The sequence below is a fragment of the Pseudomonas sp. PSB11 genome (assembly GCF_014596605.1).
Classification (GTDB): Bacteria; Pseudomonadota; Gammaproteobacteria; order Pseudomonadales; family Pseudomonadaceae; genus Aquipseudomonas; species Aquipseudomonas umsongensis.
The window spans coordinates 1-57,671 of the sequence record NZ_NOIO01000019.1; the positions used below are offsets into that span (position 1 = coordinate 1).

39 protein-coding genes (1 of these 39 running past the window's edge) are annotated in these 57,671 nt (G+C 60.1%); 19 read left to right on the forward strand and 20 right to left on the reverse strand.

Annotation, left to right across the window (positions count from 1 at the left end; translation table 11 throughout):
• The 3 genes from CGA21_RS20335 to CGA21_RS20345 form a co-directional block, all read right to left on the reverse strand.
• On the reverse strand, window positions 1-131 hold a 131-nt coding region (locus CGA21_RS20335), incomplete at its 3' end, for a transposase (protein ID WP_188264089.1).
• A 105-nt stretch (window positions 132-236) separates the two neighbouring features.
• Window positions 237-821, reverse strand: coding sequence for a Fe-S biogenesis protein NfuA (gene nfuA / locus CGA21_RS20340; protein ID WP_007912592.1), 585 nt, complete (start codon window positions 819-821; stop codon window positions 237-239).
• Between the two features lie 187 nt (window positions 822-1,008).
• On the reverse strand, window positions 1,009-3,306 hold the full coding sequence (locus CGA21_RS20345) for a fatty acid cis/trans isomerase (protein WP_188264902.1): 2,298 nt from the start codon (window positions 3,304-3,306) through the stop codon (window positions 1,009-1,011).
• Between the two features lie 156 nt (window positions 3,307-3,462).
• On the opposite strand from CGA21_RS20345, the gene metH reads away from it, so the two are divergent.
• A complete protein-coding gene (metH, locus tag CGA21_RS20350; protein ID WP_188264903.1) occupies window positions 3,463-7,173 on the forward strand; it encodes a methionine synthase in 3,711 nt (1,236 codons plus the stop codon).
• Between the two features lie 64 nt (window positions 7,174-7,237).
• Here metH and CGA21_RS20355 read toward each other — a convergent pair whose 3' ends face one another.
• On the reverse strand, window positions 7,238-14,221 hold the full coding sequence (locus CGA21_RS20355) for an NEL-type E3 ubiquitin ligase domain-containing protein (protein ID WP_188264904.1): 6,984 nt from the start codon (window positions 14,219-14,221) through the stop codon (window positions 7,238-7,240).
• A gap of 138 nt (window positions 14,222-14,359) precedes the next feature.
• On the opposite strand from CGA21_RS20355, the gene CGA21_RS20360 reads away from it, so the two are divergent.
• The 3 genes from CGA21_RS20360 to CGA21_RS20370 all read left to right on the forward strand — a co-directional run bounded on the left by CGA21_RS20360 (window position 14,360) and on the right by CGA21_RS20370 (window position 17,257).
• Window positions 14,360-14,578, forward strand: a complete 219-nt coding sequence (locus CGA21_RS20360) for a DUF2970 domain-containing protein (RefSeq protein WP_110754479.1) — start codon at window positions 14,360-14,362, stop codon at window positions 14,576-14,578.
• Between the two features lie 542 nt (window positions 14,579-15,120).
• Window positions 15,121-16,779 carry a nitrite/sulfite reductase gene (locus CGA21_RS20365; RefSeq protein WP_110754481.1) on the forward strand — a complete coding sequence of 553 codons (1,659 nt, stop codon included), beginning with the start codon at window positions 15,121-15,123 and terminating at the stop codon, window positions 16,777-16,779.
• Window positions 16,763-17,257: a DUF934 domain-containing protein gene (locus tag CGA21_RS20370; protein WP_110754483.1), complete on the forward strand. Its 495-nt coding sequence runs from the start codon at window positions 16,763-16,765 to the stop codon at window positions 17,255-17,257. The genes CGA21_RS20365 and CGA21_RS20370 overlap by 17 nt, the downstream gene beginning before the upstream one ends.
• Window positions 17,258-17,299: 42 nt before the next feature.
• On the opposite strand, the gene CGA21_RS20375 is transcribed toward CGA21_RS20370, so the two are convergent.
• Window positions 17,300-21,145: a dermonecrotic toxin domain-containing protein gene (locus CGA21_RS20375; protein WP_188264905.1), complete on the reverse strand. Its 3,846-nt coding sequence runs from the start codon at window positions 21,143-21,145 to the stop codon at window positions 17,300-17,302.
• A gap of 183 nt (window positions 21,146-21,328) precedes the next feature.
• Window positions 21,329-22,351 (reverse strand): protease SohB, encoded by a 1,023-nt coding sequence (gene sohB, locus CGA21_RS20380; RefSeq protein ID WP_020799152.1) that lies wholly within the window; start codon window positions 22,349-22,351, stop codon window positions 21,329-21,331.
• Between the two features lie 201 nt (window positions 22,352-22,552).
• Here sohB and CGA21_RS20385 point away from each other — a divergent pair, with 201 nt between their 5' ends.
• From CGA21_RS20385 to CGA21_RS20410, 6 genes are all read left to right on the forward strand, one after another.
• Window positions 22,553-23,263, forward strand: coding sequence for a histidine phosphatase family protein (locus CGA21_RS20385; RefSeq protein ID WP_110754487.1), 711 nt, complete (start codon window positions 22,553-22,555; stop codon window positions 23,261-23,263).
• A 63-nt stretch (window positions 23,264-23,326) separates the two neighbouring features.
• The gene (locus tag CGA21_RS20390; RefSeq protein WP_110754489.1) at window positions 23,327-23,641 is read left to right on the forward strand and encodes an SCP2 sterol-binding domain-containing protein; all 315 of its coding nucleotides are present in this window, start codon (window positions 23,327-23,329) and stop codon (window positions 23,639-23,641) included.
• Window positions 23,642-23,934: 293 nt separating this feature from the next.
• Complete coding sequence (locus CGA21_RS20395; protein WP_188264950.1) at window positions 23,935-25,782, forward strand: amidohydrolase; 1,848 nt, start codon at window positions 23,935-23,937, stop codon at window positions 25,780-25,782.
• 129 nt (window positions 25,783-25,911) lie between these two features.
• Window positions 25,912-26,775, forward strand: a complete 864-nt coding sequence (locus tag CGA21_RS20400) for a LysR family transcriptional regulator (RefSeq protein WP_110754491.1) — start codon at window positions 25,912-25,914, stop codon at window positions 26,773-26,775.
• A 409-nt stretch (window positions 26,776-27,184) separates the two neighbouring features.
• A complete protein-coding gene (locus tag CGA21_RS20405) occupies window positions 27,185-28,336 on the forward strand; it encodes a sterol desaturase/SRPBCC family protein (RefSeq protein WP_188264906.1) in 1,152 nt (383 codons plus the stop codon).
• Complete coding sequence (locus tag CGA21_RS20410) at window positions 28,333-29,421, forward strand: SMP-30/gluconolactonase/LRE family protein (RefSeq protein WP_110754495.1); 1,089 nt, start codon at window positions 28,333-28,335, stop codon at window positions 29,419-29,421. The genes CGA21_RS20405 and CGA21_RS20410 overlap by 4 nt, the downstream gene beginning before the upstream one ends.
• A gap of 97 nt (window positions 29,422-29,518) precedes the next feature.
• Here CGA21_RS20410 and CGA21_RS20415 read toward each other — a convergent pair whose 3' ends face one another.
• Together CGA21_RS20415 and CGA21_RS20420 are read right to left on the reverse strand one after the other, a co-directional pair.
• Window positions 29,519-29,749, reverse strand: coding sequence for a hypothetical protein (locus CGA21_RS20415; protein WP_188264907.1), 231 nt, complete (start codon window positions 29,747-29,749; stop codon window positions 29,519-29,521).
• A gap of 109 nt (window positions 29,750-29,858) precedes the next feature.
• Window positions 29,859-30,092, reverse strand: a complete 234-nt coding sequence (locus CGA21_RS20420; RefSeq protein ID WP_110754498.1) for a DUF465 domain-containing protein — start codon at window positions 30,090-30,092, stop codon at window positions 29,859-29,861.
• Between the two features lie 217 nt (window positions 30,093-30,309).
• Here CGA21_RS20420 and CGA21_RS20425 point away from each other — a divergent pair, with 217 nt between their 5' ends.
• The 7 genes from CGA21_RS20425 to CGA21_RS20455 all read left to right on the forward strand — a co-directional run bounded on the left by CGA21_RS20425 (window position 30,310) and on the right by CGA21_RS20455 (window position 36,498).
• Window positions 30,310-30,831, forward strand: coding sequence for a DUF4142 domain-containing protein (locus CGA21_RS20425; RefSeq protein WP_110754500.1), 522 nt, complete (start codon window positions 30,310-30,312; stop codon window positions 30,829-30,831).
• A 239-nt stretch (window positions 30,832-31,070) separates the two neighbouring features.
• Complete coding sequence (locus tag CGA21_RS20430; protein ID WP_033040504.1) at window positions 31,071-31,922, forward strand: STAS domain-containing protein; 852 nt, start codon at window positions 31,071-31,073, stop codon at window positions 31,920-31,922.
• A gap of 4 nt (window positions 31,923-31,926) precedes the next feature.
• Window positions 31,927-32,289 (forward strand): STAS domain-containing protein, encoded by a 363-nt coding sequence (locus CGA21_RS20435; protein ID WP_110754503.1) that lies wholly within the window; start codon window positions 31,927-31,929, stop codon window positions 32,287-32,289.
• Complete coding sequence (locus CGA21_RS20440; RefSeq protein ID WP_033040509.1) at window positions 32,286-32,690, forward strand: anti-sigma regulatory factor; 405 nt, start codon at window positions 32,286-32,288, stop codon at window positions 32,688-32,690. The genes CGA21_RS20435 and CGA21_RS20440 overlap by 4 nt, the downstream gene beginning before the upstream one ends.
• On the forward strand, window positions 32,687-33,697 hold the full coding sequence (locus CGA21_RS20445; protein ID WP_110754521.1) for an ATP-binding protein: 1,011 nt from the start codon (window positions 32,687-32,689) through the stop codon (window positions 33,695-33,697). Before CGA21_RS20440 ends, CGA21_RS20445 begins: the two co-directional genes overlap by 4 nt.
• Window positions 33,690-34,565: a sensor histidine kinase gene (locus CGA21_RS20450; protein ID WP_188264908.1), complete on the forward strand. Its 876-nt coding sequence runs from the start codon at window positions 33,690-33,692 to the stop codon at window positions 34,563-34,565. The genes CGA21_RS20445 and CGA21_RS20450 overlap by 8 nt, the downstream gene beginning before the upstream one ends.
• Window positions 34,555-36,498, forward strand: coding sequence for a response regulator (locus CGA21_RS20455; protein ID WP_188264909.1), 1,944 nt, complete (start codon window positions 34,555-34,557; stop codon window positions 36,496-36,498). The genes CGA21_RS20450 and CGA21_RS20455 overlap by 11 nt, the downstream gene beginning before the upstream one ends.
• 117 nt (window positions 36,499-36,615) lie before the next feature.
• On the opposite strand, the gene CGA21_RS20460 is transcribed toward CGA21_RS20455, so the two are convergent.
• The 12 genes from CGA21_RS20460 to CGA21_RS20515 all read right to left on the reverse strand — a co-directional run bounded on the left by CGA21_RS20460 (window position 36,616) and on the right by CGA21_RS20515 (window position 56,191).
• Entirely contained in the window at window positions 36,616-39,264 is a 2,649-nt protein-coding gene (locus CGA21_RS20460; protein WP_188264910.1) for an excinuclease ABC subunit UvrA, read from the reverse strand.
• 157 nt (window positions 39,265-39,421) lie between these two features.
• Window positions 39,422-41,533, reverse strand: a complete 2,112-nt coding sequence (locus CGA21_RS20465; protein ID WP_188264911.1) for a PAS domain-containing sensor histidine kinase — start codon at window positions 41,531-41,533, stop codon at window positions 39,422-39,424.
• Between the two features lie 151 nt (window positions 41,534-41,684).
• Complete coding sequence (tssF, locus tag CGA21_RS20470) at window positions 41,685-43,454, reverse strand: type VI secretion system baseplate subunit TssF (RefSeq protein WP_188264912.1); 1,770 nt, start codon at window positions 43,452-43,454, stop codon at window positions 41,685-41,687.
• Between the two features lie 55 nt (window positions 43,455-43,509).
• Window positions 43,510-46,896 carry an ImcF-related family protein gene (locus tag CGA21_RS20475; RefSeq protein WP_223194203.1) on the reverse strand — a complete coding sequence of 1,129 codons (3,387 nt, stop codon included), beginning with the start codon at window positions 46,894-46,896 and terminating at the stop codon, window positions 43,510-43,512.
• Complete coding sequence (locus tag CGA21_RS20480) at window positions 46,889-47,881, reverse strand: hypothetical protein (protein ID WP_033042373.1); 993 nt, start codon at window positions 47,879-47,881, stop codon at window positions 46,889-46,891. Before CGA21_RS20480 ends, CGA21_RS20475 begins: the two co-directional genes overlap by 8 nt.
• A 140-nt stretch (window positions 47,882-48,021) precedes the next feature.
• Window positions 48,022-48,285, reverse strand: coding sequence for a PAAR domain-containing protein (locus CGA21_RS20485; RefSeq protein WP_151142499.1), 264 nt, complete (start codon window positions 48,283-48,285; stop codon window positions 48,022-48,024).
• Window positions 48,285-50,642 carry a T6SS phospholipase effector Tle1-like catalytic domain-containing protein gene (locus CGA21_RS20490; protein WP_188264913.1) on the reverse strand — a complete coding sequence of 786 codons (2,358 nt, stop codon included), beginning with the start codon at window positions 50,640-50,642 and terminating at the stop codon, window positions 48,285-48,287. Before CGA21_RS20490 ends, CGA21_RS20485 begins: the two co-directional genes overlap by 1 nt.
• Window positions 50,630-51,133 carry a DUF3304 domain-containing protein gene (locus CGA21_RS20495; RefSeq protein ID WP_188264914.1) on the reverse strand — a complete coding sequence of 168 codons (504 nt, stop codon included), beginning with the start codon at window positions 51,131-51,133 and terminating at the stop codon, window positions 50,630-50,632. Before CGA21_RS20495 ends, CGA21_RS20490 begins: the two co-directional genes overlap by 13 nt.
• A 108-nt stretch (window positions 51,134-51,241) precedes the next feature.
• Entirely contained in the window at window positions 51,242-52,000 is a 759-nt protein-coding gene (locus CGA21_RS20500) for a hypothetical protein (RefSeq protein ID WP_188264915.1), read from the reverse strand.
• A 28-nt stretch (window positions 52,001-52,028) separates the two neighbouring features.
• Window positions 52,029-52,805: a DUF4123 domain-containing protein gene (locus tag CGA21_RS20505; RefSeq protein ID WP_188264916.1), complete on the reverse strand. Its 777-nt coding sequence runs from the start codon at window positions 52,803-52,805 to the stop codon at window positions 52,029-52,031.
• A gap of 16 nt (window positions 52,806-52,821) precedes the next feature.
• On the reverse strand, window positions 52,822-55,218 hold the full coding sequence (locus CGA21_RS20510; protein ID WP_188264917.1) for a type VI secretion system Vgr family protein: 2,397 nt from the start codon (window positions 55,216-55,218) through the stop codon (window positions 52,822-52,824).
• Window positions 55,219-55,501: 283 nt separating this feature from the next.
• On the reverse strand, window positions 55,502-56,191 hold the full coding sequence (locus CGA21_RS20515; protein WP_020795451.1) for a GntR family transcriptional regulator: 690 nt from the start codon (window positions 56,189-56,191) through the stop codon (window positions 55,502-55,504).
• A 140-nt stretch (window positions 56,192-56,331) separates the two neighbouring features.
• Here CGA21_RS20515 and CGA21_RS20520 point away from each other — a divergent pair, with 140 nt between their 5' ends.
• Window positions 56,332-57,414 carry an ABC transporter ATP-binding protein gene (locus tag CGA21_RS20520; protein WP_188264918.1) on the forward strand — a complete coding sequence of 361 codons (1,083 nt, stop codon included), beginning with the start codon at window positions 56,332-56,334 and terminating at the stop codon, window positions 57,412-57,414.
• Window position 57,415: 1 nt separating this feature from the next.
• Window positions 57,416-57,671 carry the 5' end (the start) of an ABC transporter permease gene (locus tag CGA21_RS20525; RefSeq protein WP_110753305.1) on the forward strand. The gene runs 662 nt beyond the window's last position, so only the first 256 of its 918 coding nucleotides appear in the window; the start codon lies at window positions 57,416-57,418; the stop codon falls past the right edge of the window.

Sequence of the window (57,671 nt, forward strand, 5' to 3'; positions counted from 1 at the left end):
TAGGCCGCGATCCACTGGCGCAACGAAGAAAAATCAACATCGTGCCGATCCGCAACATCTCTAAGACCCGCATTACCGGAACAGTAATCCTGCACCGCCAACAGCTTCACTTGAACTGTGTACTTCCCCATGAAACACCCCATCGGTTGTGTCCAACCTTTGGGGTGCAGTCCACGGTGCGTGGGAACGATCGGCGCTCACGATGGACGCCGTTTTTTCATTTCGCAGCGAACACCTTAGTAGTAGGCGTTTTCTTTCTGCGTGTGGTCGGTCACGTCGCGCACGCCCTTGAGCTCGGGAATACGCTCGAGCAAAGTGCGCTCGATGCCTTCCTTCAAGGTCACGTCGGCCTGGCCGCAGCCCTGGCAACCGCCGCCGAACTGCAGGACGGCAATGCCGTCTTCGACCACGTCGATCAGGCTGACCTGGCCGCCGTGGCTGGCCAACCCAGGGTTGATCTCGGTTTGCAGGTAGTAGTTGATACGCTCGTTGACCGGGCTGTCGGCGTTGACCATCGGCACTTTGGCGTTTGGCGCCTTGATGGTCAGCTGGCCGCCCATGCGGTCGGTGGCATAGTCGACAACGGCATCGTCCAGGAACGCTTCGCTGAAATGGTCGATGTACGCGGTGAAGCTTTTGAGCCCCAGCGCAGTGTCTTCGGGTTTTTCTTCGCCCGGCTTGCAGTAGGCAATGCAGGTTTCGGCGTACTGGGTGCCAGGCTGGGTGATAAAGACGCGGATGCCGATACCCGGGGTGTTCTGCTTGGAAAGCAGATCAGCCAGGTAATCGTGGGCGGCGTCGGTGATGGTAATAGCGGTCATGGAAACTCCTCGCAGGCTTGGGCGCAGTTTACGCCAATCATCGCGCCGGACAAAGTCCTAGTATTTTTGTCGGGAAAGATTCCGACAATCCCCCTGTAGGAGCTGCCGCAGGCTGCGATCTTTTGATTCTGGTTTTCAAGATCAAAAGATCGCAGCCTGCGGCAGCTCCTACGGGTGTTAAGCGTGATTACAGGTTCTCGTAGCGATTCATGTCCAGCACGCCCTCTTCCACCGGCTCGGTTTCGTGGATATAGCGGCTCAGGTCATGGAAGTACTGCCAGAACTGCGGATGACTGCGGCGGACTCCCCAGCGCTCGACGATTTTCTCGAAGCGCTCGGCATCCTTGGCGTTTTCCATCGCATCGACGAACTCAGGCACTTGATCGGCGGCAATATTGAACATGAAGTTCGGGTAACTGCTCAGAACCCCAGGGAAGACGGTGAGCGTATCGAGTCCCGGCTGATAACGCAGCGACTCACCAAGCAGGAACGCCACGTTGCTGTGCGCCCGGTTGCGCAGCAGGCTATAGACCACTCGCTGCCCACTCGCCGTTTCGACGCGCAGCATGGTCGCTTCCGGCAGTTGATCGATGACCCGCAGGCCTGCCGCCGGACGTGAGGCCAGGCGGCTCAGGGCCTGCTCCGCGGCCTGCAGGGCCGGATCGATGTTCGGCCGCGAGCAATACGCGCCGTCGCAGCGGTTGATCGGATCAGGGGTGGCGTTCAGCTCGCCGTAGCGCGCCAGCAGCTGCATGGCGAAGTCGCGCTTGGGGTCCTTTTCATCGAGTTTCAGTGCGCTCGGCGTGTCGTCGTCGATGGCCTCATAGTCCAGCCACATCTTGAATTTCCCGCTGTTCTGGTACCAATCGTCGAGGTAGCCCTCTCGGGAGTCGGCCGGCATCAGGCGCAGGAAATTCTGCTCGGCGCCATTGCGGATCAGGTCGAAATACAAGCGCGTCTGGGCCTGGTGGGAAACATTGCCGAACACGTCGAAATTCACCGCCAACTGGTAGTAGGTACGCTCCAGCAGCGGGAAGTCGAACAACCACATCGTCTGTGGTACGTCGCCGATCAGGCCCTTGGTCACCACGGCGCTGTCGAAATGGCGGAAAATGCTCAATAGTGAGTTGTCGTTGCCAGCCCACAGGCTCGACCAGCTCGGTGCCGGCAGATCGGCATAGCTGTCCCGGCGCAGGGCTTCGTATTCGTTACGCTTGTCGCGGTAGTCGTGCCACAGGCTCAGGACACTGCCAACGTCGTCGTTCTGCCCCGGCATCGCCAGCAACGGCGTCGCCTGGCCGCGGTAGTTCGGGTCGGTGATGTAGAGGTCGTGCTCCGGTGCCTGGAACAGCGCCCAGAAGTTGTCGCGGATCACATCGGTCGCGATTTGCCCACGGCAGACCGGGCCGCGAATAAAGGTGCGCACAAAATACTCGGCGTTATCGAGCATGAATTGATAACGCGCCTGGGCCGGGATCGCTTCGAAGGTGGCAAACGGATTGGCCCGGCGTTCCGGGCCGTAGCCCGGCAAGGCGTTGACCTGCCAATTGCCGTTGTAAAACAGGCTTTTGACCCGGGCCAGCTTCGCCGCGCTCAACGGATAAGTGATGTGCGTTTTGTGCACGATCACGCCCTGCACCGGCCGCAAGCGGTAATACACCTGAGTGCCGGGGTCGTCGTTCGGCCGACGGGTGTTGATCAGGTCGATGGGCTGGCCGGTCGGCGTGCGAGATCGCACCCATTGGAAGAAATGCCCCGGCTCGCCGTCCTTGAAATAGAGGTGCGCGAGAAACCAGTGCTCGAACAACCAGCGCCCCACCAGACTCTGCCGGGCGCCCGGTGCGTTGAGCAGGTTCTCCCACTGCACCACTTGCAACGCTTCCTTCGCGCTGGGCACCAGGGCCTGTTCATCGATCGGCGCACCCGAGGCCAGCCAGCGTTGCAGCGTCTGGTATTGCTGGTCGGTCAGGCCGGTGACCGCCAAGGGCATGCCCTCCTTGGGATGCGCGCTGGCATAACCGTCGAACTCGGCAGGCAAGGCGCACATATTGTTGCGATTGAGGCCCAGGACGATGTCCTCGGGCAATTTGGCATTGGGTTGCACGCGATTGGTATGACCCAGCTCAAGCATGCGCGTCATCAATGCCGCCTGATTGCCCTGGGCGTCGAGCACTGAATAGAAGCCTTTTTGTTGCCAGGCCCGCTTGCCGAACGCGTCATAGAACAGTCGGCTCGGCGCAGCAGCCTGGCTTCGTTCACCGTCGTACACCGGGACTTTCGTCGCGCCACGTGCCGCACCTTCGCCGCTGCCCAGATTGAGCTGACAGGGGGCGTCGTTGCAGGCATGGCAGGCCACGCACTTTTCGGTGAAGATTGGCTGTATATCCCGGCTATAGGAGATTGCAGCGGAACTCGCCGGACTTTGCGCGACCGCGCCCCAGCTCAAAAACATCAACACACTGGCGATGATGACGCGATACGGCATGTCCCTGGTCCCGATCCTTTAGAAAACGCCGCGATTCTACCGGGCTGGCTGGCACACCAACATGAGCGATATTCATGCAAAACCCGAACATGCTCTAAAAGCGTACAGGTTTGCTATCATCCCGGCCCTTCGTCATGGTCTTTCCGAGTAGTCCCAATGTCCGATCGCAGCGTTCGCCTCCAAGCCCTCAAGCACGCCCTCAAAGAGCGCATCCTGATTCTCGATGGCGGCATGGGTACGATGATCCAGAGCTACAAGCTCGAAGAGCAGGATTACCGTGGCAAACGTTTCGCCGACTGGCCGAGCGATGTCAAAGGCAACAACGACCTGTTGGTGCTGACGCGTCCGGACGTGATTGGTGGCATCGAGAAAGCCTACCTGGATGCCGGTGCCGACATCCTGGAAACCAACACCTTCAACGCCACCCGGATCTCCATGGCCGACTACGGCATGGAGGAACTGGCCTACGAATTGAACGTAGAAGGCGCTCGCCTGGCGCGCAAGATCGCCGATGCCAAAACCGCCGAGAACCCGGACAAGCCGCGTTTCGTTGCTGGCGTACTCGGCCCGACCAGCCGCACCTGCTCCTTGTCGCCGGATGTGAACAACCCCGGCTACCGCAACGTGACATTCGATGAACTGGTGGAAAACTACACCGAGGCCACCAAAGGCCTGATCGAGGGCGGCGTCGACCTGATCCTGATCGAAACCATCTTCGACACCCTCAACGCCAAGGCCGCGATCTTTGCCGTACAGGGCGTGTTCGAAGAACTGGGCATCGAATTGCCGATCATGATTTCCGGCACCATCACCGACGCCTCCGGCCGCACCCTGTCCGGGCAGACCACCGAAGCGTTCTGGAACTCCGTGGCCCACGCCAAGCCGATTTCGGTCGGCCTGAACTGCGCCCTGGGCGCCAGCGAACTGCGCCCGTACCTCGAAGAGCTGTCGAACAAGGCCGGCACCCACGTTTCCGCGCACCCGAACGCCGGCCTGCCCAATGAGTTCGGCGAGTACGACGAACTGCCGGCGCAAACCGCCAAGGTCATCGAGGAATTCGCCCAAAGCGGCTTCCTCAACATCGTCGGCGGCTGCTGCGGCACCACCCCGGGCCACATCGAAGCCATCGCCAAGGCCGTGGCCGGCTATGCGCCACGCCAGATTCCGGAAATCCCCAGGGCATGCCGTCTCTCGGGCCTGGAGCCGTTCACCATCGATCGCAACTCGCTGTTCGTCAACGTCGGCGAGCGCACCAACATTACCGGCTCGGCCAAGTTTGCCCGCCTGATCCGCGAAGACAACTACACCGAAGCCCTGGAAGTCGCCCTGCAGCAGGTTGAGGCTGGCGCCCAGGTGATCGATATCAACATGGACGAAGGGATGCTCGATTCGAAGAAGGCCATGGTGACCTTCCTCAATCTGATTGCCGGGGAACCGGACATCTCCCGCGTACCGATCATGATCGACTCCTCCAAGTGGGAAGTGATCGAAGCCGGGCTCAAGTGCATCCAGGGCAAGGGCATCGTCAACTCGATCAGCATGAAAGAAGGCGTCGAGCAGTTCATCCACCACGCCAAACTGTGCAAGCGCTATGGCGCCGCCGTGGTGGTGATGGCCTTCGACGAAGCCGGCCAGGCCGACACCGAAGCGCGCAAGAAAGAGATCTGCAAGCGCTCCTACGACATTCTGGTCAATGAAGTCGGCTTCCCGCCGGAAGACATCATCTTTGACCCGAACATCTTTGCCGTGGCCACCGGCATCGAAGAACACAACAACTATGCCGTGGACTTCATCAACGCCTGTGCCTACATCCGCGACGAACTGCCCTATGCGTTGACCTCGGGTGGCGTGTCCAACGTGTCGTTCTCGTTCCGCGGCAACAACCCGGTGCGCGAGGCGATCCACTCGGTGTTCCTGCTGTACGCGATCCGCGCGGGCCTGACCATGGGCATCGTCAACGCCGGCCAGCTGGAAATCTACGACCAGATCCCTGTCGAGCTGCGCGACGCCGTTGAAGACGTGATCCTCAACCGCACCCCTGAAGGCACCGACGCCCTGCTCGCCATCGCCGACAAGTACAAGGGCGATGGCAGCGTCAAGGAAGCCGAGACCGAAGAGTGGCGCAACTGGGACGTCAACAAGCGCCTGGAGCATGCGCTGGTCAAGGGCATCACCACGCACATCGTTGAAGACACCGAAGAGTCGCGCCAGTCCTTCGCCCGCCCGATCGAGGTGATCGAAGGGCCGCTGATGGCCGGCATGAACATCGTCGGCGACCTGTTCGGTGCCGGCAAGATGTTCCTGCCGCAAGTGGTGAAATCCGCCCGGGTGATGAAACAAGCCGTGGCGCACCTGATCCCGTTCATCGAACTGGAGAAAGGCGACAAGCCGGAAGCCAAGGGCAAGATCCTCATGGCCACCGTGAAAGGCGACGTGCACGACATCGGCAAGAACATCGTCGGCGTGGTGCTGGGCTGTAATGGCTACGACATCGTCGACCTTGGTGTCATGGTGCCGGCGGAGAAGATCCTGCAGGTGGCCAAGGAGCAGAAGTGCGACATCATCGGCCTGTCCGGCCTGATCACGCCGTCGCTGGATGAAATGGTCCATGTGGCCCGCGAGATGCAGCGCCAGGATTTCCACCTGCCGCTGATGATCGGTGGCGCCACGACCTCCAAGGCGCACACGGCGGTGAAAATCGAACCCAAGTATAGCAACGATGCGGTGGTGTATGTCACCGACGCTTCTCGCGCTGTCGGCGTGGCGACCCAGTTGCTGTCCAAGGAACTGAAAGCCGGCTTCGTCGAGAGAACCCGCGAGGAATACATCGAAGTGCGCGAGCGCACCGCCAACCGCAGCGCCCGTACCGAACGCCTGAGCTACGCGGCTGCGATCGCCAAGAAACCTCAGTTCGACTGGAGCACCTACACGCCGGTCAAGCCGACCTTTACCGGCGCCAAGGTGTTGGACAACATCGACCTGAAAGTCCTGGCCGAATACATCGACTGGACGCCGTTCTTCATTTCCTGGGACCTGGCCGGCAAGTTCCCGCGCATCCTTCAGGATGAAGTGGTCGGTGAAGCCGCTACGGCGTTGTATGCCGATGCCCAGGAAATGCTCGCCAAACTGATCGACGAGAAGCTGATCAGCGCCCGTGCGGTGTTCGGCTTCTGGCCCGCCAACCAGGTTCGCGACGACGACATCGAACTCTACGGCGATGACGGCAAGCCCCTGGCCAAGCTGCATCACTTGCGCCAACAGATCATCAAGACCGACGGCAAGCCGAATTTCTCGTTAGCCGATTTTGTCGCACCCAAGGACAGCGAAGTCACCGACTACGTGGGCGGTTTCATCACCACCGCCGGCATCGGTGCCGAAGAGGTGGCCAAGGCTTACCAGGACGCTGGCGACGATTACAACTCGATCATGGTCAAGGCCCTCGCCGACCGCCTGGCCGAGGCTTGCGCCGAGTGGTTGCACCAACAAGTGCGCAAAGACTACTGGGGGTATGCCAAGGACGAGACGCTCGACAACGAGGCACTGATCAGGGAGCAATACAGCGGCATCCGCCCTGCCCCGGGCTACCCGGCGTGCCCGGATCACACCGAGAAAAGCACCCTGTTCGCCCTGCTCGACCCTGAGGCCAGTGAAATGCGCGCCGGCCGCAGCGGCGTGTTCCTCACCGAGCACTATGCGATGTTCCCGGCGGCAGCGGTCAGCGGTTGGTACTTCGCCCATCCGCAGGCGCAGTATTTTGCCGTGGGCAAGATCGACAAGGACCAGGTGCAGAGCTACACGTCGCGCAAAGGTCAGGAGTTGAGCGTCACCGAGCGCTGGCTGGCGCCCAACCTTGGGTATGACAACTGATTGATCCGAGCCTGGGGCTCTGGAGGCAGACCTGTGCTGACTCCAGAGCTTTGCCGGCTGACGATCAGGCCTGTGCGCCCAACTCGGCTATCTCACGTTCGCTGAGTGTGGTCAGCAGTTGCAGGCGGTTGGCTTTGTTGACGCTATCCAGGGCGTCCATCTCCTGCAGGTAGGCCGAATTGAGCTCCGGGTATTTATCCTCAAGCTCACTGACCTTGTCCTGGAAACCCTGCTGCACCCTGGTAAATTCTGCGGGGTATTTCTCCTCCAGGTAATCTCTCCAGTATTTACGCGCGGTCAGTTGCTCGATGAACTCGGGGGTCCTTTCCCCGGCAATGATCCTTGTGTAGGCTTCGTCCAGATCCGCTGCGGTCACTTTCGCCAAACCCTCATAGAGCATGCCTTTGGGCTGGTTGGGCAATTCAAGACGCCGGGCCAGACCGATTCGATAGGCCAGGCGTACCTCGGCAGGATCGAGTGACGGCATGAGCCGGATACGCGTGGCGGCTATCTCCTCGACTTGCGCCAGGCGGAACAGGCTTCTGGACAATTTCAGCAGCTCGCGACCTTTGTGTTCAGGGGCGATGTCCTTCAAGGCATTGAACTCATAGACCTCGATTTCCAGTTCGTTGAACAACAGTATCCGGCCATCACCACAGGTCGCGCGATTCCTCAATGCCCTCGAGGTGCCCATCAACCGCTCGCTCAGCGCCTCATCGCCATACGCGGCTTCAAGGACACGCCAGACGCGCTGCGTGAGATCCAGGCGGTCGGCGGCAAAGTCCCGGGTGTACTCCAGTTGCGAGAGGATGTATGAAAAGTCATGGGTGGTGTCCCGCTCCATCACGGCGTCCCACATCTGGTGCTTTTCCGAGTCTGCCGCCACGTTGGCAAACCATCGCGCTTTTTGTACCTGCGGTGTCTCATTGTCGGGGTGAACTTCCTCATCAGTAGTCTCGCCCCCCTCGGACGCCTCAGGTCCGAAACCCTCCAGAAATTGTTCGATCTCTTGCGCGGTGTAACCCAAGCCACGGCCAGTTTCCCGCTGGTACTCCTGCAACCGTAAGACTTCTTCCATTTCCAGATTGACGTTGTCAGACAAGTCGGTGCCGGCCATCAAGGTTGCGTGTTCAGGCAAGAAGGCATCGGGAGGAATTATCGCTATCTGGTTGCGACTCAGGTTAAGGGTTGTCAGCGCTGGCGCTTGCAACACGCCCTGGGGCCATTCCCGAAGATTGTTGCTGCGCAGGTCCAGCCCTTGCAACTGCTCAAGGTCGGCGACATCAAAACTGCCAAGCCTGTTCCAGCTCAAGTCCAGCCACTGCAAATGCCTCAAGGAGCGCAGCTGGCGCATCAACACATCACTGGTGCGCAAATCGTTAGAACTGGCGCTCAACCGGACGAGGTATTCACATTGCCCCACTGCCTCGGGCAACGCTCCCAGGCGGTTGTTATCGAGCGTCAGGCTACGCAAGCGGGGAAACGAACGCAGGAACGTATTCGTACTGTCCGTGAGCCCGACACCGTTCAGGTCCAACGCGCCGACATGTTCGAACGTGACCGACAAGGCAGGCAAATCGCCGATCAGGCCGGTAAAAACAAGTGCAGCGTCAGTCGGCGCCCCCTCGGCCGCAGGAACATCTCGCAAGGTGGCTCGCCAGCACTCCAGAAGCTGGTCTGCCGCCCGGCGGCGGTCTACCGCGCCCACCCAACCCTGGCGAGCGCGAACGGCCGGGACATCGATCCAGTCATTCAAGTCCTTGATCAACTGTGCCTGCTGTTGCTGCCACTGGATCAGCCGGGCTTCAATTTCGAGAGCCGTCATACCCTGGGCAAGCCATGCGTCGATCCGTCCAACGGCTTGCGCATCCCCAAGCTGAGGATCAAGGCGCTGCAGCCTGGCAGCCGAGGTCCGGGGCAAATCACCTGCGCCAGGCTCCAGGTGCAACGGCAATAGCAGGTCCGGGCGCTCCGCTACTTCATCCGGAAAGAACTCCGGATCGCCTCCGGTGCGTCCGGCCGAGAGGTGCGCTTGCGCAATACCCATCGGGTTCCCGGATACGGTGCGTTGCGCGTATGTCCGTACCGCCGTCAATGCTGGCGGGCTCAGCCGACAACCTTGCAGCGAGGTCCCCGCCAACAGCTGATCATGCCCGGTCAGGGCCGCTGCCGGGATGTCGGTAATACCGCTGTGATTCAGGGCCAGGCGGTGCAGGTTGGGCAATGACAACACGCCCTCGGGCCATTGGCGGATATTGGTGTGGCTCAGGTCCAGGCTCTGCAGGCTCGTCATCGAACCGACCTCGAGAGCGCCGACCCGGTTGTACGCCAGGTTCAGCGTTTTCAACTGGCTCAAACGGTTCAACCGCGCTTGCCCTGACGCCGTGATACTGATCCGATTGAACGAGAGGTTCAACTCGCTGAGTTCTGCGAGCGTATCAATTGCCTGCGGCAGCGCGGTCAGTTGGTTGGCGCTCAGATTGAGGGTACGCAGTTGGGGAAATCCACTGAGGAAGTCATTGACCTGCGCGGTCGAAAGCCCGCTGTCCCTGAGGATCAGGCTGCGCACATGAGGAAAGACCGAATCGCCAAGCACGGGCAAATCACCCAACGGCCCAAACCCCGTCAGGTCCAACACTTCGTCCACTGCATCAGTTTGCCGCCACGACGGCCCTGCCACAGGCTCCGGGGGGCAATAGCGGGAACGCAGCGCCTTGCGAGCGCATTCGCGGATTCTGCCAGCGATCACCGCACGTTCTTCGACCTCCACCTGTCTGCCATCGACCCGCACAACCCTGGCCTCCCAGGTGTCCAAAGACTGATTCAATGCCTGCTGCTGCTCGTGCAGTGCATCAACCTGTGCCAGTAATGCCCGTCCCGATAGCCCGTCCTTGCTGAACTGCGCCATTGCGTCTGATGCAAAGCTGTAATCATTGGGCAACAGTTTCGACAAGCGCCCTCTACAGTACCGAGCAACCATTTGCGGCTCATCGACCAGATGCGCCGGGTTGTCATGCACAAAATCATAGGCCTTCATGAAGGCTTGCGGTTCCAGGGCAGCCCAATCCACTTGCAAGCTGCGCCATAGCGACTCCTGCCCGCTGAACAGCTCGTCAGGCAGCGATTTGATTGGCACACCCTGTAAATCGACGGTTTCAAGCCGGTTCAGGCCCGACAACCCACTCGGCCACTCGTCCAGATTGCCCACCAGCCTCAAGGACCGCAGATTCGTCAGCGTGCCGAAGTCCATTACGCCCAGATTGCCCCTGAGGGACAGCTGCTCCAGTTGAGTCATGCCCTGGAGCGCTTGCACCAATTGCGGCGAATACGCCTCCACTGCGCAATCAAGGGCAAGCTCGGTAATGTCGGTCAATTCCGGCAGCTTTTCTGCCAGAGTCGCCATATCCTGCACGTTCACCGAGAGTCCCAGCTTTTTGATCTTCGTAAAGCGCTGGAGCAACTCACCGCCCGAATCACCGATCAGCTGGCCGCTGTCCAGTTCCACGCTACGCACATGGCTGAAGACGGCATCCCACTCGGGCAAGGGGTCAGTACCGCGTAAATCCAGAGAAAAAGAGGGCTCCAACTCTCGGTACAGACCATAACGCCAGCAATGGATCAATCGATCGGCGATCACCCGGCGAGACTGCCCACCCGCAGCGACCGGCGCGCCAGCATCGACCCAGTTGTTCAATGCAGTGTCCAATGCGTCGAATTCCCGTTGACGATTATTCAACAGATTGAACACTTGCTGATCGGTGTCTCCCGCGCTCAGGCGGCTTCTGACGAATTGACTGGCTTGCACATCGGAGATGTTCGGGTAAAGGTCCCGCACCCTTGAGATCAACGCGCCATCGGGCAAGCCGACACCGCGCCCACTGGCCAGGTAACCCAGGCGGCCATCGGGCAGGCGCAGCGCCGGCCCGGGGCCATTCAACGGACGCTGCTTCAAGATCAGTGCCATGTCGCTGCGATGAGTGCTGGCATGGTTCGCCAGTTTTTTCTGCAAGGCCTGGCCTTGATTGCCTTCCAGGGTTGCCCGTGTCGCTTCGGGCAGAAATTCCAGCAGCGATTCATACAGATTCTGGCCATGGGCGGGGATGTTGTTCACCGGCCTGCCTTGGGCGTCGCAGGCGCGAAAATATCCGTCGCCCTTGACCAGGTAATTGCGAATCGGCGCACTTTCGCTACCAATGCTGTCCAGCAATGGGCCCTTGATCGTACCGGAGCGCAGTTCCACGCGGACATCTGCCGGCCAGCCGGCCAACTGTTCCAGGCTGTGCAATGCCAGACGATCGCTGGCCACGGACGCCATGCTCTCCAGATGCAGACCGCAAATTGCCCGGTTCAGGGCGCCCTGCTGTAAATGGACGCGAATTTCCTGAGCCTGGCGCAAAGGTATTTTTGCGCTGCGCAATTGGGCCAGCTCGGCAGCGCTGGCGTTGTTCAGCACGTGCCGCGCGCCCTCCGGCGACAGTGAAGGGAAACTTCGCTGCAGTCGTTGAATATCGGCATCAGGCGTCTGCTGGCCGGCCAGCAGTCGGTCGAACAGCGACTTTTTCCTACCCAGCCCGTGATCGGCCAGGCTGTCCCTGAACATCTGCACGCGATCCGCGCCTTTTTGTGCGCTGCGTGCCCCCAGCAATCGGTTGATTTGTGGCTCGTCGAGCGCCTGCAATACAGTTTCCGGCAATTTTCCGGCCCGCACTTGCGCTCGGGTGATCTTGATCGTGGGCTTCACGCTGTTCAGTGCCGCCGCTGAACCGAAGCGTTGCGAGGCCCCCCAGGGTTCCAGCCCCTCGAAGACTTCCACCACTTCGTCGACGGGCCAGTCCGGCAGTTCCACAGCCATCGGTACGACAGCCTCGTAAGCACTACCCAGGTTATTGCCGGTGCGGATCCGATCAATCAACTGGCTTGCTTGCTGATCAGCCTTGAACGCCCTGATGGTCTCGGCCAAAAGCGGTGGCGGTGGCTGTTGATCGATGTGCATTTGGCGCAACGCATCATCACTGACGCCGCTGGCTTCGGCAATTTGCTGCAGCTGCGCATCAGAAAAATCCTCCATGGATGGCCCCATTCGCCGCAACAATGTTGGACGATCCCATTCCAGCGGCCGTTCAAGCGTGTGGCGCCAGGCGCCGAGCTGATTGTGCTGCAAGATCGGTTGATAGGCCTGGGGATCGCTGGGGTGTTGGATCCGCCATTTTTTCAGTGCCGGGTCGAAGGTCTTTTCGTAGACATTTCCCTCATGTCGAATATAGGTCTTGTCCCCGACCTTGTACTGTCCCATGGCATTGGGCTCCAGCCCCTCCAGAGAGACACTGCTCTTGTAAGGTGCCAGATCGGGACTCCACAAGCGCGGTTCACCAAAAGGCGTGGAGATCCTGCTCATCCCGTTGACAAACCGCGAGTTGACGATTGGTGGCGCCTTGCTCGCTGCCGCGCCCAACACGGCCATGAAGGCTACGTTCTGCACCACTGATTTGAAATGTTCCCAGGCCTCTTCGGCATCTCCCTCTTTCCACGCCTGCGCCCCCTGGTACACCTCGTAACTCAATTGCAGGGCGGTGACGGCCAGCATGACCTCGCCCAGCCCCGGGACAAAAAAGGCCGCCACGTTCAAAACGGTCAAGCCCCATTCGGCAAAGTGTTTGAGTCGCGTATTCCAGGCGGCGTGGTCGACTTCGGCGGTGGGTACCGCCAGCAACCTGGCATTGGATTTCACCCTGGCCAGATGAAATTCATAACAGGCTCCAAACACTTCTTCATCAATGAAGACTTCATCCATCCCCAGGTCGAGATTCTCGTTCCACACCTCTACATACATGCCATTGCGGAACGCATCCGGGTTATAGGGCGGGCCCGGGTAGACCGGAGCCGGGTCCCACTTGTGGACCTTGAGCTGACGCTTGAGCCGGTGGACAAAACGGCCCGACTCATCTTGCGCGACAAAGCCGGCGAAGAAGCGCTGGTAACCGGCGGTACGCAGCTTGATCGCAAGGTCCTGGGCAAACTCGCGGGCGCAGGCATACGCCTTGAGCGGGCTGATAGGATCGCCTGGAATGTAGACGATGATCCGCGAATCAGGAATCAGATTGCCCAGCGCGGGTGAGCCCGCTAGGGCAGAGAGCCAGGGATTCTGCAGGGTATGCCTGTGTCTTCGCGACGCCGCCCCGATAATCAGCACGTCGTTCAACGCCGAGCCAAGAACCTCCAACCGGCTGTAAATGATCGGCTCGGCATCGAGTCGCCCTGGCGAATCACCATCGAGTATCGCCAGCACCGTCGCATAGTCCGCAGCATCAATGTCTGACCTTATCCGAGCGATGTGCGCCTGCACGCGCATTCGGTTCTTGTTCGCCGTAATCGTCTGTTGGCGAACAGTCGCAGCCTTGTCGGGCGCATCGAATACAGCACTCAAATGGTCCTGATACTGTTTGCCCACGTCCAGTTCCCGGCACAGGCTGGCGAACTCAGCGGGCTTGATCGACAACTTGTCTCGTATGCTGTAGCGCACCTTCGCAAACGGGTAATGTTTGCTGTGGTCGTAATAGTGCCGCTCCAATGCCCCCGCGGGCGCCAGCGCACTGGTTTCCTGCAGGGCAACGCCGTCGAAGGAATCATCCTGTTCGAAGTTTCGCAGCGCCGCCTGCAACAATGGCTGCTCTTCTGCCAGATTGGGCGAACGCATATGAAACAGCGCCGTGTTGACAATATCCGGCGCCTGACCGAATTTTTTCTGCAACGCATCCGTCAGCAATGGCTTGGCGAACTCGGTGATGCCTTTGAAATCCTTGAGAGTCGTGGCCAGCGCCTGGTTGGAAGCGTTGCTCTGTGCCTGACTGTCGAGCAAGGCCTGGCGCAATGCCTGCGGTGCCTTGGCATACAGTTCAGGGTACGCCTTGATGAATCGCCGGGCTGGATTGCGCGCCTGTGTCATGGCCTGGAGATGGGGGGTGACCAGGTGACGCGTCCAGTCGGGAAGACGGCTCTTGATAAACGGAACGTGAAATCCCGGTTCAGCGGGTATGGAAGGGTCCGGCATGATGTTGCTCCTGATGCTCGATTGAGAGCGCATCAGGACACCACGGCCATCCGGCGGCATGGCGGTACATATTTATAGGGGGAAACGGGCAGTTTGTTTGGCTATGCTGAGATCTCACACCTTGCTGAAGAGGGATTTATGGACGATCCAGTCGATAACAAGCCACCCACGTTTTGGCAGATGCTCCACAGCGTCATGGCGGCGGCGTTCGGGGTGCAGAGCGGGAAAAACCGGGCGCGGGACTTCACCCACGGCAAACCCAGCCATTTTGTGATCCTGGGGATCTTGTTCACGGCAGTCTTCGCACTGACACTGTACGGCATCGTGCAGCTGGTACTGCTATTAGCCGGGGCATGAGGCATCGGCGTTACAGCCTGAACGGATATCGAAAGGCGTAGAAAATCTTCGCTATTGACCGTACCGGGCCTCCGGAAGATTCGCGCGCACGACAGCCCGCGAACCGACAAGCGTCGGCAGAGACCCGGACGGGTTGGTTTATTGGTGACTGACCCAGAATACCGCGGTGCCGACCACCAGGATGATCAGGAACAGAATTGCCCAGGCGTCGACCGAACTGTCGCTTTTGCGTGCTTTGGTTGGGTTGCTCATTGCATCGCCTCTTGTCGGTTTTATCGGTGATTGCATAAAGACTCGATCACAGTAAAGACGACGATTGCCCGCACCACAAACAGGGACATTGCAACGACGAATATCATTAGTCCTTTTGGTTCTTTACATATACTCAAACATCACTTTTGCGCATAACTACAAACTGGTATCTTGCCCCGGCTCCCTAAGGAGTGCGCGGCCGTGCGCGCAGAATTGCGAGGCTCTTGGACTGCGGCAAGCACAAAAACGCAGCTGTATCCGAGCGACCCAAGCCTGAGAACAGGACTTATATGTACGTATACGACGAATACGATCAGCGGATCATCGAGGACCGCGTCAAGCAGTTCCGTGATCAGACCCGACGCTATCTGGCAGGCGAGCTGAGCGAAGAAGAATTCCGCCCTCTACGCCTGCAGAATGGCCTTTATATCCAGCGCTTTGCGCCGATGTTGCGGGTGGCGGTACCTTATGGCCAACTGACTTCGCGCCAGATGCGAATGATGGCCAAGATTGCCCGCGACTACGACAAGGGCTACGCGCACATCAGTACCCGGCAGAACGTACAGTTCAACTGGCCTGCCGTGGAAGACATCCCGGACATCCTGGCCGAGCTGGCCACCGTGCAGATGCACGCGATCCAGACCAGCGGCAACTGCCTGCGCAACGTCACCACCGACCAGTTCGCCGGTGTCGCTGCCGACGAACTGATCGATCCGCGCCCGTGGTGCGAGATCGTCCGCCAGTGGACCACCTTCCACCCGGAATTCGCCTACCTGCCGCGCAAGTTCAAGATCGCCGTCAACGGTTCTACCTCCGACCGTGCCGCCATCGAAGTCCACGACATCGGCCTGGAGCCGGTGCACAACGCCGCTGGCGAACTGGGTTTCCGCGTGCTGGTCGGCGGTGGCCTGGGCCGTACGCCGGTAGTGGGCGCGTTCATCAATGAATTCTTGCCATGGCAAGACCTGTTGAGCTACCTCGACGCCATCCTGCGGGTTTACAACCGCTATGGTCGTCGCGACAACAAGTACAAGGCGCGGATCAAGATCCTGGTGAAAGCGCTGACCCCTGAGGTCTTCGCCCAGAAAGTCGATGCGGAAATGGAACACCTGCGCGGTGGCCAGACCACGCTGACCGAAGCCGAAGTGCATCGCGTCGCCAAACACTTCGTCGACCCGGACTACAAGGCGCTGGACGACCAGTCCGCCGCCCTGGCCGAACTCGACCAGCAGCACCCAGGCTTCGCTCGCTGGCGCGCGCGCAATACCCTGGCGCACAAGAAGCCAGGCTACGTGGCCGTGACCCTCTCGCTGAAGCCGACCGGCGTTGCACCGGGCGACATCACCGACAAGCAGCTCGACGCCGTGGCCGACCTGGCCGACCGTTACAGCTTCGGTCAATTGCGTACTTCCCACGAGCAGAACATCATCCTGGCCGACGTCGAGCAGGACAAGCTGTTCACCCTGTGGGGCGAGTTGCGCGAGAAAGGGTTCGCCACGCCGAACATCGGCCTGCTGACTGACATCATCTGCTGCCCGGGTGGCGATTTCTGCTCCCTGGCCAACGCCAAGTCGATCCCGATCGCCGAATCGATCCAGCGCCGTTTCGACGACCTGGACTACCTGTTCGACATCGGCGAACTGGACCTGAACATCTCCGGTTGCATGAACGCCTGTGGTCACCACCACGTCGGCCACATCGGCATCCTCGGGGTGGACAAGAAAGGCGAAGAGTTCTACCAGGTTTCCCTCGGTGGCAGCGCCAGCCGCGACGCCAGCCTGGGCAAGATCCTCGGCCCGTCCTTTGCCCAGGAAGCCATGCCTGACGTGATCGAGAAGCTGATCGACGTGTACATCGAACAACGTACCGAAGACGAGCGCTTCATTGACACCTACCAGCGTATTGGCATCGACCTCTTCAAGGAGCGCGTCTATGCAGCGAATAATTAAGAACAACGAAGTCGTCGACGAAACCTGGCACTTGCTGCCCAAGGATTTCAGCATCGATGAGATCACTAACTGCGACGACTACATCGTTCCGTTGCAGCTGTGGCGCGAACACAGCCGTATGCTCCTGGCCCGCGACGGTGGCTTGGGCATCTGGCTCGATGCCGATGAAGAAGCCGAGGAAATCGGTGAAGACGTGGCGAACTTTCAGGTTATCGCCCTGAATTTCCCGGCCTTCACCGATGGCCGCAACTACTCCAACGCTCGTTTGCTGCGTGACCGTTACGGCTTCAAAGGCGAACTGCGGGCCATTGGTGATGTGCTGCGCGACCAGTTGTTCTATATGCGCCGCTGCGGTTTCGATGCGTTCGCGATCCGCGCCGACAAGGACCCATACCAAGCACTGGAAGGTCTCAAGGACTTCTCCGTGACTTATCAGGCTGCCACCGACGAACCGCTGCCGCTGTTCCGTCGCCGCTGATCGGCAAACCTTGAACCCCTGGCGGGGTTCAAGGTTCACCCGTTACTGCGCGCTTATCGGAAACGGACGTCCCATGGCCTCCCAGTCCCGATAAAACCGGGCACGATCCTCAAGTGCCACGAACAGCGCAAACGGGTTTTCAGGTTCGACCTGGGCCGATTCAATATCCTGAACCAATCTCTCCCATAGCGCTTGCGAAGCATCGGCATCACCGAGCAGCCGCCACACCCTTCCCTGAAGCGACAGATAATCGACCCGAAAGTCCGCCGTCAGGCTGAGTCCATCCACGACCCTCAGGAACCGGCTGCCGAAGGGCCTGGCTGCCAGCCGCTGCCAGATCAATTGTCGCGTCGCCTGCAGCTCCCCATCGCTTTCGCGCAGCCATTCGATGACATCCCCGTAATCGGGCCCGGGATCACTTAACCACAGGTTGATACCTGTGCGCCGCCGATGATCGACAATGCGCAACAAGGTGTCCTCATCCGTCAATGGATTGCCCTGCAACAGCACTCGATCCCTCGCGATAGCCTGGTTAAGCACTGCTGGTGGCACCCGGGCTATCTGGTTATTACGCAGGTTCAGGCACTCCAGGTAAGGCGGGTCCATGATCCCGACCGGGCAAGAGCTGATTTGCGTATTTCTCAAATCAAGCCATCGCAGGTCATTCATCCCCAGCACCAAAGGCGGGACACCCAGGGGGTTATCGCTCAGAACCAGGGTGTGCAGACGGGTCAAACCCGTCAGTTGAGACGCGGCGGCCTCGCTGAACGTCAGGTTTGTCGACCTGAGATTGAGCGTAGTCAAATGCCGCATCTGATTGATTGCAGCAGGCAGGGCACGTGGCGCGACGCCGCCAGGATTGAAGTGACTCAGGTCGAGACTTTCCAGATTCAACACTTCAAGATTGGGAAAGCCCTCGAGAAACCCCTCCAGGCTTTGCACTTCGGTCAGTTGGAAGCCGCGCATCGACAAGTGGATGACATTATCGAACCGGACATTCAAGTCGGGTAACCGGTGGTGATTCTCGAAGTCGAGATCCAGCTTGATGCCGCGTATCTGATCAGCCGCCAGTAACAGATCCTGTGGCGTCCTGCGTTGCTGCCAGATGGCAACCAGCTCCTCGGCCAACTCATTTCGAACCGCGCCTTCGTTGCGCATTTCAGTCTGCAGCAGCTCAACGTTATAGGCCTGGATTTGAGCATCGCTCAATCCCGCTGCTTCGGGATCATTCGGGGTGAGGAAATCGATACCCATCTCATGGACGTCATCGGCCACCATATCCACCCAGGCGGTCAGGTCGGTGTCGAGTTGCTGTAGCTGTTGCTTCAACCATTCGATGTGCGCCTGAGCGTTGTTGCCCTCCCGCAGGAGAATCCCGTCGGCCTGGGCATCGGTGAAGTCTGGATAGATCTCTTTGAGTTGCAGGCGCATCATCTGGTGCGTCAGGGCCTCGGCCTGGGGCGTTCCCGGAAAGCCGCCGCCTCTGAGCCCCCGGGCTTCAAAAGGCAGCCCGGCATCCCTCCTCCGTAGTCCGAGACTGAACTCGGACCGGGGCAATGCCTGATCGCCGATTTTCTGCCGCAGTTGGTTGGCCTGATCAGGCGCGTGCAAATGCAACGCCGAACGCTCGTCTTGCGACAACAAACCCAACAGCGCTTCATGGAAGTTCGTTTGCATGCCCTGGTGCAGGTAATGGTCGGAAGTCTTGATCAGGCGTCGAACGTCGGTCGCCTCCAGTGGACCAATGCGGTCGAGCACGCGTCCGATGGCGGTCTGTTCAACAACATCGACACGAAGATTCCCGGGCCAGCCGGGCATGCTCTGTAGCGAATGCAGGGCCAGCGTTTCCGAGTCCGGGCTGGCCACCGAGCGCAGAAAAAGACCTTCATAGGCCCGATTTAGCCGCACATGCTGTTGGTATTGCCGCGCCTTGCTGTCCAGGCCTGCAAACGCTTGCCTGGCTTCGGACAATTGGGGCGAACGCTGGATGTCCACGCCATAACGGTCAAGCATTTGCTCGATGACGTTCTTGGGCAGGTTCGGATATTCGCGCTGGAACAGTTGGACCCATTCATTCTCCGAGCGTTGAAGCGCGGCGTAACGACGGTCGAACAATTCGGCTGTACCGGCAGGACCAAGGTCTTGATCGATCGTGAAGCGACTGATCGTGTCAGCCAGCAGCGGCGTCGGTGGGCGACCCGATTGCATCAAACGCAACATATCGTCGTCGATCGCGCTGACTTTGCCGATCTGTGCCAGGACTTCATCGCTCAAAGACGCCACGGTCGGCCCGATGCCGCGGATCAGCTCGACCCGTGTCGGCAATGCCGGCTTCGCGGGGCCCGGCATTGGCGACGTGCTTACTTGCGAGCCGGGCCTCACCTCGCCTTCTTGCGGAGGGACGACCGTGGTTTCCCCCTTCAGCGCCACTTCAGCGGCTATCGGCAGGGCGTTGAGCAAACCAAAAACGGTGCGTGTCACGCCTTGCGAACGCTCGCTCGAGGTTTGCCCCGTTACCGCCTGAACCAGACCGTAACCGGCGTCGATCAGCCCGGCCAGCGCCAGGATGCCCTCGCCCCCCGGAACAAACAGCGCCAAGGGGCCGAATTGATTGATCCATTGCACAAGCGGCTCGACGACTGCGCTCAGGTTGTCGCGATTGACCTGGGCATCGCTGCGGACGCTGGCGACGCTGGCCTGGGCCGCCCGTTTCATCGTCAGCACCAGTTGCGCAAACGGGTCGCTCGCCGATGGCGGATCGTCATAGCCGATGTACTCGGCCGGATCCCAGTAGCCGTCGTTGTTGAACAGACCTGCGTTGTTGGTCAGTCGGTGCTCCACCGGATACTGCGCCATGCCATCGAGCGCCGTGCGCACACCGGCGTGAAACGTTCCGTCGTCGCGATCGTCTTCGGCAAAATGCGCCGCCAATGCCTGTTTAGTCGCGCCGACCTTGCCCTGCGCAACGATCCATTGGTGCATTTGCGTGGCGTCAGCGAACTCATGCAAGGGTGACGAGTTACCCGGTATGTACAACAACAGCCTGGCACTGGTGGTGTCGCGCAAGGCCCAGATATCTGTCGCGGTATAACGATACAGTTTCAAGCGACCGGCCTTGACGGACGAAGACACGCGTGTTGGTGCTTGCAGTTGCTCGATGGTCAGCGTTTCCCATGACTGGTCAGGGGGCAAGCCTGCCGCCTGTAACGCCAGCTCCAATCCCTTTTGGGTCAAGCGTTGCTCATGACGCTGCAACCAGGCCGTCATGACGAACGCCGCCTTGACCGACGTGCGCAATGCGTAGGGCCGGTCGGCAACAAGCTCTTCGTCCGATGGCCAGGCGTGGTCAAGATAGCGTTGATAAAGCCCATGCAAGTCCAGCTCCCACACCCATCGCTTGAAGTCCGCAGGCCTCAGGCCAAGCTGAGTCTGGGGTCCGTAGGCTTGTGGAAACGTTTGGCGATAGATGCCCTCATACGTGTCATGATTGCCGCTGCCATGATCGGCGAATTCATCGACGTTCTCTACGATGCGAACCGAAGGCCCGATGTCAGGCGGCGTGTACAGGCCAAACGCCGTTTCACCAAAACGCCCGTCTCCAACGGTCTGGTAGTTGGACAGCAGCGCTTGCAGCAGCGACTGCGAGCTCGCCACTTGTCCCTGCTCGATGCCATCCTGTGCAGGATGACCCTTGTAGCGGTAATCGAGGGTCACCAGCAAGGCCGTCTGCGGCTCGATGTGCGCTCCCCACTTTTCCTTGATCAAGTGCTCGCCAAACTGGCTGGGGGATTGTGGCAGCGCGAGGTCCACGACGTTTTTCAGTTCATCGCGCAGTTGCAGAGACGACACCGGGGATGGGCCGGCATCATCTTCAGATAGTTCATTCATGGTGCATTCCGTTGCAGTCATTTCAGGACCACCACCCTACTCGACCCACTCCCCCAAAAAAGCGGGAGCGATTGACAGTGGCGATAGGAAATTTCGCTGCTTGGGGACGGAAAGCGTTTTGAAGGCCAAAAAAAATGAAACCGTGGTGATTACCACGGTTTCATTGGTTTGAAGCGTTGAACGTTACCAGAAGCGTTGCTGGGTCAACCGGCTCCACCAACTCAACAACACACGATCAACCGAACCGCTGGCCGCGATGCCAATTCGTTCCGGCAGGCTTTTGCGTTCGGCGTAGTGCAAGTGGTAAAGCTCCGATTTTTTCGCCCGTTCGGCGAGGTATTCATCACTGGTCTTGAGTTCATCGACCAGTTGCTTGTCCAGCGCGGCAATACCGAGCCAGATTTCACCAGTAGCCACTTCGTCGATAGCCAGTTGCGGGCGATAGCGGGCAACGAAGTTTTTGAACAACTGATGAGTGATGTCCAGGTCTTCCTGGAACTTTTCCCGGCCCTTCTCGGTATTTTCGCCAAACACGGTCAAGGTTCGCTTGTATTCACCGGCGGTCAGGACTTCAAAATCGATGTCGTGTTTTTTCAGCAGGCGATTGACGTTGGGCAACTGCGCCACCACGCCAATCGAGCCCAGGATGGCGAATGGCGCACTGATGATCTTCTCGCCGATGCAGGCCATCATGTAGCCGCCGCTGGCCGCGACCTTGTCGATACACACCGTCAGCGGCACGCCAGCATCACGGATGCGCGCCAGTTGCGAGGAGGCCAGGCCGTAGCTGTGGACCATGCCGCCACCGCTTTCCAGGCGCAGCACCACTTCGTCCTTGGGCGTTGCCAGGGTCAGCAGCGCGGTAATTTCGTGTCGAAGGCTTTCAGTGGCGGAGGCCTTGATATCGCCGTTGAAGTCCAGCACGAAAACCCGCGGTTTGGCGTCGGGTTGTTTCTTCTGTTTTTTCTCGGTCTTGGCCTGGGTCTTGCGCAAGGCCTTGAGCTGGTCCTTGTCGAGCAAGGTTTGCTCCAGGCGTTCGCGCAACCCTTTGTAGAAATCATTGAGTTTGCTGACCTGCAACTGGCCGGCGGATTTACGTCGACCTTTGCTGCGCAAGGCCGCAAAGCTGGCCAGCACCACCAGGATGGCGATCACCAGGGTCACGGTCTTGGCCAGGAAAACGGCGTACTCGGACAAAAACTCCACAGGGACTCCTTAAACGTTGCGCGGCATGCAAGCGCGCGGGATACCACCAGCATACCCATGCGCCGCTCCTGCTACCAGCCGTGAAACCTCTGGCAACAGGCCTGTAACGAGCATTTCAAACAAGCGTATGTTTTTTCATTGACAGCTCACCGTCATCCCCATAACCTCGCCAAACCTTCAACGTACCGGGATGACGCGGACGTGGGCAGTATCTATTTGATTCGACATGGCCAGGCCTCCTTTGGTGCAGACGACTATGACGTCCTGTCGCCCACCGGTATCCGCCAGGCAGAAATCCTCGGTCGACACCTGGCCGAACTCGGGATCAGCTTCGATCGGTGCCTGTCGGGCGACCTGCGCCGCCAGCAACATACGGCCAATAGCGCGCTCGAACAATACGCCGCCGTGGGCCTGCCGGTGCCGGTCCTGGAGACCGATAGCGCGTTCAATGAATTCGACGCCGACGCGGTGATCCGCGCGCTGTTGCCTGCCATGCTGGCGGACGAGCCGCAAGCGCTGGACATCCTGCGCAACGCCGCGCAGAACCGTGGCGAGTTCCAGCGTATCTTTGCCCTGATCATCGAACGCTGGCTGGCCGGCACCTACGACACCCCGGGCCTGGAGAGCTGGCTGGGTTTTGTCGAGCGGGTACAGGCCGGCCTGCAGCGCCTCCTCGAACAAGCCGACAACACGCAGAAAATCGCCGTATTCACCTCCGGCGGGACCATCACCGCCCTGCTCCACCTCATTACGCAAATGCCTGCCAAACAGGCTTTTGAATTGAACTGGCAAATCGTCAACACCTCGCTCAACCACCTGAAATTCCGTGGTCGCGAAGTGGCCCTGGCTTCCTTCAACAGTCATGTGCACCTGCAGCTGTTGAAGGCCCCGGAACTCATCACGTTTCGCTGAGTCCGGACTATTGTGACCCTGGCTGTAACCACCCAGCTCTTATTACCAAAAAAGGATCAAACCATGACCTCCGTAGCTGATGCCGTACAAGCAATGAAAGCCAAGTTCAACCCAGCCGCCGCTGCCGGTCTGGACCTGGTCTTCGGTTTCCGCATCGACGAAGACAAGCACTTCTCGCTGGTCGTCAAGGACAGCACCTGCGAGCTCAAGGAAGGCGAAAACCCGGACGCCCAGGTGACCCTGGTGATGGACGGCGAAACCCTGCAAGGCATCGTCAGCGGCGAAACCGACGGCATGCAAGCGTTCATGGGCGGCAAGCTGCGCGCTGAAGGCGACATGATGCTGGCGATGAAACTGTCCGAGCTGTTCCCGGCCTAAGCGAGCCGCTTGCGACTTGCGCAAGCGCCCCTGGCTGCAAACGAATCCCGCCCCTTGTGGCGGGATTCGTCGTTTTGCGCGCCTGAAAACGGCTACCTGCGGATTTGCCGTCTATATTCCATCTGGCCGCATGCGGCTGCCGTAAGCGTTTACCCTCAACTCACGTTGCGCGGAGCACTGACATGAGCCCACCTGAGGAACACAACGGCGTCAACCGCCGCCACGTACTCCAAGGCCTGTCCGCAGGCGCCGTCGGTGCCTGGATCAGCCCGTTGTTCGCTGGGAGTAAAACCATGCCAGACACCCCCGCCGACCTCATTCTCTACAACGGACGCCTGCACACCGTCGATCGCAAGAAACCCCAGGCCAGTGCCGTCGCGATCAAGGACGGGCGCTTCGTGGTGGTCGGCAGCGACGCCCAGGCCATGGCCCTGCAAGGCCCTGGCACGCAAGTCATCGATTTGCACGGGCGTACGGTGATTCCGGGCCTCAATGACTCGCACCTGCACTTGATCCGGGGCGGACTCAACTACAACCTTGAGCTGCGCTGGGAAGGCGTGCCGTCGCTGGTCGATGCCTTGCGCATGCTCAAGGATCAGGCCGAGCGCACACCCACGCCGCAGTGGGTACGGGTGGTCGGTGGCTGGAATGAGTTCCAGTTCGCCGAAAAGCGCCTACCCACGCTTGACGAACTGAACAAGGCCGCGCCGGACACACCGGTGTTCGTCCTGCACCTGTACGACCGCGCGCTGCTCAATCGTGCCGCGCTGAAAGTGGTGGGCTATACCCGCGATACGCCGAACCCGCCGGGCGGTGAAATCCAGCGCGATGCCAACGGCGACCCCACCGGCATGTTGATCGCTCGGCCCAACGCCATGATTCTGTATTCAACCCTGGCCAAGGGGCCGAAGCTGCCGCTGGAGTATCAGGTCAACTCCACCCGGCAGTTCATGCGCGAACTCAATCGCCTGGGAGTCACCAGCGCGATCGACGCCGGCGGTGGCTATCAGAACTACCCGGACGACTATCAGGTCATCCAGCAACTGGCCAAGGATCAGCAACTGACCGTGCGCATTGCCTACAACCTGTTCACCCAGAAACCCAAGGAAGAGCTGACCGATTTCAAGAACTGGACCAGCACCTCGCGCTACGGCCAGGGCGACGATTTCCTGCGGCACAACGGTGCCGGAGAAATGCTGGTATTTTCGGCGGCGGACTTCGAAGATTTTCTTGAACCGCGCCCGGACCTGCCCGCTTCCATGGAGCAAGACCTGGAACCGGTGGTACGCCACCTGGTGGAACAACGCTGGCCGTTTCGCCTGCATGCCACCTACAACGAATCCATCAGCCGCATGCTCGATGTATTCGAGAAGGTCAACCGCGACATTCCGTTCGACGGCTTGCCGTGGTTTTTCGACCATGCCGAAACCATCACCCCACAGAATATCGAGCGGGTCAAAGCACTGGGCGGCGGCATCGCCATCCAGGATCGCATGGCTTTCCAGGGTGAGTACTTCGTCGACCGCTATGGCGCCAAGGCCGCCGAGCATACCCCGCCCATTGCACGCATGCTGGCCGAGGGCGTACCGGTAGGCGCGGGCACGGATGCGACGCGGGTGTCGAGCTACAACCCGTGGACTTCGCTGTACTGGCTGGTCAGCGGCCGTACTGTCGGCGGCCTGGCGCTGTATCCGCAAGGCTTGAGCCGTGACACCGCGCTGGAGTTATTTACCCACGGCAGCGCCTGGTTTTCGTCCGAGCAAGGCAAGAAGGGCCAGATCAAGGTTGGGCAACTGGCTGACCTGATCGCGCTGTCGGCCGACTATTTCCATATGGAGGTCGAGGGCATCAAGGGTATCGAATCGGTATTGACCCTTGTCGATGGCAAGGTTGTCTACGCCAGCAACGAGTTCGAAAAACTCGGCCCCCCGCCCATCCCCGTGGTACCGGAGTGGTCGCCCGTGGCAAAGGTTCCCGGCCACTGGAAGCCATCGGCACCGCTGACGACTCAGGTTCATCAATGCGTCGGGGCTTGCGCGGTGCACGCGCACAGTCACGAACGGGCGCGTTTGTCGAATGCTCCGGTGAGTGATTTGCGCGGGTTCTGGGGGGCGTTTGGCTGTTCCTGTTTCGCGTTTTGACCTGAAAAACAAAGATCGCAGCCTGCGGCAGCTCCTACAGAGAACGCATTCCCCTGTAGGAGCTGCCGCAGGCTGCGATCTTTTGATTTATGCCCCTACAATGCGAACATTTCCCGCACCGGTCGCCCCATGGACATCGATCTCGCCCGCACCTTCCTGGAAATCGTCCGCCACGGCAGCCTTGCCGCGGCTGCCGAGAAACTCCACGTCACCCAGACCGCGATCACCGCGCGGGTACAGAAGCTGGAAAGTCACCTGGGCAGCACGCTGTTCGTACGCAACCGTGCTGGCGCCCGCCTGACGCCCAATGGCGAGGCCTTCGTGATCTATGCCAATCAACTGGTGGAAACGTGGGAAGCCGCGCGCCGGGACTTGCCCTTGCCCGAGGGGTTCCACGACGTGCTGCACATCGGTGGCGAAGTCAGCCTGTGCAACCCGCTGATGCTCAGTTGGGCCGGTGTATTGCGCGACAGGATTCCCGGCCATGCGCTGCGCATGGAAATCCGTGATGGCGAGCACCTGCTGCGCCAACTGGAGCTTGGGGTACTCGATGCGGCGCTGGTCTATCAGCCCGAATACTGGCCGCGCCTGCAAGTCGAACAGATCCTCGAAGAAAAACTCATCCTCGTGCGCCACCCCGAACGCCCCGAACCCTACGTGTACATCGACTGGGGCCAGGACTTCAGGCGCCAGCACGACGCCGCCCTGCCGGAAAGAGCCAAGGCGGCGCTCAGTTTCAATCTTGGCCCCCTGGGTTTGCAGTACATCCTCGAACACGGCGGTAGCGGCTACTTCCGCACCCGGGTGGTCCAGAGCTACCTGGAAAACGGCATGCTCGAGCCCGTGCCCAAGGCCCCGGAGTTCAGCTACCCGACCTACCTGGTGTACTCACGCGACCGCGATTCTGCAGCTCTACAGCGAGCTTTCGATCTGCTGCGCGAGGTGATCAGCAGCGATGACGACTGGTCACAACGCTGGAACCCGCTGAGCTGAATCGGCTTTGCGGGCGAGCATGCATTTGCGTGCTACCGCGAGCCAGACAACGCGTCGTGTTTGTCGAACCGCGTTATCGTTCTTCGCCAGCAAGCCGGCTCCTACGGTAATTCGCGTATACGCACCAGCAAAAATACAGGGGCAGCTACTAATCTGCTGGAGACGTGATCATTCCCACGCTCTGCGCGGGAACGATCACATCACATCGCTCACAGTCCTGCGATGAGGTGGGCTTCAAGGCCGCTTTTGATTTGCTTGCTTGCGTCAACCTGAAAGACCTCCATCGGCGCCCTAAGAGTCATCGTCCGTTGCCATGACCGCAGCTCCCGCAAAAATCCAGCCCAGCTGCCAACCAAAACGCCGGGATCGACTAATCTGCTGGAGATAACAATAACGACAGGTGATTGCAGTGAGGCAGACCACCGAAGCATTTCGCGCCCGTTACCGTTGTGACATCCATCCCCGCTATAACCCTTGGCTGCATGGGACCTTCGTGCTGATGTTCGGCCTGGTGGCGATCGGTGTTTTCTGGAGCACCGTGCACCAGGTACACCCCCTTGAATGGCTGGCGGTCCCGGTGTCCCTGTGGTTGTTCAGTTTCATTGTGTACATGGTGCATCGTCACCTTGGCCATCACAAAAAAAACTTCGCGCGGATGTTCTATGCCCGCCATGCCGGCGACCACCACAGCTTTTTCGCCCCCGGCAACATGACGTATGACAGCGCCCGCGACTGGCGCGTCATCCTGTTCCCCGCCTGGCTGATCGTGTTGCACACGCTGCTGATCGCCCTGCCCCTGTGGTGGCTGCTCAAGCCCTTGGACGTCAACGTCGCCGGGCTGGTGGGCGGCTGCCTGGTCCTGGGGTACCTGACCTATGAAGTGTTCCATGCGTGTGAACACCTGCCGCCGCACAACCGGATAACGCGGCTGCCGTGGATCCGCCAGATGCGTCGCCTGCATGAATTGCACCACCGCCGCGAAATGATGCAGCAACGTAATTTCAACATCGTTTTTCCGTTGATGGATTACCTGTTCGGCACCCTCTACTGGGAGCCGGAACCGGAACCGGCCATCGAAGACCTCAAGAGAACGCCCATGACCCGCATGCAGCATCAGATCGACATCGCCGGTAGTCCCGTTGCCGTGCTCGCCTATGCCAGCACGGTGACCCGTTGGCCGCAGTGGCATCCATCGTCCTTGCGGATCAACGGCCCGAAGGGGCCTTTGCATGCTGGCGCGCGGTTCGAGGAGGACATCCGCGCCGGTGGGCGAGACGGCCACTTGAGTTGGGTAGTCGATGAGTATCTGCCTGGCCGCCGCTGGATTGCCCGGGCCCACGGCGATAATGGCCTGTCGTTGCTGTTGACTTACGAATGCGCGGCCGAAGGTAGTGGCACGCGGTTCGTGCGCACGCTGGAATACCGGTTCAGTGGCCTGGCGATGCGATTGGCCAACCAATTGCTGCTCAAGCGGCGGATCGATCGCGAATCGGCCGCGTCCATGCAAGCGCTTCGCGACACCGCGCAAAAATACCTGGCGCTGTCAGGAGTCCGTGCGTGAGCCGACCGATCAGGTTTCACCATGGGATACTGCTGCTGATCATCGCCCTCGGCGCTTTCCTGCTATTGATGCCGACCAAAGTGCAGCCCGTAGCCTGGAACCCAGAACCCGCGCCGTCCCTCAGCAGCGGCCCGTACGCGGACAACCAGCGCCTCAAGGGCGTGGTACGCGTCGGCGCCGCGGACATCGATGGCCCCGAAGCGCTGCTCCTGGAAAATAATGCACTGATCACCGGGTTGCATGATGGCCGGGTCATTCGCACCAGCCTGGACGGCCAGGACACCAGGATGCTGACCGATACCGGCGGCCGGCCCCTGGGGTTGGCCCGCCACCCCAATGGGTTGCTGGTAATCGCCGACGCCGTCAAGGGCTTGCTGTCACTGGACGCCCAGGGTCGCCTGGTGGCCTTGACCACCAGCGCCGACGGTGTGCCGTTGGGGTTCACCGACGACGTGGTCATCGATAAACCCGGGCACTATGCCTACTTCAGTGACGCCTCCCGCCGTTTCGGCTACGGCGAGGACCTTAATGCAATCATCGAACATGGCGGCGACGGACGCTTGCTGCGATATGACTTCCAGACCGGCAAGACCACAATGCTGCTGGACAAGCTTGAGTTCGCCAATGGCGTCACCCTAGGTCCGGACGATGCCTTCGTTCTGGTCAACGAAACCGGCGCGTATCGCATTACCCGCTACTGGTTGAGCGGGTCGAAAGCCGGCACCCATGACCTGTTCATCGACAACCTGCCGGGATTGCCCGACAACCTGGCCTTCAACGGAAGCGACCGTTTCTGGGTGGCGCTGTATACGCCGCGCAACGCCTTGCTCGACAACACTGCGCCACACCCATTTGTGCGCAAGATGATCGCCCGGGCCATGACCGTCCTGCCCCAGCCGGTGGAAAAACGCGCCTTTGTATTGGGCCTTGACCTTGACGGCAAGGTGATCGCCAACCTGCAGGATGGCAGTAGCGGCAACTATTCGCCGATAACCACCGCGCGCGAGTACGGGGACTGGTTGTATTTTGGCTCGTTGAGAGCGAAAAACATGGTGCGGTTGCCGCTGAGTACGGCAATGCCATAAACCTGTGGGAGCGAGCCTGCTCGCGAAGGCGAAGTGTCAGGCACACACAATGGCGACTGATACACCGCCTTCGCGAGCAGGCTCGCTCCCACAACGACTACCGCGGATCGGGCTCTGCATTATCGGTTTCTTCACGCACCCGTTCGCGATCGATGTCAGTGCCGTCATCCTGATCCATGGGGATGGCACCTTCGTTGTTCGGCAATTCATCAATGCCCGGTTCATCCTCCGGGTTGACGGCAGTGCGACCGGGACTCAGGGGTTCGGGATGGGTCGGAATGGGGTCGTAGCCCCCTTGTTCTTCGCTGGGAAATTTTGGATCAGCCATGGGGCACCTCGCCTGCAGCCACGTCATCGGGCTTTGACCATTCGAGGTGCCGGTTAATATCGCCGTTCCAATTATTCAGCCACCGACTGTCGGTGGCTCACCACTTGCATCAGGAGGACGACTGGAGCTGTTTGACGATCTTGTCCTTGACCTCCAGGCGCTTCGCCTTGAGCTTCGTCACTGCATCATCACTGGATTTGGCTTCCTCTGCCTTTACCACTTCGGCATCCGCCAGCGAGTATTTGTTGATCAGTGAATCCAGTAACGGGTCCTTGGTGCGTTTCTGCTGGATTTCTTCCTTTGTGCAATGCAAATCCTGAAAAAGGTCGTGGGGCACCGGCATGGAACACCTCCGTTTGTTAATCGGTAGCAAACGCGATTGATTGCGTTCGCCAACTATCAGAATGGCCTTGGTTGGCCGGTTCTGTCGACCATCTGTCAGACCAGCGGTGCCCGTTCGTCGTCCTGTCGCAAATGCGATCAAACCTTCGCCCCCTGCGCGACCTCCACACTATAACGATCAATTCGATCGCCCATGAAAACTGTGTGGAGAAGAACCAATGGAAGGATTTAACCTGCGCCATCTCACCCTGGCCATCGCCTTGAGCACCAGCATGGGCGCGGCCTTCGCGGCAACCGATAATGACTTTGTCGACAAGGCCGCCGCCGGCGGTATTGCCGAAATCGAAACCAGTCGATTGGCCCTGGAAAAAAGCCAGTCTGCCGATGTCAAAGCCTTCGCCAATATGATGATCACCGACCATTCCAAGGCCAACGATGAGCTGGCGGCCATCGCGAAAAAGAATGACATTGAAGTGCCGGACAACACGACACTGGTGAAGCAGGCCAAGGAAAAAATCCTCGATATGCGTGACGAGTCTTTTGATTCGGCCTATGCCAACAACCAGGTCAAGGCGCATGAAGACACCATCGAGTTGTTCAAGAAACAAGCCAACACCGTGACCGACGACAGGACCAAAGGCGCAACGGAACTCAAGGGTTTTGCGCAAAAAATGTTGCCGGGGCTGGAAAAACACCTGGATATGGCGAAAAAACTTCAGGCGGCCCATCCAGACAAATAGACCTGATCAAATGAAAAGACCGCATCGATGGATGCGGTCTTTTCATTTTCGCCAGGTTTCTCCGCCAGCGGTGCGATGCAAAAAAAAAGATCGCAGGCTTCGCCAGCTCCTACAGTGCATGTACAAGCGAATGAAAATTGCTGTCGAACGCGCACAACTATTTCATCGGCTAAATGTCATTGCTTTGCGCCGTTCGTTTTTCCGGGAATCGGGCGCATACACTCAAGGAGACAAGTTCCATGGCGGCACTGCAAACCAGCACTCTCGATGCGATGAAGAACAATCAGGCACAACTGCTCGCCGAATGGAAAAATAGCCTGGAGGCCAGTGGCGCCACGCGCAACCTCAAAGAGAAAGACCTGCAACAGCAGACAGCGGAATTCCTGCAACTGGTGATTTCGGGTCTGCAAAACGGCAATGACCAGAACATCGCTACAGTCGGCTGGGATGAAATTCGCCAGTTCCTCGACAAGCTCTCCCATAGCCGTGCGCTGCTCGGCCAGGATTCGCATCAGACCGCCAGCTTTATCTTCTCGCTCAAGGGTCCGCTTTTTGCCCTGCTGCAGAATCATTACCAGGACAGCCCGGCGTTGTTGGCCGAGCAACTCTGGGAAATTTCCGAATTGCTTGACGCCCTGGGCATGCACACCATTCGCACGTTCCAGAAGTCCCGCGAAGCCGTGATCAAGCGCCAACAGGAAGAGCTGCTGGAGTTGTCGACCCCGGTGGTCAAACTTTGGGACGGCGTCCTGGCCCTGCCGATGATCGGCACGCTGGACTCGCAACGTACCCAAGTGGTGATGGAATCGCTGCTGCAGCGGATCGTCGACACCGGTTCGGAAATTGCCATCATCGATATCACCGGCGTGCCGACGGTCGACACCCTGGTCGCCCAGCACCTGCTCAAGACCGTCACCGCGATTCGCCTGATGGGAGCCGACTGCATCATCAGCGGCGTTCGTCCACAGATTGCCCAGACCATCGTGCACCTGGGGCTGGACCTGCAAGGCGTGGTGACCAAGGCGAACCTGGCCGATGCCCTGAAACTGGCCCTGACCCGGCTGGGACTCTCCGTCAACAAGGCGGATTGAGCCCATGGAGCGCATTCCGATTCTGCAAATGGGTGGCTTCCTGCTGGTGACCATCCAGGTGGACATGCATGACCAACTGGCGCTGACGCTGCAAGACGACCTGTCCGAACGCATCAGCAAGACGTCCGCGCGCGGCGTGCTGATCGATATCTCCGCCCTGGACATGGTGGACTCATTCATTGGCCGGATGATCGGGACCATCTCCGGGCTGTCGAAAATCATGGATGCCGAGACCGTACTGGTCGGCATGCAGCCAGCCGTGGCCATTACCCTGGTGGAGCTTGGACTGACCCTGCCTGGTGTCAGTACCGCGCTGAATGTCGAGCGCGGGATGAAACTGCTTCAGGAACGAGTACGCAACCAATGACTGTGCGCAGCAGCGGCACTCATCCGATTCACATCGAACAGGACGTCGTCCTGGCCCGGCAGCTCGCGCGCAAACTCGCCCAGGACTGCGGCATGCGCCTGATCGACCTGACCAAGCTGGTGACCGCGGTCAGCGAGCTGGCGCGCAACACCATGGTGTACGGCGGTGGAGGCGACATGGACTGGCAAATCCTCGATGAAAGCCCGCGTACCGGCCTGCGCCTGGTTTTCCGTGACGAGGGCCCGGGAATCCCCGACGTCAAACTGGCAATGACCGATGGCTGGACCTCAGGTTCCGGCCTGGGTCTGGGCCTGACCGGTGCCAAGCGGCTGGTCAATGAATTCGAACTCGATACTGCGCCGGGAAAGGGTACTCGCGTAACGATTACCCGATGGACATGAACATCGGCGGCTCGATGACCCAAGTGCTGCTCATCGAGGACAATAGCCAGATCGGCTACGCACGACGCACCGCACAGAATCTAGCGCAACAACACGGCTTCGACGCCACGGATGCGGGACGGGTAGCGCTGGTGGCTACCGAGCTTGCCAGCAACATTCTCAAGCACGCCAGCCGTGGCGAATTGCACCTCAGGGTCATACCTCGTGCCAGCGGCGCCGGTATCGAGATGCTCGCCATCGACCGCGCACAGGGCTTCGATTTGCACGCCTGCCTGGCCGACGGTTTTTCCACCGGCGGCACCCAGGGCATCGGCCTGGGCACCGTGTCACGGCAGACTGAAGTGTTCGATGTCTATGCCGACTCACGGGGTGCCGTGCTGCTCACACGGTTGTATCCCCGGACGGACAAGGCCGCGGACCAACGCATCGGCATCAGCCAGCATTCGCTGCACCAGGATCCGGCTTGCGGTGATACCTGGCACCTGGCATTTGACGGACCGCGCATCAGCGCCCTGGTGATCGATGGCCTGGGTCATGGTGAAGAAGCCGAACGCGCCGCCCGTGCTGGCGAGAAAGCCTACGCACTGCTGCCCTTCGACTCACCGTTGCTGGTGCTCCAAGACATTCATCTAGCCATGACCGGCACCCGTGGCGGTGCGGTGGCCATTGCCCAGTTCAACGCCGACAGCGATGCGTTGAAATTCGTCGGCATCGGCAATATTGGCGCCTGCCTGGTCGCACCGGGTCAATCCCGCGGCCTGGCCTCCCATCCCGGCATCGTCGGCGGGCAGTTTCGAAAGGCGCAGCCCTTTGACTATGCTCAGGTGAGCGGACAACTGCTGATCATGTACAGCGATGGCCTGCAGTCGCGCTGGAATCTTGCGGATTACCCCGGCCTGGTGCACCGCCATCCTGCCGTGATTGCCGCCATCCTGCACCGCGATTTCTGCCGTGGACGAGACGATGTCACCGTACTGGTCATAGCCCTGGAGGCCGCCCATGGCTGAAATGCCCATGAGTCAAATCGACGAACAAGCTGCACTGATCGCGCGCTTGCAGGGTGAAGCCGTTGCCCTGCGCGCCGAGCTGGATGAAACCAACCAGGGCGTCCTGGCGCTGTACGCAGAGCTCGATACCCAGGCCGAACAGCTGCGCCAGGCCTCGGACCTCAAAAGCCGCTTCCTGTCCTACATGAGCCATGAGTTCCGCACGCCACTGGGCTCGATCCTGAGCATCGCCAGCCTGCTGACCGATGAGCTCGACGGGCCCTTGAGCAGCGAGCAGCACAAGCAGGTGGCCTTCGTCAGTAACGCCGCGCGGGAACTGAGCGACATGGTCGATGACCTGCTCGACCTGGCGAAGATCGAAGCCGGGCGCATCACCATTTCACCGGCTTGGTTCGATATGTTGGACCTGTTCGCCGCCCTGCGTGGCATGTTTCGCCCGATTGTCGATACCACCGCCGTGGACCTGATCTTCGAAGAGCCTGTAGGCCTGCCCCGCCTGTACACCGACGACAAGAAGCTCGCGCAGATCCTGCGCAATTTCATTGCCAATTCGTTGAAGTTCACCACCCGTGGAGAGATCAGGGTCTCGGCGCAGCTGGAAAACCGCGACTACGTACGTTTCGCCGTCAGCGACAGCGGAATCGGTATCGCTCAGGAGCTGCATGGCGCATTGTTCGAAGACTTCTCGCAAGTTGACTCCCCACTGCAAAAACGCCTGCGTGGCACCGGGCTCGGGTTGGCGCTGTGCAAACGCTTCGCGATGTTGCTGGGCGGCGAAGTCGGGGTACAGAGCACACCCGGTGTGGGTTCGACCTTTTTTGTGATCATCCCGCTGGCCATCGCCATGGAGCCTGCCGATGAAACGTGACCTGCGCTTGCTGATCGTCGACGACAACGTTGCCACGCGCTACGCCTTGCGTCGGCGCCTGGAGCGTCACGGCTATGAAGTGCTGGAGTCCGGCACCGGCGGTGAAGGCCTGGAGTTGATCGCCAGCGTGACGATCGATGCCCTGATCCTCGACGTCAACCTGCCGGACATGAGTGGCTTCGACATCGTGCGCAAACTGCGATCGGAGCCTGCCACCGCCCTGCTCCCGGTGATTCATGTGTCCGCGGCGTCGATCCAGACCGGCGATATCATCACCGGCCTCGACGCCGGAGCCGACGCTTACCTGATCCACCCGGTGGACCCGGATGTATTGCTGGCGACCCTGCGCACCTTGCTGCGGGTGCGCGAAACCGAGAATGCCCTGCGTGAAAGCGAGGCACGCTTTCGCGAGATTTTCGTCAACGTGTCGGCCCCCATCGCCGTGCTGGATGCGCAACTCAAGGTCCACGAATGCAACCATGCGTTTGCCCAACTGGTCCAGGACAACCTCGACCCGGATACCCTGCGCCAGTGTTTCGCCGACGACCAGTGCGCGGTCATCGAGGAACTGCGCTTGCGCCTGGCGTATGGCGAGCGCTGGAAAGGCACCTTGAGCATGCGGGTGCAGGGCGAAATTCGCGAAACCGAGTGGCAGATTTCACCCTATCGCACGCCGGCACTGAGCCTGGTGTTCGTCGAGGATGTCACCGAGCACCGTCACCGTGAACGCTCGCACCTGGCGCGCCTGGACGACGCCACGACGCAACTGGCCAACGAAGTCGCCGAGCGCGCGCGCACCGAAGCCCAACTGTTGCAGGTGCAGAAAATGGACGCGCTGGGCAAGCTGACCGGCGGTATTGCCCACGATTTCAACAACCTGCTCACCGGCATCATCACCAGCCTGGAACTGATCCAGAAGCGTGTCGCCGAGTCCCGCACCGACAAGGTGTCTTTCTATGCCGAAGCGGCGTTGAACTCGGCCATGAGTGCCGCCTCCCTGACCCACCGCCTGCTCGCCTTCGCCCGTCAGCAACCCCTCGATACCCGGCCCGTGGACATCAACCAGCACATCCGCTCCCTCGAGGAATTGCTGGTGCGCACTATTGGCGAACGCATTGCCCTCAAGCTTGAACTGACGAGCAAGCCGGCCATTGCGCTGGTCGATCCGATTCAACTGGAAAGCGCGGTGCTCAATCTGGTGATCAATGCCCGCGATGCCCTGCCCCAAGGTGGCAATGTCTGGGTCAACACCTATGCCGCCTATTCCCACGGCGACCCCAACCTGGCCGATGGCGCCTATGTCGCCCTGTCGGTGCGCGACGACGGCACCGGCATCGAACACAACGTCATCGATAAAGTGTTCGACCCGTTCTTCACCACCAAGCCCCTGGGCCAGGGCACCGGGCTCGGGTTATCGACCATCTACGGTTTCGCCCGCCAGTCGGGCGGCGATGCGCACATCCGCAGCGTGGCGCGGCGCGGTACCGAAGTCACCATCATGTTGCCGGCCAGCGCCGACCCCAGCGCCGTCACCCTCGAACCCACGACGACGCCCGCCCAGGGCGGCGGAGAGCACGTGCTGATCGTCGAAGACATGCCGTCAGTGCGCATGTTCGTTGCCGAAGTGCTGGTGGATGCCGGCTACCGTTGCACCCAGGTGGGCGACATCGAAGGCGCCCTCGAACGCCTGCAGAACGACGAATCCATCGACCTGTTGCTGACCGATGTCGGCCTGCCGCGCATGAGCGGCCGCGAGCTTGCCGATATTGCGCGGGGGTGGCGCGAACATCTGCCGATCCTCTTCATGACCGGCTATGCCGAAACCGCGATCAACCGCCAGGTGTTTCTCGGCGACGGCATGGAAATGCTGATCAAGCCATTCCAGATCAATGAACTGCTGGACAAGGTACGCCGCACCCTCGACGGCGCCTGATAGATTCGTCGGAACGCCCACCGGAGCCAGCCCGCTCCTACATTGGAATTGCGAACGCCACGGATCCATTGTGGGAGCGAGCCTGCTCGCGAAGAGGCCCGCAAGAACGACATTGGCTCAAGCCTTACCAAGGACCCTGGCAAGAAACGGCGCCGTCCGGCTCTTTCTGCTCTTGGCCACTTTCTGCGGCTCACCCGCCACCACAACCTTGCCACCCTGATCCCCGGCCCCCGGTCCGATATCGATCACCCAGTCACTCTGCGCCACCACGCGCATTTCATGTTCGACGACGATCACCGTGTGCCCCGCTGTCACCAGGTTGTTCAATTGCTCCAACAAGCGATCGACGTCCCGTGGGTGCAGGCCCGTGGTCGGTTCGTCGAGCACGTAGAGCGTCGCCCCCCGCGGGTTGCGTTGCAGCTCGGTGGCCAGCTTGATGCGCTGGGCTTCGCCTCCGGACAGCTCGGTTGCCGGTTGACCAAGGCGCAGGTAACCCAGGCCGATATCGCGCAGCACCTCCAGGGAACGGCGCACCGCCGCTTGTTCGGCGAACACCTCGACGGCCTGGTCAACGGTCAGTTGCAGCACTTGGGCGATGGTCCGACCCTGCCAGGTGATCGCCAGCGTCTCGGGGTTGTAGCGCGCGCCGTGGCAGGTCGGGCAGGGTGCGTAGACGCTGGGCATGAACAATAATTCGACGCTGACAAAACCTTCCCCCTCACAGGTCGGGCAGCGGCCCTTGGCAACGTTGAAGGAAAACTGCCCCGCGTCGTAGCCTGCCGCCTGCGCTTGGGGCGTTGCCGCATAAAGCTTGCGCACATTGTCGAACAGCCCGGTATAGGTCGCGAGGTTGGAGCGCGGTGTGCGGCCAATGGGCTTCTGATCGACCTGCACCAGCCGCTTGATCGACGTCAGCCCCGCCGTGACCTGCCCGCCAACGACGGTCGGAGCATCATCTTCCAGGCTCAGTTCCTCCAGCGGTTCACTGTCGACGCCGGGGCGCCCGAGTTGCGCGCCAACCAGTTCCAGCAAAGCCTGGCTGACCAGGCTGGATTTACCCGAACCCGACACACCGGTCACCGCTGTAAAACAGCCCAACGGAAACTCGACACTGAGGTTGTCCAGGTTGTTGCGCGTGACACCTTCCAGGCGCAGCCAGTCGCTGGCCTTGCGCGCGCGACGGGCTTGGCTGACATGTTCGGCGAACAGGTAGGCGCGAGTCTGCGAATCCCTCACGTCTGCCAACCCCGCCGGTGCACCGCTGTACAGCACCCGACCGCCATGCTCGCCCGCCGCCGGGCCAACATCGATCAACCAGTCGGCGCGGCGCATGGTTTCCAGGTCATGCTCGACCACGAACAAGGTATTGCCCGCCGCCTTCAGGCGTTGCAAGGCTTCGAACAGCGCCTCACCATCGGCCGGGTGCAAACCGGCCGAGGGTTCGTCCAGTACGTAGATCACGCCGAACAACTGCGAGCCCAGTTGCGTCGCCAGGCGCAGGCGTTGCAACTCGCCGGACGACAGCGTCGGCGTACTGCGCTCCAAGGCCAGGTAACCGAGTCCCAGGTCGATCAAGGTGCTGACCCGTTCCAGCAAGTCCTGGGCGATGCGTTGCGCGGCGAGGCGTTTTTCCACCGAGAGATTCGGCGTGTGGCGCACATCGGGGGCGTTGGCGTGACCACTGGCGCCGTGGGCCACGCGTTGCTCACGGGCCTGGCGGGTCTGCAGGTGGGTCAAAACCTCACCCGCCTCACCGCCCTCTTCCCCTTCGTCAAGATACTGTCGGGCCGCCACCGGCTTGAGGACTTCAGCGACTTGCAACAAGGGCATCTGCGACAGTTCGCCGATGTCGTAGCCGGCGAAGGTCACCGACAAGGCTTCGTGCTTGAGCCGCTTGCCCTCGCACAGCGGGCAAGGACTGCCGAGCATGAAGCGCGAGACGCGCTTCTTCATCAGCGCACTTTGCGAATGGGTGAAGGTGTGCAGGATATAGCGCCGTGCGCCGGTGAAGGTGCCCTGGTAACTCGGCTCCATCTTGCGCTTGAGGGCGACCCGGGTTTCCTGCGGGGTGAGCCCGGCGTAGACCGGCACCGTCGGGGTTTCTTCGGTGAACAGAATCCAGTCACGCTGCTTTTTCGGCAGGTCGCGCCAGGGCACATCGACGTCGTAGCCCAGGGTCACCAGGATGTCGCGCAGATTCTGGCCTTGCCAGGCCATCGGCCAGGAGGCGACGGCACGCTGGCGTATGGTCAGGCTCGGGTCCGGGACCATCAACGCCTCGGTGACCTCGTACACCCGGCCCAGGCCATGGCATTGCGGGCACGCGCCCTGTGGCGTGTTCGGGGAAAAGTCTTCGGCGTAGAGCATCGGCTGGCCCGCCGGGTAACTGCCGGCGCGCGAATACAGCATGCGGATCAGGCTCGACAAAGTCGTCACGCTGCCCACCGAGGAACGCGTGCTCGGCGTGCCCCGTTGTTGCTGCAAGGCCACCGCGGGCGGCAAGCCTTCGATGGAATCGACATCCGGCACGCCCACCTGATCGATCAAGCGTCGCGCATAAGGCGCCACGGATTCGAAATAGCGGCGCTGTGCTTCGGCGTACAGCGTCGAAAACGCCAGGGACGACTTTCCTGAACCGGACACCCCGGTGAACACCACCAGGGCATCGCGGGGGATGTCGACATCGACGTTCTTGAGGTTATGCTCCCGGGCGCCGCGCACCCTGACCATGCCGGAGGAAGGGTTGGAGGTGCGCTTGTCGGTCATGGGGTAGCCTTGATCGGAAGGTTCAAAAAACAACCTGTAGGAGCTGGCTTGCCAGCGAAGGCGGCCTCAAAATCCCTGCAAGACTTGAGGGCCTCTTCGCTGGCAAGCCAGCGCCTACAGTCCGGACGTGTTCAGCCGTAGTACAGTGTGGAAATGTTTAGCCGTTGAGCACGGTACGAATCATCCTGGTCAGCGCATGCGGCCCATAGGGCTTGCTCAGCAAATGGGTATCCGGGCTCAGCTGATGGTTGCGCGAAATAATGTCACGGGTGTGGCCCGAGGTGAACAACACCGCCACCGGGGGATTCTGTACCTTGGCCCATGCCGCCAGGTCCGAGCTTTTTATCAGCCCGGGCATGACCACGTCGGTGAAGATCAGGTCCACCGCCGCTCCCTCCAGCAACATCTGCATGGCCGCGTCGGCATTGGCGGCGGTGAGCACCCGATAGCCCTCTTCTTGCAGCAGCTCCACGGTAGAAACGCGCACTGCCTCATTGTCCTCGACCACCAGGATCCGCTCGTTCGCGCCCCGTTGCAGCACATCGGCACTGGGTAGTTCACTGTCCATCGAGCGCAGGTTGCGCGCAAAATACATCTGCACCCGGGTGCCCTGCCCAACGACGCTGGACATCTCGATATGTCCGCCACTCTGCTTGACGAAACCGAACACCATGCTCAAGCCCAGTCCTGTGCCATGGCCATCGGGCTTGGTGGTGAAAAACGGCTCGAACGCCTGCCCAAGCACTTGCGGCGACATGCCCAGGCCACTGTCCGAAACCGTGACCCGCACGTAGTCACCGGCAACGATGCCCTTGCCCAGGCAGAAGCCGCGGTCCAGAGTGATATTCTCGGCACTGAGTTCAATCGTGCCCTCGCCCTCCATGGCATCACGGGCATTGATCATCAGGTTGAGGATGGCGTTTTCCAGCTGGTTGCGATCGACGAAGACCGACCAGGGCTCAACCGGGGTGCTCATGTGAACATGGATGGTTTCCCCCAGCGCACGCTGCAACAGTTCACCCAGGCCGTCGAAAATCTGCTGCGCCGTGCAAACCGCCGGAGACAAGGGCTGGCGCCGGGCAAACGCGAGCAACTGCGAGGACAGTTTTGCACCGCGTTCAACCGCGGCAATGGACGCATTGACCCGGCGCTGCACGTTGGCATTGTCCGGTTCATGACGGGCGAGCAAGTGCAGGTTTCCGGCAATCACCTGCAGCAGATTATTGAAGTCGTGGGCCACGCCGCCGGTCAGGCCACCAATGGCCTCAAGCTTCTGTGACTGGCGCAGTTGCTCTTCTGCCGCCAGTCGCGCTTCGACTTCGTCGGCCACGCGCTGCTCCAGGTTGCGGGTGAACCTGAGCAAGGACTCTTCGGCGGACTTGCGTTCGTGGATGTCGATCAACACGCCGGGAAAACGGAAGGCCTGGCCCTGCTCATCGAACTCGCAGCAGCCGCTGGCGAGCACCCACAGGTAACTGCCATCGGAACGCATCACCCGGTACTCGGCGTTATACGGCGCACCGGTCCGAATCGATTGCCTGACCTGCTCCTCAACCCAGCTGCGATCATCGGGATGGATACGCGCTTGTGCCAGATCCTGGGGCAAATTGTTCAGGCTTTGCCCCGGGGGGAAGGAAAACGTGCGGGCAAAGCGTTCATCGCCGCTAAGCGTATTGGCCTTGAGATCCCAGACGAATGAACCGAGCAAGGCTCCGGCATTGAGTGCCAGGCGTACCCGCTCGTTGTCGGCGCGATAGGCATTTTCCGCTGCCTGGCGCAGACGTTCGGAAATCACGAATTCGGTGGTGTCGACCACCATCGCCATAACGCCGGCAGGGTAACCGTCATCATCGGCAACCGGGCTGTAGTAAAGGTCCAGCCACACGTCTTCGGGCACGCCGTCGCGCAGCAACACCAGCTGTTTGTTGCGGTAGGACAAGGTCCCCCCCGCCAGGCAGGTGTCGACCACATGCCGGTTGAAGTCGGCGACTTCCGGCCAGCCCAACTCCACCGCGCAACCCAACAGGTAGGGATGGCGCCCGCCGGCAAATATCGAATAGGCGTCGTTGTAGATCATGTAGCCGGCCCGGCCCCAGAGCATCACCATCGGCAGCGGTGACGCGAGCATCAGCTGTACCGCACTGCGCAGGCTCCTGGACCAGTTTTCGAGGCTGCCAAGTTCGGTCCGGCTCCAGTCGAATGCACGGATGCGCCCGGCCATTTCGCCGTTCCAGCCGGCACACCCGTGGTTATCTTCTAGAAACTGCATCGACTCGCTCTGCGCCCCGGTAACTGCACCCGTTTGTTTCGAGCTTCGCGGATGACAATGGTTTCATAGAGGGTAGCTGATTCTCGCGGTCTATCGGGAACGACCGAAATCTGTGGGTGGCAAACCCCTCTGTGGAAGAGCGCCTGGGTGTTCAGCCGGGAATACGCTGACTGTGATTCTCGGGCCATCGCAGACACTTTCCAGAAGGTTGAAGGACCAGCGTGAGCTGGTTGAACAGGTGGATGTCGGCGTACAAACCGAAGAAGCGATGGAGCATCTCACCGAACAGGCTGATGTCACCTTCGCCGGAAAAACCGTTGGCATCCAGTGTGACTTCGATGTCGACACCGCGCAGCAGAAAGCCGTTTTCAAAACGCTGCAGGAGGTGGTGCCTGACCTCGACGATGGCCGCCAGGCGCCGCCGGTTCAGTTCGTCGTCCGTCCAGTCATACAACGCCAGTGTGCCACGCAATACGTCAGCATTGTCGAGCATCGGCAGGAAGTTCGAGCCCAGGTGGCTGAGCACTCGCCAGTGGAAGCGGTCGCGGTTCGGCGGGTAACACGGCAATGTGGGTGCGCACAGATTGCGCACCTGCAAACCGATCTTTGAAGTTTGTGCCAGCGTATCGAGCAGTGTGCCTTGCAACGCTTTGCGCGGAAGCTGGCCATGGGTGCCGGTCAGGCGCAGCGACAGGCTTTGGTTCACGTCTAGCCGGTCCTTGTCAAAACCATCGCCGCCGAGGATCAGCCAGGTGTCATGCAGGCCATTGGCGCCTCGTTTCAAACGGGTATGGAAATAACGCTCGGGCATCTCATCCCGCAACATGCCGCCCTTGTGGCGGAAACTGCTGAACGGTATGTAGTCCTGGCGGTCGCCATTACTCGACGTAGTGACCTGATCCACCGAATAGATTTCGGTATGACCGTCCTGCAATCGCATGGGGCGAAGCAAGTAGTCGGTTTGTAGCGGCTGCAGCGCCAGCGGGTCGGACTCCAGTGTGAACGCATTGATCACCGGCACCGCATGCAAGCGGATGTGCCCGGTGCTCAGGTTGAACGCTTGCGGCCACGGTTCGCGTAACACCACCTCCAGTTCGAACCAGAGATCGCCTGGCTTGATGAGCACAAGCTCCAGTCCACACAGGGTGACGAACATGAACTTCTCGCGGAAGGTGAAATACTCCAGCAACAGCTGATAGCCGCTGAAGGCGCTGTCGCCCTTGGGCCACAATCGATCGTCATCGGCAAACCCCTTGGGCGAAAAATAACCGTCCAGCAAAGTACGACCCGCCTGGTCAGGCAGGCGTACATACAAGGCTTGAGCATTGAGGGTCAGTGCCTGGTGCAGCGCACTGGCCAGCGGTGCGTCGGCATTCAGGTACAGCGGCAAGCGACTCAGGTCGATCTCGCTCCAGGGGCTCAACGCCCCGCGGGCGAAACGCATTCGTAGCACTGAGCGCCCGTCCGGCTCATGGCCCATATGCACAGACTCCAGGGCGAGCGGCTGCAGTGTCAGGTCTTGGGTGGTGGTATATCGACAACGGGTGCGCTGCGCACCGATGGGCTGCGACAGCACTTCGAAGCCAGTGGCGATCAACTCACTGCGCTTCATCTGCTCCAGCTGCGGTGCCAGCTCGACGATGCAGAGCGAGGGAATGGTGCGCAGGTAATGCGGCCAGAGCAGGCTGACCAGGCCTTCGGTCAGTTCCGGCAGGTCATCGTCGAGTTTTTCGCGCAAGCGCCCCATCAGGAAGGCAAAGCCCTCGAACAGGCGTTCCACATTGGGGTCACGAGCGCCCTGCTTGTCCAGATTCAGTTGCGCCGCCCGGTCTGGAAAGGCTTGGGCAAACTCCTGGCCAGCCTCACGCAGATAGCGCATCTCGGCGTCGAAGTAATGCAGTGTCAGATTGTCCTTGCTCATAAAAAGATTCCTGAGTCGCGCTCGCCAAGGCATCGGGCAAACAATTTGTGCATTGTCATTTTTTAAACCTCCCGTTTTGTGCTGCCGCCGCCCCTTCAGCCAGGAAGATCTGCGTCGGCAACTTAAAGCCGCGCAACTTCAGCAACGCCATCGGCCCCGCCCCCAGCTCAGTGCGCAAATACCAGGTCAGGCCAATGCCATCCGGCGCCTTGAGCACCACGCGAAAACGGCTGTCGCCATCGTCCAGCGGCGTGACCTGTGCCTGTTCCAGCAGGCGGATCAGGCCCCAGGTGCCCGCGTAGTCGCCGAACAGCCGTTCGTTGGCCTGCACGCTGGTCCAGGTCAGGCTCGCGCCGGGGTATTGGCTGCGACCCGGCCAGTTGAAGCGCTGCCAGCTTTCCTTCTGGTTGAAGTACTCGTGTTTTTCGCCATTGAGGGTGAAGGTGGTTTGCACCACGTCGCGCACCGGTTTGCCTTGCAGTTCGAAGCTCAGGCCCATGCCGCCGTCGGTAAACAGCACGTCGGCCAGGTGGCTGAGCTGGTTGATCGCCGTGAGAAACTGCGGATTGAAACGCAGGCCCTGGCTGTGTTGGGCGTCGGCCACCCAGCGGCTGCCCTCCTTGCGCAGCAAGCCGCCCAGTTCGCGCTGCAGGAATTGCTCGAGGCGCCCGGAGTCGGCGCGGATCATCTGCCCGAGCATCGGCAGCGAGGCGTCGCTGGCGGTGACCGCGAAGGGGTAGCGCCCGGTGAACGCCTCGTGCCATTCGCTGACGATCGCCCGTTGCCAGTGGCGGTTGAGGCTGCTGGCCGAGGGTTGCAGGACCCGCTGCCAGGCTTGTTCCAGCGGTTGCACGAACAGGGTCTGGCCGATGCCGCCCCACTCCGCGCCAAGGCTGGCGGCGAGCTGGCTGCCGTAGGCGCGGGTGTCGGTGAGGTCGATGCTTTTGCCCTGGAACACCGTCTGCGCCAGGGTCTGGGTCATGTCCTGCGGGTCGGCGGCGTGGTTCACCTGCTGCAGGGTCAGGCGGGTGCGGGTGACCTGGTTGAGGAAGGCTTGCAGGCTCAGGCGCTCGTTATCGCTCTGGCCTTCGGGGGTCTTGCCGAGCAGGGCCAGCAGCGGGCCGAAGGTGGCGTCCAAGGGGCCTTGGGGGCCCTGCTGCGCCTGCTCGATCAGCGGCGCCGGCGCCTGGGCGATCAGCTTCTGCGCCGAGCTGATCAGCGAGTCGGCCAACGCCTGGCTGCGGGTGCCGGCCTGGCCCTGGTAGGCCAGGGTGTTCATCAGCGCGATCAGCGGCGACTGGCGCAGGTCGCTCATCAGGGTCATCTGGTCGATCACCTCGCCCAGGTTGTTGGCCGGCTGCCAGCGCAGGCGGTTGAGGAACTTCAGCCAGGCGCTGGCGTAGTCCTGGAAGTAGCGCCGGGTCAGGCGTTCGCGCAGCATGTCCGGGGTCAACTCGGCGGCGATGTCGCCCGGCCGGTCGCTGAGCACCCAGTCGATTTCCTCACGCCGCGCCTGGGCGACGGCCTCGATCGCCGGGCGCACCTGGCCCTCCCAGGCCTGGCGGGTAAACACCCCTGGCACGCTGGCCGGGCTGACGAACAACGCCCGCGCCTCGGTGTCGCCGACCATCTGCGCCAGGCCCAACGCCGGGTGATGATTGGCCGAGGCGTCGAGCACCTGGCGGTACAGGCTGGCTTCGGCATTGCGCTGGCCCAACTGGCCGAGGAGCATCTGGCGCACCTGCGCCACCAGCTGCGGATCGGCGGCGATGCGCCAGTCCGGGTGCGCCGCCAGCTGCTCGCCATAGAACTGCCAGAGCAGCGGCGACAGGCCGTGCCACAGCCCCGGCGAAACCCCGTCGGCGCTCGGCTCGAGCGAGCCCATCACTTTGACCAGAAAGGCCGCGTCGGCTTTTTCCGGCCGCGCCAGCATCAGGTAGGCCTTGAGTTGTTCGTAGGCCTGGGGCGCACGCTTGAGGCGTTCGGGGCTGTCGGCGGGCAACTGGATCAGGGCAGAAAGTTGTTGTTGCAGGCTGGCCACGGCCGGGTCGCGCAGCAGGCGCTGGTTGGCCTCGACGTAGGCGGGCCAGAGCAGTTGCAGGAGTTCTGTGTTCTTGTTCAGGCCGAAGCGCTGGTACCAGGGCGTGCCGTGGGTGGCGCGGTAATCCAGGCGGCCGAGTTCGCGGGTCAGCTCGTTGAGGGCGAGGAATTGTTCGTCACGGGTGGCTGAGTGTTGCAGGGTCGCCAGGGTCGTTTGCACCTGGGCAATGTGTACGCGGTTGCTGACGAAGGACAGCAGCAGGCCGGCGCCCCAGGCCAGAGTCAGGGCGAGCATCAGGGTTTGCGCGATGCGGGTCACGGGCCAGCCGAGGCGCTCAGGGCGAACCCTTTTGTCATCGAGCACGCCGTCCCAGGGCGGTGTGGCGTGCCAAAGGTTATCCGTATTTTCTTTAGTTTCTTGACCACCCTGCACTGGCAGGCTGAACCACAACCCGCGCAACGGCACGCCACGGTCGAACACCCGGAATAACGGCGCCAGAACTTGCCGCCAACGGGCAATGCCCTCGGCCTGCAGATCGCGAGACAGACGGAGCAGGAAGTCATGGTTCATCGCGCCCCGTATCTGCAACCAACCACCGTCGCGCAGGGGTTGCACCAGGCTCTCCAGCCCGCTTTCCAAGGCCAGCGGCGTCACCTGTGACGGTAGCCAACAACCGATGGCCTGGGTCTGGCGCTTGTTCTGTTCCCATCCACTGTCGCAGACCTGCCACAGGTGCAACGGCAACTGCCAGCGCAATTGCCGCGCCAGGTCTTGCAGGTGACGCACACCGGCGTCCATCGCGCTGGCGTCCATGCTCTGCTCTTTGTTCAAGGCCCAGATCACGCCGTCGAGACCGCGCCAGCGGCTCAGGCCTTGCCACGAGCTGAAGCGGCCATCAGCGAATTTGGTTTGGGTGCTGCCGCCCCAGAGCAGAACGGTGTCGTGGCCGGCAAGCCATTTTTTATCTTTCAGGTTGGGGGCGATGGCGGCGATTTGATCGGGTTCGCCGACGACCAGCAGCAGGCGGATTTTGCGGCGCCAAAGGAAACCGTGATTTTCGTGCAGGTGTTCCTTTAACTTAGCGACCCATGAATCGTCGTCCGGAACGGGCTCTTTGCTGAATGGCGAAATCGGTGCATCAACAGCCGCGCCCGTCACGCGCATCGCCCGAGCCACCGCCAATCGATCCCAGGCGAGCAATATCACCGGGCAGAACCAGCACAAGGCAAACCAGCTTCCACCCCCCCACAGCGCCAACGATTTGAGGGGCAGCCTTGGCCAGCCGATGTACTCGTGGGTCAAGTCGTACAGCAGACAACCGAACACCACCACGACCGTCACGACCAGCAGATAGCCTAATCCCACCTTCATCAGTGAGCCTTCGCTCGCTTGCTTATTCATTGCCATGAGGCACCGCCATTCCAATAGCCAATCGATCGTTTCCGTCCTGACTCAGCCAACCACAAGGTTGTCCGGCCTCCTTTGCCTGCAACAACGCCAGGGACATGCCGATGAAAGGCGCCAATTGCGCCAACACGCCCCAGTACCCGGACAATTGATGTTCGCCAGACTGCCAGCCACCTTTCAGGAAAGTGCCCTGGCTGGTTTTATCCAGCGCCAGGCAATCGGGCGGTGCTGCGTCCAACCCGGCATAGCGCTGGATCTGGACACAGAGCTCAGCGGGAGACTCGTCGAGCTCACTCAACAAGTACTCGCCCCTGTGCAATAACTGCCGCCCCTGGTGGCTCACCAGCCAGAGAAATCCAGCTTCACCGGGAAGATCCGGCTCGCCAGCGCTCGGCACCGAGACCACCCCGGCGCAAAGCAACCAATCCGCCTCATCGCGACAGTCGTGGTGAAACGCATCAATGAGCGTGTCCAGATCGGCCAGGTCATCCAAAGGCATGCGCGCTTCGGGCAACGCCACGTCGCCCTTGGCCACTGCCGTTAAATACGCACTTTGACTGGCCTCATCCCCGATCCAGGCGATCCCGCGCAACCACGGCCAGCGTTGTTTCAACTCGGGGAGTTCAAGCGTCATCCTGGCCAGGCGCCGGGCCAATGCTGGCGCACGCTCACTGGACGAACCCAGCGACACCGGGCAGCGCAACATGCGCTGTGTAGCGCCGTCGGGCTTCGATGGCTTGGGGGCGGGAACACCGGCCATCAAGCCGTTGTAATGTATTTGCTCATCGCCGACGGGCCCCAGGAGCAGCACGTGTTCCACCGGCAAACCCAAGCGGCGACGCCCCCACCAACGCTGCACCGCAGCCTCCACCGTGCGTCGATACACATCGCGGTTGAACAGGCAGATTTGCCACCCCAACACGCGCAGCGCTAGGGCCAACACCCAGCAAAAAGGCATGACTGCACTCCACATCCACAGTTCTCCCCTTGGCTGCTCCTCTGGCCATAACGACAACAAAACCGCCGACTGCAACCCCCAGAGCAACGGCAAAACCAGCCACCAACGGCGCCAATGCGGTTCACGCGGTTCGACAAGGTCCGGGTACTGCGGCGCGCGATTCATGGCGCCACGACCATGAACGAAGCCGCAAGCGAGCTGACCAGGGTGCAACCGCAATCACACTCATACCCGTGCAGGGCCACGAGCCTGCCGTCCATGATCGCCACCGAGGTACCCTCTGCGATGTGCGTCAGGCCGTGCAAATCGCAGCGGGCCTGATCCCCCACGCAGGCAACCGGCTGGCCGAATGCCTCGTAGTGACCTTCAAGCACTTCACCACCGAAAGGGCTCATCGAGTCCCCCACACGTACCAGAGGCAACATCAGACGACCTCCCCGGTGAGTTCGAACAGACTGCCCGCTTCGCGCAGAAAGGCGGTGGTGCGGTCGATGCGTTGCGCATAGTCTTCCTGGGCAATCTGCTGCTTCAGCTCAGCCGCCACCTTGCCGATATGCGCTGTCGGTTTCAGCAACTGCGCGGCCTCCGGCAGGAACGGCAGCGCCACACCGCGCGCCTTGTCGATCACTTGATAGCCGATGCTGGCACCACCGATACCCGCGACCAGCCCGCCAACCCCGCCCAACGCCCCACCCCGTTTGATGCCGTACACCGTTGCGCCGGCCAGCATCGCAACGCCCAGTATTCGCCCGGCCACTACCACCGGTGACAGGTCCCGGCTGTTGTCATTGCCGAAATACGTCATGCGATAGAAGAAGTAGCCCGCCCATATCTCACGCGAACCCAACGCGTCATGCATGAACCAGGCGCGTGAGTCGTGTATCTGGTCATCGAACAACGCGACCACCAGCGCCATGCGCGGGTCCTTGCTGGGCGTGCCCCGGGCATCGCTGAACAATTGTTTGGTGCGCCGTTCACCTGCCGCCTTGATCGCAGCGTGGTCTTGCAACTCATCGTTTTCGTTGAGCAGATAGATGGCGTCGCGCAACAGCACATCGGTGATCGTGCCGACCGCACTGGTCTGCTGACGGTCGAAGCCCTTGTAGTCGCGCTTGAACTCCGCCGCCGCCTGGCTGAGCTGGGTCTTGTCGATCTGCGGTTCATAGATGGGCGGGCCGGGGTGGTTCGTCGCCGCCGCGGGCGTTTTCAGCCGATTGGCCAAAATGATTTTTTTCTGTTTTTCATAGGCCTCACGTTGATCACTGGTGTCGAACACAGTGACTTCACTGGCCTGGATGAAGAACGGCTGATGTTTGTAGCTGTCGTTATTCTGCAACGGGTCATCGGCGTACCGACCGATGCGCCAACCGGTGATCCAGCCCAGTTGATCGGCCAGTGTTTCTTCCACGGTGATGCCGAGTTGCTGTGGTTTGTACTCCCAGGGTTTTGTGTGGGTGGGGGTGTCGGTGGTGATGCCTGGGAGGGTGTGGCGCCAGGCGTTGAAGCGCTCGATTACTTGCGAATTGATATCGAACTCCTCTTTCGTATCTAACCCCAATATTCGCCACGCCTTTTGGTCCTGCAAAGTTTCTGGTAACACTGCTTCCGGCACTTTGAGGGGGGCACCAGCAGCGAAGGCTTCGGCATACATGTCATGCAGGACGATTTGTGACACCAGTTCATTGGTGCCGCCTCGGGCTTTGCCCTGATCATTCTGTGGATAGCCACCCCCAACATCGGAATGCACACCGGGGTACACCACTTCATAGGTTTTGAGCGGGTACTGACCGTCCTCGTTGCGGATAGAGTCCAGCGGAAAACACGAGCGCTGCTCGAAGGCCGCGACGAAGTGCCGGCAGCATCTGACGAAGTTCGGAAATTTCGCGGCGTCAGGCAGCAACTGACTGTTGTCGGCCCAGTCCATGTGACCCGCAAAAAAAGGCGCCGCATGGGCGATGCCAACCGAGGCGACGGTATCCAGCACACCGAGAAATTCGACGCTGACCGGCAAGCCGATCAGCCGTTGTTCCGGAAGAGCAGCGCCGGCTGGCGTATCGAATAGCTGGCTCAGCCAGGTCACGAAGGTACGAGCTTCTGCGGCGCCGCGCGAGAAGCCGTATACGAACAGTTTGATTCCAAGCACCTTTGGTAGCCGGGACTTTTCTTTGCAAGCTTCCAAGGGTCCTAGCAGCCCGTTCATGACTCGCCGTCGCTTGCCATTCCCCAGGACGCTCATCAGCGGTGCCTGCCAGGTGCTCATTTCTTTGACCGCGTGCTTAGCGTCTGTACGGTTAATTTGTACTTTGTTGTTCAGTGCATAGGACAGCGCACTGGCTACCTGTACCAACGCCCAGTTGATCCGATCTTCACCCCCCGTCGCGAACCTCAGCCCATTTTCGCTGTAATCCAGTTCGCCAATTTCCGGAAACGGTGTGCCGACACCGGGCATGTAGTAAGAAAAGTAGCCTTCCGCCTTTGCATCATCATCTTGAATCGACGCATGGAAGAGTTTGGCGATATTGCTCGGATGATTGTTTTTCGTATCGTTGAACTCGTTATTGTTAGTGCCATCGAAGAACAGACTGATGTGCAGGCTGTGGCTGCAATCGAACCCTTGGGACTGCCCTTTGGAGTTGACGCCTCGTTGGTGAAAAACCTCTTCGGCGATTTGCTTTTTGTAATTAGCCGTCACGGTCACAACATTGCCTGGCAAACGCCCCTCCATCGGAAAAGCGGGCGGCACCCAGACTTTGGCGCTTGAATTGTTTTTCACTTCGGACATACAGCTGGCTCCTTCACCTGCTTAGGTTCTTTAATTGGGTTATTCGGCGATCCGTACCCCCAACACGAAGTTGTCACTTTTATTTTATTGCAAGTTAAAAAATGCACACTTAAACCACACGAATCCGTTCCAACCCACTCTGGAATAACCACCACAGCGCTATAGTGCCGATAGTTAGCTTTATGAACTTCCATAAACTCCCTGAACTCATTTGTCCCGAGAGGTGGCGACTCTGCAAAAGGGTCAGGATCAACTTCCCATTCGATATTAGCCTTCAACCCCGGACGCCATTTGGTCGGCAGAATAATACAGCACGAACTTCCACCACCGCCGTGAGCTCTGTACCCATTCACCGAAAACCAATTAATCGCATGCAGAGTATGGTTAACCGCTTGTAGATTACCTCCGGCCATTTCATTTTCCGCCGTGGAGCATCCAAATAACGCCAGTCCAAACAAGCCAAACAACCATCTCCCCCATGTTTTTTTCATAACTATCTCCTTCACCGTTCACTCATTATTTCATTTCAGGCTGCATGGGCGATGCCGACCGAAGCGACAGTAACCTGTACTCCGAGAAACTCGATGCTGACCGGAAAACTATACAGACCTATCAATTGGCAATAGACATACCTCACTTTCAGACAAATCAAAATGCAGTTTAAATTCACTATCATTTAAATATCTGTATTCAGCCTGCCCCCAAAAGCCCTCACTGAAAACACTGTCACTCCGACCATAATTTTTCGAAATTTCGACAGGAGACAATACTAACGATGATTTTCCAGCGCATTTTTCTTTATCATGAACTTCAAGGTCCGCATACCGCAGTGTGATCGCCGCATAAATACCATTTTTGCCCTCCGCTTCCGAAGACTCTTTCTCAACTAAAAGCGTTGGGGGCTGCATATCGCTACGATTTATTGTTATTTTTTTTAATGGATATTTCGCATTATACCTAGGAATGACATAAGCCACTTTACCATCGATTTCAACCCCCTTAATCTGCACATGAACATCACCACTAGTTGACGTTTTAACTACGGGCATCATCACTGGCAGGACGTAAGGAATAATTTCAAATACGACTTCAAGGTCGACAGAGCGCGTTATTTCAGGGTTTCGGTAATACCCGTCAATTATAAAATCCCGCTCCTGACTTATCTCTGCAAGCCGACCATAAATATCTTCCTCCGGCCGAATTCCGGACACCCAGATTCTTCCACTTGTCATTTTTTTGCTGGCCCCAGGTATTACTGTCTCCCCCGGATATTCTGGATTTGCCTTGTAATACGTCATCTGGCGACACCCACTTACCACAAAAACAACAAACATGAAAAACAACACACTCAGCCTCATACCTCACTCCCACTTACACTAATACGAATTACAACGAACCAGAGTTTTTAGAGACTTCCAATCTATGAAATACGTAATCCTCAACCCCCCCTAAGTAATTTTCCCTACCTACTTCAGTTAAAATTGAATACAACAGTGCGAAACGCTTTTCCCGAGAGTTATCCAGATGATCGAATTCACCGCCAGTGAGCAGTTGTTGAACCTCACTGATACACTTAATCCGTGCGCATTGCTCATCGCTAAGTTTTACAAAGTGACTGACTTCGACGCCCGTCTGCTTCTTCAGGCGAGTGCCCGGCCTCCATTGCGGCTGGCCGTCACGATCTAGCCAGCCCCAGCAGTGGGCGACTTGCAGGAACTCGGCGCGCTGTTCGCTGGTGAGGATGGAATTCATCAGCACGGGAAAGATTCGCGGGTCGTAAAAACGCAACAAGCCGGCCCGTTCGCCCCACTGCATTTGAAGCAGAGCTTGCAAAGCATGACTGAGTTCTTCAAACCGCAAGGACGAGACCACTACCATCAGCCGGGCCTCGGACGCGCCGTGTTCAATCAGTTCTTCCAGCCAGGCCCTGTGTTGCCAGATGGTCAGGTCCAGCCGCATCAACAGCGGGGCCTGGTCCAGCAACTTTTCCTCCGGCATACCCGTGAACAATGAGAACCATGGCGCCTTGGGGTTCAGTTGTTGCAGTCCGGGAACGGCGCGTTTGCTCCAGGCGGCCTGATCAAGCAAAAGATCAACTTCTTGTACTCCAGCCAAGGCGCACACCTGTTCGATCTGCTCCAGCCATTGGATAGGCGTATTCATCTGTATGTCTCCTCAATCAACCTTGGCGCATCAACAAACCAATGGCTCTACTTCGAGCTTTTTTCAGGCACTCCTCGCACACCGACTTGGGCAACACCGCCAACGGAAAACGCTGGCCACCAGGCCCCTCCCAGATGTGTTGCCCCCTGGAGCGAATCTTGGCGTGACTGTCGAAAAGGATTCCGTCCTCCGGGTCGAGGTGGATCGCCGCATTTCCGCTGCCAATCGTGATGCCTTTTTCGGACAACAACTTCAGGCGCCCCTGCACCGACTGCACGGTGATATCCCGCTGGGCAATCAAGTTCATCAGATCGCCGTGGGATTCGATTTCCAGTGGGCCTTCGCCGGAGACCAGGCGCATGCCCTCGCGCTGGGCGAGCAGTGAGATGCCTTTTTTGGCGTGTGCCGACAGGCGCTGGTCTGCGGCGAGGTGGATGTCGTCACGGCTTTGCAGGTACATCCCGTCGCCACTGTTGAGCAGCAGACTGGCCGGTGTGACCGCGCCGATGCCGTCGGGGGCGCTCAAGAGGATGGCTGGGGCGGACAGGTCTTTGGCGTCCGTTTGTAGTTGCTGCAGACCGTCGATGGCGGGTGGTCGACTGTTATGGGCCTGGGCAATGTCCTGCCACTGGGCCATTTGTTGGCGGGCGCTTTCGATCTGGCGGCTGACCGGCGCCATGGCGAGTACATCGTCAGCAGCCTTGGGCTGTTCATCGGCGCTGATGAATAACCCTTTGCCCGCGCGCAGCGCCCCCCAATCATCCGTCCTTAGCTCAAACCCTTCCCCGCGTTTTTTCTTCGTGGCATCCACCAAATGCCCCAGGTTCAGTTGGCTCTTGCCGCCATACTCGGTGCTGAGCTTGACGTGCTCCTCCCCGCGCAGGTCTTCCATGCGCAGCTTGTTGTTCGCCGGTGTACGCAGCACGTTGCGGGTGTGGTCGCGCCTGCGCAGGGTCACGGGGTCCGGGTGTTCGCTGTCGTGCAGGGCGTGGGCGATGTAGGGACGGTCGGGGTCGCCCTGTTCGAAGGCGATGGCCACTTCGGTGCCGCAGATCAGCGGCAGGTGCAGGCCGTGGGTGTCGCCGGCGTAAGCGCGCGCCTGGCGCAGCCACATGCTTTCTTCGCCGAGCTTCCACGGGTCGCGGTCGAACAGGAAGTTGACCTTGTAGCGACCTCGCAGATCGATTTCGGCGTATTTGTCGTGGGCTTCGCCGCTGGTGACCCGGGCCGGGACGGTGCCGGCGATTTGTGGTTTGGGCAGCAGTGGCGGGCGAAAGCACAGGGTTTCCGAATAGGGCATGGCTTCAAAGCGGCACTCAAAGCTGGCATCGCGGGCGGCACGGGTACGCACGGCGATGATCGCGCACCGCGGGGTAAAGGCCTGCGGTGCTCCGCCGCCAGTGATGGTCAGCACCTGGCCCGGTGCGAGGGTGGCGCTGCTGCTGATGCCGCTCAGGCGGGTCTGGTCGTTGAGGTAGCGCTCGTGGCGCAGACGTGCGTAGAAGTAGCCGCTTTCGGTTGCCAGGTCTTCGTGCAGATCGTAGGCGCCGCCGAGTACGCGGTAGGGCTCGGCGTAGTGGTAGGCCTCGCCGTAGGTGATTTTCGCCCCGCGGGTCTGGTCGACGTCGGCGTCGAGGTGGGCCCTGGCGTCCAGGGGGTGATAGGCGCGGACGTTGACGTGTTTTTCCACCACCTGGTGATGGGTTTGCAGGTCCCACACACGGTCCGCATCGCTGCTGAGCCCGGCGGGCGGGAAGCGCGGCAGCTCGACGTCGAACTGGTAGCCGCGCTGGCCGTCGCAGAACTCCACGACGTCGATGTGCAGGCGTTGGTCGCTGGTGACGCGGTACCAGATGCCCACTTCGGCCAGCAGGCGGCTGATGAAGGCCAGGTCGCTTTCGCCGTACTGCATCACCTGTTCGCGCCGGGGGTATTCACGCACCAGGCGGAACAGGAAGTCCTGGCCTCGGAGGTCGTGACGGCTGCGCAGGATGCTTTCGACGATTTCCGGTACTGACTTATCCTGGTAGATGCGGTATTGCCGGCCGCGTTCAAGCAAGGCCAAACGCGGTTGCAGGGTGAGTTCGTAGCGGGCTTCGTCACGGGAGGCGGACAGGCGCTTGAGGCCGGTGATGACGCCGTGCAGCGTGCGCAACGGTTTGACCTCGGGCACTTTCCAGGGCATCGGCGCGACGTTCGATGGCGCGGCGTGCAAGCTGAAAGAGGCGTCCTTGCCCAGCAGCTGTTCGGCTTCGAGATCGAGCTCGGCGCTGGTGAACTCTATCTCGTAGGTGAAGGGTTGGCTGAGGCGTTCTTCGCCGCGGAAGGCAAGGACATCGAGGCGGGTCTCGAGGTTGCGGACCCAGAGTTTATGGCGGCTGTGGTTGAAGAAAACGGTTGGTGCGGTGCTCATGTACAGACCTCCCTGAGAGCATACGGGGAGGCTTCATTTCCATCCCTCGTTCAAGTGCTCGACAGCTTTAGGGAAGCTGACACGTGCTGAAAATAAGACGTTTCCTTTTTGTGCGTAGGACGCGTCTTTGATTGGTGTAATTGATATGTAGGAGTTTTCCCGCTCTAGGCGCCAGGCTTCTCTGCCGCCGCCATCCCCGCGATAGCAGCGTAGCTGATTGTCAGGCCCTCATCGCGGGCAAGCCCGCCCTCACAGATTGCTTCTTCAGATTCAGACCGGATGGTTACACCTCAATCAAATGCTTGAGCGGGTTGTAGCTACTTTTCAAGGTCGCCGCCACATCCAGAATCGCCTTCTCGATGCCATTCAAATGGATGCACGTCAGCTCGATCGCCGCGCTCTGGTTGCCCGCCTCGATGTACTCGATCAAACGCAGGTGTTCGTCGTCGCGGCAGGCTTCGTGGCTGTCGTCATCGAGCGCGGCGGCGTACAGCGAGGCCCGGGAGATCAGCTTCTGGAACCAGTCGAGCAACACCGGGTTGTTCAGGCTGCGGGCCAGCTTGATGTGGAACTCGCCGAGCAGGTGGATCAAACGTTCGTGGTCACCGTTGCGATGCGCTTCATCCTCGAGCAGCAAGTGATCGCGCAAATCCCGGGTCACCGCCGTATCGCGCCGACGACACAATTCACTGACGATGCCGATCTCGACCAGGCGCCGGGTTTCGAACAACGAACGGATCTCTTCGTCGCTCGGCAGCGACACCGACGCACCTTTATTGGGCTCGGTGGTGACCAGTCCATCGGCTTCCAATTGCTTGAGCGCGGCACGAACTGACGTGCGGCTGACATTGAAAAGTTCGGCCAACGAAGCCTCGCCCAGCTTCATGCCGGGACGCAGCGAGCGTTTGCTGATCGCCTCGTAAACCCCTTGGTAGACGCGGTCCACCGTGGTTTCCAGTTTCTTTTCCGCCATTCGAAGACTCCTTCAGTGCTGTGCGACCGGCCCCAGGCGAATCAACAGCCTTGAAAAAGGGGGTTGCACGAGCAGGTTAATCCGGGTATTTCTAAATTGCATCCAGATTTTGCATACAATAATTAGAGGAATGCACCATTATGGGTCATCCAGTTGCAATCGAAGTGCGTAATGTCTCCAAGCGGTATTCCGACGATCCAGGGCTGGCACCCGCTCTGGACAACGTTTCAGTCGACATTGCCGATAACGAGTTCTTCACACTGCTCGGCCCTTCCGGCTGTGGCAAGACCACTTTACTGCGCACCATCGCCGGCTTCGAGCATGTCAGCGATGGGGAGATTCGCCTGGCTGGTGAACCGGTCAACGATCTGCCGCCGTTCAAGCGTCGAGTCAACACGGTGTTCCAGAGCTACGCGCTGTTTCCGCACATGAGTGTTGCGCAGAATATCGCCTTCGGCCTCGAGATGCAGGGTCTTGATCGCACGCTGATCGCGCAGCGGGTCGATGAAATGCTGGCGCTGGTGCAAATGCAGCACCTGGCCAAGCGCAAACCCGCCGAATTGTCCGGCGGCCAGCAGCAACGGGTGGCTCTGGCACGGGCCCTGGCGCCGAAACCGAAAGTGCTGTTGCTGGACGAGCCGCTGTCGGCGCTGGACCTCAAGCTGCGCAAGGAAATGCAGGTCGAACTCAAGCGAGTGCAGAAGGAAGCCGGGATTACCTTCATTTTCGTCACCCACGATCAGGAAGAAGCCCTGACCCTGTCCGATCGCATTGCGGTGATGTCCGCTGGCAAGATCCTGCAGGTCGGCACGCCCAATGACATTTACGAACGGCCGCAGCATCAGTTCGTCGCGCAGTTCATTGGCGATATCAACTTCCTGCCCGGCCACCTCAAGCGCGGCCAGCACAATGAAAACCTGTTCGTGCCCAATGGCATGCCGGTGGAAATCCCCTGCCCGCCCCAGGGCATCAATGGCAAGGTGCAACTGGCATTCCGCCCGGAACGTTCACAACTGGTCGACCCGGCGCAACCGCACCACCTGCGCGGCGTGATCGAAGCCGTGCTGTACGTCGGCACCGCGACCTTGTACCAGTGCCGTTTGAACAACGACATCAAGGTCATGCTGCGCGAGAACAACGAGGGCCTCAATCGCAACCGTGGCGTCGGTGATCGGGTGGCGGTCAACCTGCCCCCCCACGCCTGCCTGTTGATGGAGGCCTGAGATGAGCGTCAGCAGCACTTCCCCAGCCCTCAACCGCGCGCTGTTGCTCAGCCCGGTGGTCCTGACCCTGCTGGCCCTGATCGCCATTCCGTTGGGCATCATGGGCTACATCAGCCTGCTACCGCGCAACGTCTATGGCGGCGTCGACTGGCAGGCCGACTGGCAATTGCAAAGCTACGTGCAGCTGTTTTTCCAGGAAGGTTTCGATGGCGAGCTGGAGCTCAACTGGGTCTACGCCCAGGCGCTGTTGCGCTCGG

Bases quoted from the DNA above. Each gene is read 5' to 3' on its own strand.
- CGA21_RS20515 (WP_020795451.1), bottom strand. From the start codon at position 56,191: ATGGCGGAAAAGAAACTGGAAACCACGGTGGACCGCGTCTACCAAGGG.
- CGA21_RS20375 (WP_188264905.1), bottom strand. From the start codon at position 21,145: ATGAATGAACTATCTGAAGATGATGCCGGCCCATCCCCGGTGTCGTCT.
- CGA21_RS20445 (WP_110754521.1), top strand. From the start codon at position 32,687: ATGAACATCGGCGGCTCGATGACCCAAGTGCTGCTCATCGAGGACAAT.
- nfuA (WP_007912592.1), bottom strand. From the start codon at position 821: ATGACCGCTATTACCATCACCGACGCCGCCCACGATTACCTGGCTGAT.
- CGA21_RS20370 (WP_110754483.1), top strand. From the start codon at position 16,763: ATGCAGCGAATAATTAAGAACAACGAAGTCGTCGACGAAACCTGGCAC.
- CGA21_RS20430 (WP_033040504.1), top strand. From the start codon at position 31,071: ATGGCGGCACTGCAAACCAGCACTCTCGATGCGATGAAGAACAATCAG.
- CGA21_RS20450 (WP_188264908.1), top strand. From the start codon at position 33,690: ATGGCTGAAATGCCCATGAGTCAAATCGACGAACAAGCTGCACTGATC.
- CGA21_RS20510 (WP_188264917.1), bottom strand. From the start codon at position 55,218: ATGAGCACCGCACCAACCGTTTTCTTCAACCACAGCCGCCATAAACTC.
- CGA21_RS20490 (WP_188264913.1), bottom strand. From the start codon at position 50,642: ATGTCCGAAGTGAAAAACAATTCAAGCGCCAAAGTCTGGGTGCCGCCC.
- CGA21_RS20440 (WP_033040509.1), top strand. From the start codon at position 32,286: ATGACTGTGCGCAGCAGCGGCACTCATCCGATTCACATCGAACAGGAC.
- CGA21_RS20360 (WP_110754479.1), top strand. From the start codon at position 14,360: ATGGACGATCCAGTCGATAACAAGCCACCCACGTTTTGGCAGATGCTC.
- CGA21_RS20420 (WP_110754498.1), bottom strand. From the start codon at position 30,092: ATGCCGGTGCCCCACGACCTTTTTCAGGATTTGCATTGCACAAAGGAA.
- CGA21_RS20475 (WP_223194203.1), bottom strand. From the start codon at position 46,896: ATGAATAAGCAAGCGAGCGAAGGCTCACTGATGAAGGTGGGATTAGGC.
- CGA21_RS20435 (WP_110754503.1), top strand. From the start codon at position 31,927: ATGGAGCGCATTCCGATTCTGCAAATGGGTGGCTTCCTGCTGGTGACC.
- CGA21_RS20465 (WP_188264911.1), bottom strand. From the start codon at position 41,533: ATGCAGTTTCTAGAAGATAACCACGGGTGTGCCGGCTGGAACGGCGAA.
- CGA21_RS20415 (WP_188264907.1), bottom strand. From the start codon at position 29,749: ATGGCTGATCCAAAATTTCCCAGCGAAGAACAAGGGGGCTACGACCCC.
- CGA21_RS20365 (WP_110754481.1), top strand. From the start codon at position 15,121: ATGTACGTATACGACGAATACGATCAGCGGATCATCGAGGACCGCGTC.
- CGA21_RS20520 (WP_188264918.1), top strand. From the start codon at position 56,332: ATGGGTCATCCAGTTGCAATCGAAGTGCGTAATGTCTCCAAGCGGTAT.
- tssF (WP_188264912.1), bottom strand. From the start codon at position 43,454: ATGAGCAAGGACAATCTGACACTGCATTACTTCGACGCCGAGATGCGC.
- CGA21_RS20400 (WP_110754491.1), top strand. From the start codon at position 25,912: ATGGACATCGATCTCGCCCGCACCTTCCTGGAAATCGTCCGCCACGGC.
- CGA21_RS20395 (WP_188264950.1), top strand. From the start codon at position 23,935: ATGCCAGACACCCCCGCCGACCTCATTCTCTACAACGGACGCCTGCAC.
- CGA21_RS20505 (WP_188264916.1), bottom strand. From the start codon at position 52,805: ATGAATACGCCTATCCAATGGCTGGAGCAGATCGAACAGGTGTGCGCC.
- metH (WP_188264903.1), top strand. From the start codon at position 3,463: ATGTCCGATCGCAGCGTTCGCCTCCAAGCCCTCAAGCACGCCCTCAAA.
- CGA21_RS20345 (WP_188264902.1), bottom strand. From the start codon at position 3,306: ATGCCGTATCGCGTCATCATCGCCAGTGTGTTGATGTTTTTGAGCTGG.
- CGA21_RS20460 (WP_188264910.1), bottom strand. From the start codon at position 39,264: ATGACCGACAAGCGCACCTCCAACCCTTCCTCCGGCATGGTCAGGGTG.
- CGA21_RS20425 (WP_110754500.1), top strand. From the start codon at position 30,310: ATGGAAGGATTTAACCTGCGCCATCTCACCCTGGCCATCGCCTTGAGC.
- CGA21_RS20500 (WP_188264915.1), bottom strand. From the start codon at position 52,000: ATGAGGCTGAGTGTGTTGTTTTTCATGTTTGTTGTTTTTGTGGTAAGT.
- CGA21_RS20355 (WP_188264904.1), bottom strand. From the start codon at position 14,221: ATGCCGGACCCTTCCATACCCGCTGAACCGGGATTTCACGTTCCGTTT.
- CGA21_RS20455 (WP_188264909.1), top strand. From the start codon at position 34,555: ATGAAACGTGACCTGCGCTTGCTGATCGTCGACGACAACGTTGCCACG.
- CGA21_RS20390 (WP_110754489.1), top strand. From the start codon at position 23,327: ATGACCTCCGTAGCTGATGCCGTACAAGCAATGAAAGCCAAGTTCAAC.
- CGA21_RS20495 (WP_188264914.1), bottom strand. From the start codon at position 51,133: ATGAAAAAAACATGGGGGAGATGGTTGTTTGGCTTGTTTGGACTGGCG.
- CGA21_RS20485 (WP_151142499.1), bottom strand. From the start codon at position 48,285: ATGTTGCCTCTGGTACGTGTGGGGGACTCGATGAGCCCTTTCGGTGGT.